The organism is Rothia sp. HMSC078H08 (assembly GCF_001808955.1).
GTDB lineage: Bacteria > Actinomycetota > Actinomycetes > Actinomycetales > Micrococcaceae > Rothia.
In genome coordinates this window covers 175,564-233,234 of the sequence record NZ_KV795235.1, presented here as the reverse complement: position 1 = coordinate 233,234, position 57,671 = coordinate 175,564, and the positions used below count along the sequence as shown (strand labels likewise).

43 protein-coding genes (1 of these 43 running past the window's edge) are annotated in these 57,671 nt (G+C 61.8%); 23 read left to right on the top strand and 20 right to left on the bottom strand.

Features of this window, described 5'->3' with window-relative positions:
* Positions 1-938, top strand: partial view of a phosphotransferase gene (locus tag HMPREF2528_RS00985; protein WP_070541642.1) — the 3' portion only. Its footprint begins 64 nt before the window's first position; the window shows 938 of its 1,002 coding nt (coding positions 65-1,002); its start codon lies off the left edge, out of view; its stop codon occupies positions 936-938.
* Between the two features lie 1,020 nt (positions 939-1,958).
* Here the strand turns inward: HMPREF2528_RS00985 and HMPREF2528_RS00980 are convergent.
* Together HMPREF2528_RS00980 and HMPREF2528_RS00975 are read right to left on the bottom strand one after the other, a co-directional pair.
* On the bottom strand, positions 1,959-6,719 hold the full coding sequence (locus HMPREF2528_RS00980) for an ATP-dependent DNA helicase (RefSeq protein ID WP_070541639.1): 4,761 nt from the start codon (positions 6,717-6,719) through the stop codon (positions 1,959-1,961).
* 79 nt (positions 6,720-6,798) lie between these two features.
* Positions 6,799-10,668, bottom strand: coding sequence for a UrvD/REP family ATP-dependent DNA helicase (locus HMPREF2528_RS00975; protein WP_070541636.1), 3,870 nt, complete (start codon positions 10,666-10,668; stop codon positions 6,799-6,801).
* 171 nt (positions 10,669-10,839) lie between these two features.
* Here HMPREF2528_RS00975 and HMPREF2528_RS00970 point away from each other — a divergent pair, with 171 nt between their 5' ends.
* The 6 genes from HMPREF2528_RS00970 (at position 10,840) to HMPREF2528_RS00945 (ending at position 17,880) form a co-directional block, all read left to right on the top strand.
* Positions 10,840-11,535, top strand: coding sequence for a 3'-5' exonuclease (locus tag HMPREF2528_RS00970; protein WP_012903182.1), 696 nt, complete (start codon positions 10,840-10,842; stop codon positions 11,533-11,535).
* Between the two features lie 152 nt (positions 11,536-11,687).
* On the top strand, positions 11,688-13,055 hold the full coding sequence (locus HMPREF2528_RS00965; protein WP_070541633.1) for a threonine/serine exporter family protein: 1,368 nt from the start codon (positions 11,688-11,690) through the stop codon (positions 13,053-13,055).
* A 209-nt stretch (positions 13,056-13,264) separates the two neighbouring features.
* Complete coding sequence (hemL, locus tag HMPREF2528_RS00960; RefSeq protein WP_070541630.1) at positions 13,265-14,614, top strand: glutamate-1-semialdehyde 2,1-aminomutase; 1,350 nt, start codon at positions 13,265-13,267, stop codon at positions 14,612-14,614.
* Between the two features lie 31 nt (positions 14,615-14,645).
* On the top strand, positions 14,646-15,827 hold the full coding sequence (locus tag HMPREF2528_RS00955) for a sugar dehydrogenase (RefSeq protein ID WP_070541626.1): 1,182 nt from the start codon (positions 14,646-14,648) through the stop codon (positions 15,825-15,827).
* A 146-nt stretch (positions 15,828-15,973) separates the two neighbouring features.
* Positions 15,974-17,167 carry a carboxylate transporter gene (locus tag HMPREF2528_RS00950; protein WP_070541623.1) on the top strand — a complete coding sequence of 398 codons (1,194 nt, stop codon included), beginning with the start codon at positions 15,974-15,976 and terminating at the stop codon, positions 17,165-17,167.
* A gap of 65 nt (positions 17,168-17,232) precedes the next feature.
* Complete coding sequence (locus HMPREF2528_RS00945) at positions 17,233-17,880, top strand: hypothetical protein (protein ID WP_246822898.1); 648 nt, start codon at positions 17,233-17,235, stop codon at positions 17,878-17,880.
* 112 nt (positions 17,881-17,992) lie between these two features.
* On the opposite strand, the gene HMPREF2528_RS00940 is transcribed toward HMPREF2528_RS00945, so the two are convergent.
* The 8 genes from HMPREF2528_RS00940 to hemE all read right to left on the bottom strand — a co-directional run bounded on the left by HMPREF2528_RS00940 (position 17,993) and on the right by hemE (position 27,336).
* Entirely contained in the window at positions 17,993-18,187 is a 195-nt protein-coding gene (locus HMPREF2528_RS00940) for a hypothetical protein (RefSeq protein WP_070541620.1), read from the bottom strand.
* Positions 18,188-18,760: 573 nt separating this feature from the next.
* Positions 18,761-19,762 (bottom strand): porphobilinogen synthase, encoded by a 1,002-nt coding sequence (gene hemB, locus HMPREF2528_RS00935; protein ID WP_070541617.1) that lies wholly within the window; start codon positions 19,760-19,762, stop codon positions 18,761-18,763.
* Positions 19,763-19,798: 36 nt separating this feature from the next.
* Positions 19,799-20,722: a uroporphyrinogen-III synthase gene (locus HMPREF2528_RS00930; RefSeq protein ID WP_083297857.1), complete on the bottom strand. Its 924-nt coding sequence runs from the start codon at positions 20,720-20,722 to the stop codon at positions 19,799-19,801.
* Positions 20,723-20,727: 5 nt separating this feature from the next.
* Entirely contained in the window at positions 20,728-21,861 is a 1,134-nt protein-coding gene (locus HMPREF2528_RS00925; protein WP_070541614.1) for a hydroxymethylbilane synthase, read from the bottom strand.
* A 184-nt stretch (positions 21,862-22,045) separates the two neighbouring features.
* Positions 22,046-23,494 carry a ferrochelatase gene (locus HMPREF2528_RS00920; RefSeq protein WP_070507610.1) on the bottom strand — a complete coding sequence of 483 codons (1,449 nt, stop codon included), beginning with the start codon at positions 23,492-23,494 and terminating at the stop codon, positions 22,046-22,048.
* Positions 23,491-24,312: a hydrogen peroxide-dependent heme synthase gene (gene hemQ, locus HMPREF2528_RS00915; protein ID WP_070541611.1), complete on the bottom strand. Its 822-nt coding sequence runs from the start codon at positions 24,310-24,312 to the stop codon at positions 23,491-23,493. Before hemQ ends, HMPREF2528_RS00920 begins: the two co-directional genes overlap by 4 nt.
* Before the next feature lie 135 nt (positions 24,313-24,447).
* Entirely contained in the window at positions 24,448-25,998 is a 1,551-nt protein-coding gene (gene hemG / locus HMPREF2528_RS00910; RefSeq protein ID WP_070541608.1) for a protoporphyrinogen oxidase, read from the bottom strand.
* Positions 25,999-26,136: 138 nt separating this feature from the next.
* A complete protein-coding gene (gene hemE / locus HMPREF2528_RS00905) occupies positions 26,137-27,336 on the bottom strand; it encodes a uroporphyrinogen decarboxylase (protein WP_070541605.1) in 1,200 nt (399 codons plus the stop codon).
* A 222-nt stretch (positions 27,337-27,558) separates the two neighbouring features.
* On the opposite strand from hemE, the gene HMPREF2528_RS00900 reads away from it, so the two are divergent.
* From HMPREF2528_RS00900 to HMPREF2528_RS00880, 5 genes are all read left to right on the top strand, one after another.
* Positions 27,559-28,821: a glutamyl-tRNA reductase gene (locus tag HMPREF2528_RS00900; protein WP_070541602.1), complete on the top strand. Its 1,263-nt coding sequence runs from the start codon at positions 27,559-27,561 to the stop codon at positions 28,819-28,821.
* A 199-nt stretch (positions 28,822-29,020) separates the two neighbouring features.
* Complete coding sequence (locus HMPREF2528_RS00895; protein WP_070541599.1) at positions 29,021-29,248, top strand: DUF3107 domain-containing protein; 228 nt, start codon at positions 29,021-29,023, stop codon at positions 29,246-29,248.
* A 504-nt stretch (positions 29,249-29,752) separates the two neighbouring features.
* Positions 29,753-31,480, top strand: a complete 1,728-nt coding sequence (locus HMPREF2528_RS00890; RefSeq protein ID WP_070541596.1) for a DEAD/DEAH box helicase — start codon at positions 29,753-29,755, stop codon at positions 31,478-31,480.
* An 8-nt stretch (positions 31,481-31,488) separates the two neighbouring features.
* Positions 31,489-32,760 carry a DNA-methyltransferase gene (locus HMPREF2528_RS00885; RefSeq protein WP_070541593.1) on the top strand — a complete coding sequence of 424 codons (1,272 nt, stop codon included), beginning with the start codon at positions 31,489-31,491 and terminating at the stop codon, positions 32,758-32,760.
* Positions 32,761-32,965: 205 nt separating this feature from the next.
* The gene (locus tag HMPREF2528_RS00880) at positions 32,966-33,796 is read left to right on the top strand and encodes an S-layer homology domain-containing protein (protein WP_246823835.1); all 831 of its coding nucleotides are present in this window, start codon (positions 32,966-32,968) and stop codon (positions 33,794-33,796) included.
* 713 nt (positions 33,797-34,509) lie between these two features.
* Here the strand turns inward: HMPREF2528_RS00880 and HMPREF2528_RS00870 are convergent.
* Complete coding sequence (locus HMPREF2528_RS00870) at positions 34,510-35,337, bottom strand: S-layer homology domain-containing protein (protein ID WP_246823834.1); 828 nt, start codon at positions 35,335-35,337, stop codon at positions 34,510-34,512.
* 191 nt (positions 35,338-35,528) lie between these two features.
* Positions 35,529-36,497, bottom strand: a complete 969-nt coding sequence (locus HMPREF2528_RS00865; RefSeq protein ID WP_083297855.1) for a PHP domain-containing protein — start codon at positions 36,495-36,497, stop codon at positions 35,529-35,531.
* A 216-nt stretch (positions 36,498-36,713) separates the two neighbouring features.
* On the opposite strand from HMPREF2528_RS00865, the gene HMPREF2528_RS00860 reads away from it, so the two are divergent.
* Positions 36,714-38,243, top strand: coding sequence for an aminopeptidase P family protein (locus HMPREF2528_RS00860; RefSeq protein WP_070541587.1), 1,530 nt, complete (start codon positions 36,714-36,716; stop codon positions 38,241-38,243).
* 147 nt (positions 38,244-38,390) lie between these two features.
* Here the strand turns inward: HMPREF2528_RS00860 and HMPREF2528_RS00855 are convergent, their stop codons facing one another.
* On the bottom strand, positions 38,391-39,410 hold the full coding sequence (locus HMPREF2528_RS00855; RefSeq protein WP_070541584.1) for a hypothetical protein: 1,020 nt from the start codon (positions 39,408-39,410) through the stop codon (positions 38,391-38,393).
* A 131-nt stretch (positions 39,411-39,541) separates the two neighbouring features.
* On the opposite strand from HMPREF2528_RS00855, the gene HMPREF2528_RS00850 reads away from it, so the two are divergent.
* Genes HMPREF2528_RS00850 through HMPREF2528_RS00840 form a run of 3 tightly spaced genes read left to right on the top strand, consistent with a single transcriptional unit; the run spans position 39,542 to position 43,008 of the window.
* The gene (locus HMPREF2528_RS00850) at positions 39,542-40,870 is read left to right on the top strand and encodes a magnesium transporter MgtE N-terminal domain-containing protein (protein ID WP_070541581.1); all 1,329 of its coding nucleotides are present in this window, start codon (positions 39,542-39,544) and stop codon (positions 40,868-40,870) included.
* Entirely contained in the window at positions 40,863-41,816 is a 954-nt protein-coding gene (locus HMPREF2528_RS00845; protein ID WP_070541578.1) for a DUF1003 domain-containing protein, read from the top strand. The genes HMPREF2528_RS00850 and HMPREF2528_RS00845 overlap by 8 nt, the downstream gene beginning before the upstream one ends.
* Entirely contained in the window at positions 41,806-43,008 is a 1,203-nt protein-coding gene (locus tag HMPREF2528_RS00840) for a P-loop NTPase (RefSeq protein ID WP_070541575.1), read from the top strand. The genes HMPREF2528_RS00845 and HMPREF2528_RS00840 overlap by 11 nt, the downstream gene beginning before the upstream one ends.
* A 74-nt stretch (positions 43,009-43,082) precedes the next feature.
* Here HMPREF2528_RS00840 and HMPREF2528_RS00835 read toward each other — a convergent pair whose 3' ends face one another.
* The 4 genes from HMPREF2528_RS00835 to dapE all read right to left on the bottom strand — a co-directional run bounded on the left by HMPREF2528_RS00835 (position 43,083) and on the right by dapE (position 46,788).
* Positions 43,083-43,460, bottom strand: coding sequence for a twin-arginine translocase TatA/TatE family subunit (locus tag HMPREF2528_RS00835; RefSeq protein WP_070541572.1), 378 nt, complete (start codon positions 43,458-43,460; stop codon positions 43,083-43,085).
* Positions 43,461-43,697: 237 nt separating this feature from the next.
* Positions 43,698-45,068 carry a hypothetical protein gene (locus tag HMPREF2528_RS00830; protein ID WP_070541569.1) on the bottom strand — a complete coding sequence of 457 codons (1,371 nt, stop codon included), beginning with the start codon at positions 45,066-45,068 and terminating at the stop codon, positions 43,698-43,700.
* A gap of 5 nt (positions 45,069-45,073) precedes the next feature.
* Positions 45,074-45,475, bottom strand: coding sequence for a taurine ABC transporter substrate-binding protein (locus HMPREF2528_RS00825; protein WP_070507642.1), 402 nt, complete (start codon positions 45,473-45,475; stop codon positions 45,074-45,076).
* A 104-nt stretch (positions 45,476-45,579) separates the two neighbouring features.
* Positions 45,580-46,788, bottom strand: a complete 1,209-nt coding sequence (gene dapE / locus HMPREF2528_RS00820) for a succinyl-diaminopimelate desuccinylase (RefSeq protein ID WP_070541566.1) — start codon at positions 46,786-46,788, stop codon at positions 45,580-45,582.
* Positions 46,789-46,889: 101 nt separating this feature from the next.
* Here dapE and dapD point away from each other — a divergent pair, with 101 nt between their 5' ends.
* From dapD to HMPREF2528_RS00785, 7 genes are all read left to right on the top strand, one after another.
* On the top strand, positions 46,890-47,855 hold the full coding sequence (dapD, locus tag HMPREF2528_RS00815) for a 2,3,4,5-tetrahydropyridine-2,6-dicarboxylate N-succinyltransferase (protein WP_070507644.1): 966 nt from the start codon (positions 46,890-46,892) through the stop codon (positions 47,853-47,855).
* A 261-nt stretch (positions 47,856-48,116) separates the two neighbouring features.
* Positions 48,117-48,998 carry a DUF4253 domain-containing protein gene (locus HMPREF2528_RS00810; protein ID WP_070541563.1) on the top strand — a complete coding sequence of 294 codons (882 nt, stop codon included), beginning with the start codon at positions 48,117-48,119 and terminating at the stop codon, positions 48,996-48,998.
* A 201-nt stretch (positions 48,999-49,199) separates the two neighbouring features.
* Positions 49,200-50,213 (top strand): UDP-glucose 4-epimerase GalE, encoded by a 1,014-nt coding sequence (gene galE / locus HMPREF2528_RS00805; protein ID WP_070541560.1) that lies wholly within the window; start codon positions 49,200-49,202, stop codon positions 50,211-50,213.
* Between the two features lie 372 nt (positions 50,214-50,585).
* Positions 50,586-51,350 (top strand): amino acid ABC transporter ATP-binding protein, encoded by a 765-nt coding sequence (locus HMPREF2528_RS00800; protein WP_044150265.1) that lies wholly within the window; start codon positions 50,586-50,588, stop codon positions 51,348-51,350.
* A 13-nt stretch (positions 51,351-51,363) separates the two neighbouring features.
* Positions 51,364-52,194 (top strand): glutamate ABC transporter substrate-binding protein, encoded by an 831-nt coding sequence (locus HMPREF2528_RS00795; protein ID WP_070541557.1) that lies wholly within the window; start codon positions 51,364-51,366, stop codon positions 52,192-52,194.
* Positions 52,195-52,213: 19 nt separating this feature from the next.
* Positions 52,214-52,897: an amino acid ABC transporter permease gene (locus HMPREF2528_RS00790; RefSeq protein ID WP_012903145.1), complete on the top strand. Its 684-nt coding sequence runs from the start codon at positions 52,214-52,216 to the stop codon at positions 52,895-52,897.
* Positions 52,894-53,832, top strand: coding sequence for an amino acid ABC transporter permease (locus tag HMPREF2528_RS00785; RefSeq protein ID WP_012903144.1), 939 nt, complete (start codon positions 52,894-52,896; stop codon positions 53,830-53,832). The genes HMPREF2528_RS00790 and HMPREF2528_RS00785 overlap by 4 nt, the downstream gene beginning before the upstream one ends.
* Before the next feature lie 122 nt (positions 53,833-53,954).
* Here the strand turns inward: HMPREF2528_RS00785 and dapC are convergent, their stop codons facing one another.
* From dapC to HMPREF2528_RS00770, 3 genes are all read right to left on the bottom strand, one after another.
* Positions 53,955-55,094, bottom strand: a complete 1,140-nt coding sequence (gene dapC, locus HMPREF2528_RS00780; RefSeq protein WP_070541553.1) for a succinyldiaminopimelate transaminase — start codon at positions 55,092-55,094, stop codon at positions 53,955-53,957.
* Positions 55,095-55,286: 192 nt separating this feature from the next.
* Entirely contained in the window at positions 55,287-55,607 is a 321-nt protein-coding gene (fdxA, locus tag HMPREF2528_RS00775; protein WP_005505213.1) for a ferredoxin, read from the bottom strand.
* A 500-nt stretch (positions 55,608-56,107) separates the two neighbouring features.
* Positions 56,108-57,457, bottom strand: coding sequence for a PIG-L family deacetylase (locus HMPREF2528_RS00770; RefSeq protein WP_049347063.1), 1,350 nt, complete (start codon positions 57,455-57,457; stop codon positions 56,108-56,110).
* Between the last annotated feature and the right edge of the window lie 214 nt (positions 57,458-57,671).

The following is a 57,671-nucleotide window of genomic DNA, read 5'->3' as shown; positions in this document are numbered from 1 at the left end:
TCGGCGCCGAACCGGTCCGCGAAGACAGCGACGACTTCGACTCGGCAATCATCGCCGATTCCACCGGTCGCCGCTGGCGAGTGCGCGCCCCGCGCCGCCCCGACGCCAGCATGCGTCTGGAAGCTGAACACCTCATCCTGCAGTCGTTCAGCCCCGGCCTGCGCGCCCGACTGCCCTTCGCCGTACCCACCGTCGCCGGCACCGTACCCTACGCGGGCGGCAACGTGTTCGTGTACACGCACATCCCCGGCACCATCTACGACGTGGACCAGCTCGCCGAGCTGAGCCGCCGCGAAGTTGCGGCGAACCGCCCCTCCCTGGCGTCCATCATCGCCAAGGACATTGCGACCCTGCACGTGATGCCCGAAGACATCATTTACGAAGCCGATCTGCCCTCCTACTCTTCGGAGCAGATTCGTCTGCGCAAGAACGCCGAGCTCGAGCGTGCCGCCGCAACCGGCAAGGTGCCCGCCGACCTACTCGCACACTGGCGTACCGTGCTCTCCCCCGGACCCATGTGGCAGTTCCGCCCGCGCGTGGTCCACGGTGACATGGGGGCCGAGAACCTCGTACTGCACGTCACGCCCTCGACGGCGCGCATCGTGGAGGTCACCGGCTGGTCCGATGTGCACGTGGGCGACCCCGCGCAGGACTTCGCCTGGCTGTACTCCTGCCAGGACATCGACTTCACCGACGAGGCAATCGAGGTGTACCGCCAGCAGATGCCTCAGCTGCCCGACGCCTACCTGGCGCAGCGCGCGAACTTCTATGCGGAGTTCGCGATCGCCCAGTGGCTCACCCACACCGTGGAGGTTGGCGACCGCGACGGCGCAACCCACGCGGTGTCCATGCTCCTGGACATTCAGGACGACCTGCGCGCCTCCGGCGAACTGCTCGGACAGGAGGAGGTCGGCCCGCTAGTCGGCCCCACCGAGTAGGTATTGGGTCGGGTAGCTGTTAGGTTGCTACTTACCGCATAGGTTTTCGGTTCAGCTAGATTTTCAGTTCAGCCCCGCAGTACTGCGCTGCGGGGCTGAACTGTACCTACTGGGTTGTATATCCGCTGACTCGCGCCCGGTGAAACCTGCTCTCCTGACTGTCTGTCAAACCGACGGGATGATGCCTATAAGGGCTAGTGGAGGGGCTTTAGTGGGCTTTTTGCCGAAATTTCTTTAAGTGTTTCCCCTCACCTTTTGAGCACCAGTTTTGCATTTTTGTGCATGAATGACTCAGATTAAGGCTGAGACTTGAAGGTGCGCTAAAGGCGCCATTCACAATATTTCCCGGGTGCTAATACGCCACAAACCCACATGAACCAACTTTTGACCTCGGGAGTCCACAGAGTCTCAACTTCACCTTGAACTATGCTCAAAATAGTGCATTTTAGGGTAAAAACTTACCCTGTAGATTTTTTCAAAAACTCCTGGAATACTTTTGCTGTGCCGCGAGAATACCAGCGGACACACTCCCCATAGCGCACTGACCAGCGCTGATATCGTGGCAGCGATAAATTGGGGAGACAGATTGGACGGGACCCTGACCGGTCATGTCAGACCCGAGCCGGATTCATGCACCGCGCAACCAATCACCGATGGCAGAAATCTATAGAGTTACTTTCGAGGTTGTGTTTGAGAGTAAAGACGCACGCAAACCCCACGGGGCGCCGGCGGCGCGAGTGAGGCCGCGAGAGCGGCAGTCGTTCGGCGCGATTCTTTCCCGGAGCGTGCGAGGGCACGAAGTACCTCTATAGTTCTTCAGCGGCTGAGGACGCCTCATCACCCTAATGCAGTGGGGTGAAGAGGCGTTCTCTGCCATTAACCGCAGAAGTCCACGCAGAAAAGCAGCTCACGAGGCGCAATGCCTCCGTGAGCTGCTTTTCTGTATTCGGTTATTGGCTCAAGCTAACGCGCGAGCGCCGCCCGCCCGGCGCTGGGAGATTCGCTGTTGAGATCCGCTACCTAGCCCTTGCGCGCCTCGCGGATCACCTTCGCCAGCTGCGCCTCCGAGGGCAGGCCGCCGCGGATCTGGTGATCCCACACCTCCGCAACACCCTTGCTGCCCAGGTACACGAACACGGTGCTGATACGCTCCGGGTCCACGCCCATAATGCGGGAGAACGCGATGCGGTACAGGCCCAGCTGGAAGCGTCGAGACTGCATGGTCGACATCTTCGGGCGGGAACCGCTCTTCCAATCCACCAGCACCCAGCGTTCGCCGCCCTCGTCCTCGGTGCGGAACACCGCGTCGATACGGCCGCGCAGGCTTACGCCCTCGATGTGGGTTTCGACCGGGTATTCGACCGCCCAGATGCGGTCCTTCCACTCGTCGCTGCCCCACTCACTGTTGGCGAAGCGCTCCCAGAGGCGCTGAACGGAGGCGTCCAGTTCGCTCTCGGATTCCTCGAAGTCGTCCTCGAAGGTGAACTCGTCCTGTTCCTGCTGGTCAGCAGGATCTGCAGGCTCAGCGGGCGCGGCGGAGGCGGAGGCAGCAGCAGAAGCAGGCAGGTCAACGCCCACCGTGTCCTCCGCGTCGGGTGCCTCCAGCGGGTCGGCGCTCGGCGCCACCCCGAAGTGCTCCTCAATTAGCGCGTGCACCGCCGTACCAATCGTTGCCGCGCGCGAGGGACGCTGCGGCACCGGGCGCATCAGCTGATGCACCGTGCCCTGCGGGTCCTCGCTTAGGCGAATGAACGTGGATGCGGACAGGTGCCCTGGCAGCTGCTCGCTCAGCACCGGGTCGGTCTGGCCCATCATGAGCAGTAGCAGGTCGGCTTCGCGTTCCCAGTCCACCGCCTGCTGGCGCAGGGATTCAGGAATGGCGGACTCGCCGTGTACAGCGAGTACGGCGGGTGCAGGGTGGTTTGCGCTCTCCCCCGCTACATCCCCGCTCTGGTGCAGGTCATCCTCCCCCGCGCCGACAGCGAGCTCCACCGCCAGGGCGGCACGCTCCACCGCCTCGCGACGGCTCGAGGAGTTAATCGCAATCTCACGTTCCAGCTGCTCATGCTGGCCGCGGCGAAGCACCGCCTCCGTGCCCCGGTTGAGGGCATCGTCAGAAGCCCAACGCCAAATCACGGGGCGCTCCAGCGGGTCGAAAGGCCACATAGCGGTCAGCACCGCACCCAGGTTCGGGTTCCTGTCCTCGTAGTTCTTCTGGGCGAACTGGCCGCGCACCTCAATCGGCAACGCCGCCGCCACCGTGGGCGAGAAACCGGGCTGAGGCGGTTGCGCCTCACGCCATTTCTCCCGCTCGGTGGCTTCGATAATCCATTCGGGCACCGGCAGGTTCAGGCGGGTACAGTTCTCCGCCACCGTGCGTGCTCGTACGGAAGGAGCCGCTAGCTGCCAATCCTGCGCGAGGGCGGGAGCCATGGCCTCAACCAGCGCCCACGCGTAGCGTTGCACCTGCTCGGCGTAGGTTGCCCGGGCGTTCGCGCGCGCCTCCGCCTGTACGGGGGTGAGCTCGTCAGCGTCTACGGGGTAGAGTTCCAGCTCTTCCAGCAGTGCCGCCTCATCGGGGGCGGGCGGCAGGTTCGAAGGATCCACGACCGTACCGTGCACCAGGGTCACCGGCTCCACCAGGCGGTACTTCGACTCAGCCAGCTGCTCAACCCAGCGGCGCACATGGTTCAGGTGCATCTTCTTGCGCTTATCGGCGGGGTTCGGCATCGTGTACGACAGGCCCATGCCCACCAGCTGCGGCGCCGCCCAGGGGGTATCCATCGTCTCTTCGAAACGCACAGAGGGCGCATCCACCATGGGCGTATTCGGGCCGAAGAGCGACTTGAAAAGCATCTCCATCAGCTCCTCCCAGAAGGGCTGCACCGGCAGGGGGAGCATAGCGGCGCTCTTCCAGCGGTAGGCGCTCAACGCCAGCAGGTTACGGGCACGGGTCATCGCCACGTACATGAGGCGGCGGTCCTCCATGCCGGCATGCTCGGCGGCATCATCCTTGTGCTCGGCCAGGTAGTCTTCCAGGTCCTTCGCCTTCTCAAAGGCGGTAATCTCCTCCGCCGTCTCAAGGACCGACGGAAGGTACTCGCGGTCACCACGCAGCGGCCAGGGCAGAGCCGTATTAGCCGACATCTGCCACAGGTTCGGTGTCTGCCCGCCGGTCGCGCTACCGCACAGACCCGGCAGAAGCACATGATCCCACTCCAGGCCCTTCGCCGCGTGCATGGTCATCAGCTGCACCGCATTCGGGTCAGGCTCCACGGCGCCCAGCGCCAGGCCCTTCTCCTCATCATCGGCACGCTCAAGCCACGCGAGGAAGCCCATCACGTAGCTCACGCCGCCCGAAGACAGCAGGAAGCGGCGCGCACCCGGGTCGCCCTCCTCCGCGCTCACGCCGTCAGAGCCGGCGTAAATCATCGCGTTAATACGCGGCGCCGACATGCCGTAGGCGGCGGCAACCTCGTGGAAAGCGTCCAGGTTCGCACGCGAACCCAGCGGGTCGGTACCCGGGCGGACCGCCAGCTCAATATCCAGCAGCATGGTGCGCTCAATCTCGTACAGCAGCGTGCCCAAATCCTCGCTCAAACCGGCACGCAGCACGCGCATCTGCTCGGCAAAAGCACGCAGACGCTCCAGCGCCGCCGGGGAGAAACGGCGGCCACGGTACTGCTCACCGTAGAGGGGTTCGCCGTCCGCGCCGTCCTGCGGTAGGTTCTCCACCGCCTCGATCAGGGAGGCGTAGCCGGAGGAATCCTCCACCGCGCCCTTGAGGGTTTCGTCCAGGCGCTCCTGGGCGGCGCGCAGGTGCTCTGCCTGCAGGTTGATAGCAGCAGCGTCGTCGGCGTCTTCAGCCTCGGCGAGCATACGCAACGCCATCTGCTCGCGCAGGGCACGCTCACGCTCACGCACCAGCGACTGAGCCCAATCACCCAGCGCCAACATATCCGCCGCGCCCAAACGCCAACGCGCACCCGTCAGCAGGCGCGCCAGAGCATCCGAACGGTTCGGATCAGCCAGCACACGTAACGCCGACACCAAATCCACAACCTCCGGTTGGGAAAGCAAACCGCCCAAACCCACCTGCTGCACCGGAATACCCAGACGCTCGCACTCCACACGAATCGGGTCCAGCTGACCGTGCACACGCGCCAACACCGCAATCTCAGGCATCTTCAAACGCGGATGCACAGAACCATCACCGGAACGATGCGCCGCGTAGGCGCGCTCATACTCGCGCACCGCCTGGGTACGCATCGCCGCAATACGCTCAGCGATAGCCACAGCCTCCTCGCGGTCAGAGTCGTGGTACGTCAAATCAACGCGCCCCACCATGCCCGCGGCAGCCTGCTCAAAGGCGGGTGAGCCCGGCTCCCCCACCAGAGCGCAGCGCGGGCGCAGGTCAGGAACCTGAGCGGCGGTAATATCGCCGTCGGCGGCACGCACCCACTCGGGAACCTCCTTCAGCTTCTCCGCCACATGGTTCGCCGCGTTCAGCACCGAAATGTCGTTACGCCACGCAATGGACAGGAACAGCGGCCGCACATGCTTGGTTGGGAAATGACGGTAGAAGCTGAACATCTGGCCGTCCGAAGCGCCACGGAAACCGTAAATCGACTGCTTCGGGTCACCCACAGCCATCACCGGATGCGCCGGAATACCCGCCGCCTCATCGGCACCGTAAATCGAGGAGAACAAGCTCATCTGCGCGTGCGAAGTGTCCTGGAACTCGTCCAGCAGAACCACCTTGAAGCGGGCACGCTCACCCTCGCGAATCGCCGGGTCAGCCTCCGCAATGCGGGCGGCAAAACGCATCAGGTCACCAAAATCCAGCACCTGCATACGCGCCTTCACGCGGGCATAGCTCATCACCATGCGCGCGTACACTCGGCGGTTACGCAGCAGACGCTGAACCTTCAGGATGTCCTTCTCAGTCTTCGTCTCACGGCGAGGCTCGGGCACCGCCGCGTACGCCGCCAACTGCTCGGTGCAGAAGTCAATAACCTGTTGCGGCTCCACCAGGTGCTCCGCGCACTCGTCAGAAAGCTGCAGCATCTGGTTAATCATGGTCGCCGCAGACACCGGCACGCCGTCCTTATCGAGGGGAAGCTCCCCCTCCCAGTACTGCACAATCTGCGCGGCAAGCTGCCACTTCTGCGCATCGCCGAGCATCTGCGCGTCCTGCTCCACGCCCAGGCGCAGACCGTACTCCTTGACGAGGTTATTCGCGTAGGAGTGGTAGGTGAGCACGGTCGGGTCAGCGATGCCCTCGCGCAGCTCCTCATCGCTCGGGGCGACGCGGCGGCTACGGCGCAACGTGTTCAGACCGGCGCGCATACGGCTGCGCAACTCGGTTGCCGCCTTGCGGGTAAAGGTCACGCCGAGCACCTCTTCAGGGCGCACAAAACCGTTATCAACCAGCCAAATCACGCGGTCAACCATGGTCGCGGTCTTACCCGAACCGGCGCCCGCAATGACGAGGGTCGGGGCGGGACCCGCCTCAATCATGCGGACCTGCTCGGGGGTCGGCTTCTTACCGTCGGCGCCGTTGAGCATCTCGGCAATGTCGAGGGCACTGCGGTAGCCGGCAGGCTTCAGCGCGGGGTCGTTCGCGGCGGCTTCAGCAGAGAAGAGCACGCCGTTGGGCAGCTGCCAGCTATTGTGCTCGCACCACTGGGCGGGGGTGAGCATGCCGGTGCCAGGACCGGGGTGGGCGCCGGGGTTAGTAGCGCCCTGCATATCAGCGCTATATGCGCCAGAGTCAGTCATGATTCCTCTTCCTCATGGATCATTCTCATGGGAGGTTCGGGGTGAGTGATATCGAAAGTAAACGTAGGGTACGCGGCTACTAGGGCTGCGTCACCTGACGGCCGCGCGTACAAATCGGGCAGATCTCCGGCAGACGGCACCCATAGCCGCTCTCACGGTGGCGAGCCTGCACCTGCGAGCCAGCGATCAGCTCCGCGGCGTGCTGCACCAGCTCAGCCGCCCACGAATCGTGCTCCGTCAGAGCCGGCTGAACCTGCAGACGAGTCTTACTCTCGTTATTCACGCCCGAGGCGCCCAGCTGCACGAGCGCCGCGCCTGCGGAATGACCCGTATAGCCGGTGTACTCCAGCTCCTGGGGGCGGGCATCCGGTAGCGGTTCGCCCGCCTCCAGGGCGGCGGCTTCGGCGCGGTAGCGCTCCTCCAGTTGCTCACCCGCGCCAGCCTCCACCGCAATCTGGTAGGCGGCAAGCTGCGGGTGGGTCTCCATCTCCGACCCGGTCGGCTTAGACTTGCCGGTTTTCAGGTCAACAATGGCGTAGCGGCGGGTGCCGTCCTCCGCCGGGGCGGTACCCTCGAGGCGGTCCACACGACCGGTGAGCAGCGCATCCAGCTCGCCGACCTCACCGGCGGGGTCGAAGGGCACAGGCACACGCACCGCGAAGGAGCCTTCAACACCGAGGTTCTGCCAGCCGGCGTCGCCCATGTGCTGACGGTAGTAGTAGCTCAGGCGCAGAATCATGCGCTTGGCGCGCTCGTAGAGGGCGTAGGATTCCCAGGGCACGCGCTCGCGGTACTCTTCATCGGTCTCATCGTCCTTGCGGGCGGGCACGCCGAGGGAGCTAATGCGCTCGTCGAGGGCGGTTTGGAGCTCTTCGAGGGTGCCGGTCGGGTACTCCTCGGCGATGGCGTGAACGAGCGTTCCGAGCGAGCGGGACAGGTCGGTTTGGGCTTCCGCGCGGGCGGCGGAAACCAGCCAGTCCAGCGGGGAGCTGTGGATGGTTTCCAGGCGCGAGGGCGAAAGCGTAATCGTGCGGCGGCCGGGGTTTTCAGCCTGTTCCTCGCCGTGTTCCTCGCCGTCTTCACCGTGGTTTTCGTCCTGCTCAGCGTGGTCTGCCGGGCGATGCGCAAAAAGCAGCTCCGTGCTAGAAAGCGGCAGCAGGCCCCACCACTCGTCGGGTGCGGCGCCGGGCGCCTGGGCGTTCGCCAGGCGCGCCAGAGTGCGGGAGGCGGCATCGAGTCGGTACGCGGAAGCCTCCGGGGTGAGCGCGTCTTCCTCCGGTGCGCTGTGCATCGGTGCGCCGTTCTGCTGTGTGTCCTTCTGCTGGGCGTCTTCGGCGCGCATCGCGTTCATCGATTCCTCAACGAGGGTGCGGCGAAGCTCCGCCACGAGGGAACGCAGGGTAGCGGGGCGGCGCACACGGGTGATGGGCACGTCCGTGGAGTCGCCGACCGCGTCGGTGGGTAGCACGAAGTCGAAGAACTCGCCGGGTGCCTGATCGTCGTTGCGTACGGCGGTGAGCACAAGGCGGGTGCTGGCTCGGGTGGCGGCGACTGCGAACATGCGTAGCTCGTCGTGGCGGGTGTCGCGCACGCGTTCGGGGTAGCTGCGGATACGTGCGGGCGGCACCGGCTGCTCGCCCTCCCTTGCCTGTTGTTCTGCCTGCTGGGCGCGCTGGCGGAGGCGCGCATCGCACAGGTCCGTAAGGTCGCCGGTGCTCAGCAGGGAACCGCGCACGGTGGTGTTGGGCCAGGTTCCTTCCTGCAGACCGCATACATATACGGTGCGCCAGGACTGACCGGCGGCGAGCGCGGGGGTGAGAATCTCGACCGCGTCTTGGCGTACGCCGCGGGCGGCGAGGGTGTCCATGGGCAGGTCCTGCGCGTCGATGAAGTCGAGGAACTGCTCGGCACCGGCGCCACGCATCTGCTCGTCGAATCGGTCGGCGGCTTCGAAGAGACCAATCATGGCGTCGAGGTTGCGGTGGGCGGCATCGGCGTCGGGGCCTGCGCTGCGCGACTGGGTGACCCAGGTTTTTTCGAGGCCGCTGGCTTCCCAGAGCGCCCAGAGCACTTCGGTGCTGGTGGATTCGGGGCGCGCGAGTGCTTTACGTCCGGCGGAGAGCACGGCTGCGATGCGGTGCACGGCGCGTCCTACGCCCTCTTCGGGGAGGGTTTCGGGGTGTAGCAGTGCACCGAGGAGCAGGTCGTCGCTGGGGCGGTGGCCGCCGCTTTGCAGTTCGATGGATCGTAGTTGCTGGCGGAGTCGTCGCACGTCCATGCTGGATGCGCCACCGAGTCGGGAGGTGAGCAGGGTGATGGCGCTCTGCGCGCCACCGAGGGGGTTGGCGCGGCTTTCTTCGGCGATGACGTCGTCGAGGCTTCGACGCATGAGCTCTTCAGCTTCGGTGGCGCTGAGGGTTTCGTAGCCGCCACGCTCGGCCGCCTCCGCACCTTCTGCAGCGGGCATGTGCACGGCGGGGTTGAGTGCCTTCTCGCCGCGCTTGCGGGCGTAGACGAGCAGGCTGAGCGCGTCGAGGAAGGGGCGTACGGCGGGCTCGTCGCGCACCGGCACGAGCGCCGCGGAGGTACGCGAGGGAATACCGTTCGAGGAGAGCACGCGGCGGATGCGCGCCACGTCCGCGCTGCTACGCACGATGATGGCGGACTCGCGGTAGGGGTGGTTGCCGTAGATGCGTTCTTCGAGCAGCATTTGGGCGATGAGGTTCGCCTCGTCCTGAGAGCTGGAGAGCGCATACTTATACACGCCGGCGGGTGCGGTGCGGTAGTGTGCGGGGTCGAGGATTTTGCCATCGGCGCCCAGGTGCAGCAGCGGTTCGTCGGCGGCGCCCCAGGTGAGGGCTTCATCGGCGGGGGTGGTGTTGATGCGTCCGAAGGTTGCGGGCGCACCGTTCTTTGACCCCTCCTGCGCGCCGTTCTTCGTCCCTTCCTGCTCGGCGGTGAGTGGCACGAACCGGGTGTAGCGCGGCAGGCGGCGGCGAATGTCCGCCACGAGCGGCATCATGAGTGCGGGCAGGCGGTATGAGGTGGTGAGCGTGCGGGTGCGCATGCTCGGGAAGCTTGCCTGCAGGGTGGTGACGAGGTCGGGGCGGGCGCCTCGGAAGCCCTGGACGACGGCTTCGTCGCTGTAGGTCATGACAACCCGAGGGCCTTCAGCGAAGAGGTCGGGGTGGGTTTCGGTCAGGTGCGCGGCGTCTGCGGGGGCGACTTCTGCGGCGATGAGGCGCAGCAGCCGGTAGATGGAGGGGCTGAGTTCCTGCACGTCGTCGATGAGGATTAGGTCGTAGCGGCGGCGTTCTTCGGCGAGGAATTCGGGGGCGCGCAGCAGCAGCCGGCAGGCGTCGTTGATGAGTACTGCCGGGTCGTAGGCGTTTTTGGCGCGGAGGGCTCGCACGGCACGGTATTCGGTGTGCAGTTGGGCGAGGGCGTGCCAGGCGGGCTGGTTGTGTTCGGTGGCGAGGGCGTGTACGTCTTCGGCGGTGAGGTCGTATTCTGCCATGCGGTCGAAGAAGTCGCGGATTTCGTGGCGGAATCCTCGGGTTGCGAGGGCGTCGCGGAGTACGTCGGGCCAGGCGGGTCCGGGTGCGATGCCTTGGGCGTGGTTGGCGAGTAGTTCGCCGATGATGACGTCTTGTTCGGGGCCGGAGAGGAGTTTGAGGTTGCCTTCTACGCCGCTGAGTAGACCCCGGGTTTGGGCTCGTTTGAGCAGGTCGAAGGCGTATGCTGCCCAGGCGCGGGTGGGTGCTACGGAGAGGCTGCGGTCGCTGGATGCGGCGATGGTGTCTCGCATGCGGGTCGCGGCGGTGCGGGTGGGTGCGAGGATGAGCAGGCGGGCGGGGTCGTTGCCGTCGGCGAGGTAGCGCAGGGCGCGTTCGGTGAGGTGGTGGGTTTTACCGGTTCCGGGGATGCCGGTGAGAAGTTGGGTTGTCATGGTTTCAGTCTATCGGCTGTAGCGCGGTTGTACCTTGTCGACGGTCATTTGGGCTCGTCAGCGACTTATGTGCCGCCTCGGTGACTTAATATGCCGCCTCGCCAAGGGCTTATCCACAGCCACGTGACGACCGGGCGCGCGCCTCCTTCTCCGCTGGGTTAGTCTTATAGCATGACCTGGATGAACGGCCTGCGCGCCACTTTTGACCTTGAAACCACCGGTGTGGACGTCACCACCGCCCGCATCGTGACTGCTTCCCTGATCCTGCTGGACCCTCAGGGTAATGTGGTGCGCCGTGGCGAGTGGCTGGCCGACCCCGGCGTTGAGATCCCCGCCGGTGCCGCCGCCGTGCACGGCATCACCACCGAGTACGCGCGTGAGCACGGCCGTCCCGCCCGCGAGGTCGTGTGGGAGCTAGCCGGCGCGATTGGTGCGCTGAACCTTGACGGTGTGCCGATTATTGCGTTCAATGCCGCCTACGATTTCTCGGTGCTGCACCACGAGATGCTGCGCCACAATATTGCCAATGGTGAGCTGCCGCCGGGTGTGGTGCTCGACCCGTACGTTCTGCATAAGCACGTGATTCCGCGTAAGCGCGGCAAGCGCACCCTTGAGGTTCTTGCCGCCGAGTACGGTGTCTCCCTGGAGAACGCCCACACCTCCGCTGATGATGCCCTGGCGGCGGAGCGTCTGCTGGTGAAGCTGACCGAGCAGTTCCCCGAGGTCCTCAACGTGGATGCGCGCCAGCTGCACGAGCAGCAGATTCAGTGGGCGGCGGAGCAGGCGGCGAGCTTCCAGGCGTGGTTGCGTACGCAGCCGGGTAAGGAATCTGAGGTTATTGACGGCCGCTGGCCTGTGCGCCGATAAAACTGCGCCGCTAAAAACCTAGGCAGCATCCCCAAACACTTCTCCTTTGCTGACGGGCTGACACTATCCCCGTTTGGGCTTCTCCCCTATGCTAGATAAGGAACCACACCTACACGAATAGCACGTGAATAGCACGACCCGGAAGGCCTCTCATGGATGATCAGCCCCGCACTACCGAGCCGTACCCTGACACTAATACGCGCAGTATTTATCTGGGGTCTACCCGTCTGGCTCATGAGCACCTGGTGGCGCAGTCGCAGGTGGTGCTCCGCCTGGGCCGCATCCTGATGAAGTCGGGTGCGAGCGCCTACCGTATTAAGGCGTCGATGGCGCGTTTGGCGAAGGCTGTGGGGTTGAAGGAGCATCACGCGCAGGTGACCTTCACCGAAATTTCGACGTCTTCTTACACGGAGGGTAATTTCCGTACTGAGGTGGCTGAGCAGCGCACGATGGGCATTAACGCTCATAAGCTGGATCAGTTGGGTAAGTTCATTTCTGAGCTTCCTGAAAAGATTACCCCTGCGGAGGCGAACGCCGAGCTGGACCGTATCGATTCGGCGAAGCCTCTATACACCCGCTGGATGTTGGCGCTGGCGTCGGCGGTGGCGTGTGCCGGGTTCGCGTTCTTGAACCGTGGCGGTCTGGTGGAGTGCACGGTGGTGTTCTTCGCGGCGGGTGCCGGCCAGTTTTTGCGTTCGACTCTGCTCAAGCGCGGGGTGAGCCATTTGGCAACGTGGATGGCGTGCGGCTTCCTGGCGGCGGGCCTGTACATTGCGCTTGTTAATGTGCTGGTCGCGGTGGGTTGGATTAGCCCGAACCATATGATTGGTTTCATTTCGTCGGTACTGTTCTTGGTGCCCGGTTTCCCCATGGTGACGGGCATGCTCGATATTTCCCGCATGGACTTTTTGGCGGGTATTTCGCGTCTAACCTATGTGGGTTTGTTGTTGCTGAGTGCGTCGTTTGCGGTGTGGGTTTTGGGTTCGCTCTTCCACCTGCCGTTGGCGGCTCCTGCGCCTCTTAACCTTGACCCGACCCTGTATTTGGTGTTGCAGGTGCTTTCCTCGGGTGTTGCGGCGGCCGGCTTCGCGATGCTCTTCGCCGCATCCCCGGTGGCGTGCGTGTGGGGTGGCGTGATTGCTGCGGTGGCGAACCCCATCCGTATTCACATGGTTGAGGCTGGTATGCCCGCGCATATGGCGGCGACGATTGCCGTGTTTGGTGTGGGTATTTTGGCTGAGATTGTGGCGCCGCTGCATCAGCGCAAGTACACCCGTATTTCCCTGTCGGTTCCGGCGGTGGTGACGATGGTTCCGGGTGTTCCGTTCTACCGTTCGATGTCGCATTTTGCTAGCGGTGACATGTACTCGGCGGCAAGCGGTTTCGTGCAGTCCCTGCTGATTTTCATGGCGTTGGGTATGGGCCTGGCCTTCGTGCGTCTAATCTTCGACAAGAACTGGCTGTTCGATCAGGACACCCAGGTTCTGAACCGCCTGGATACTGACCGGCACCTGCGTTAGCGCGTTGCGCATCCTCTCTGTTCCCTAACTTGTCTGTTGTGTTTTATCGTCACCTTTCGGTACGTTCAGGTGCTTGTCACCTGCGGTTCATCTGTAGCACCTATGATGGTTAGGTACGGGATGCTAATAGCGTGCGGGCTCCGTTGCCCGTTGCACGTCGTCCCTTGTAATTCTTTAGTTCGCCGTCTCGTTTGAAAGGCACCGATACGATGACTTCCTCTTCTACTCACCCGCTGCATCATGAAACCAGTGAGAAGCTTTTTGAGCGTTCTCGCGCGGTGATTCCCGGTGGTGTGAATTCCCCGGTGCGCGCCTTCAATTCTGTGGGCGGCACTCCCGCGTTTGCGGCGAAGGCTAAGGGCGCGTACCTGTACGATGCGGACGGCAACGAGTACGTTGACCTGGTCTGCTCGTGGGGTCCGTCGATTCTGGGTCACGCGCATCCGCAGGTGGTTGAGGCGGTTCAGCAGGCGGCTGAGCGCGGCCTGTCCTTTGGTGCGGCGAGCGCGCCGGAGGCTGAGCTGGCTGAGCTGGTGGTCAACCGTATTAACGCTGTGATTCCCGGTGCGATTGATCAGGTGCGTATGGTGTCGACCGGTACTGAGGCGACCATGACTGCGATTCGTCTGGCGCGTGGTGTGACCGGTCGCGACAAGATTATTAAGTTTGCGGGCTGCTACCACGGTCACGTGGATGCGCTGCTTTCCGAGGCTGGTTCGGGTGTGGCTACCCTGGCACTGCCGGGTTCTGCTGGCGTGACTGCCGCAACCGCCGCGGAGACCATCGTTCTGCCCTATAACGACCTGGACGCTGTGCGTGAGGCGTTCGCGAACCACGAGGGTCAGATTGCCGCAATTATCACTGAGGCGGCGCCCTGCAACATGGGTGTGGTGACCCCCGAGCCCGGTTTCAACCGTGGCCTGCACGAGATTGCTCACGCGAACGGTGCGCTCGTCATTTTTGATGAGGTGCTGACCGGTTTCCGTGTGTCTTCGGCTGGTTACTGGGGTTACGCCGCTCCCGAGGATGGCGGCTGGGTTCCCGATATTTTCACGTTCGGCAAGGTCATTGGTGGCGGTATGCCCATCGCGGCGCTGGCCGGTAAGCGTGAGGTCATGGAGTACCTGGCGCCGGTCGGCCCGGTCTACCAGGCGGGCACCCTCTCCGGTAACCCGCTGTCCGTCGCGGCGGGCATTACGACCCTGACCCTGGCTGATGCCGCCGTCTACGCGCACCTGGATTCGCGCAGCGCCCAGCTGCAGCAGGCTCTGACCGAGGCATTCAACGCCGCCGGTGTGGACCACTCCATCCAGAGCGCCGGTAACCTCTTCTCGGTCGCGTTCGGCACCTCTCAGGAGGGCGTGCACAACTACGCCGACATCAAGGCGTCGGCAACCAGCCGCTACAACGCGTTCTTCCACTCCATGCTCGAATCCGGCGTGTACCTGCCGCCGAGCGCGTTCGAGGCGTGGTTCGTTTCTGCCGCCCACGACGATGAGGCGATGGACCGTATCATCTCGGCTCTTCCGGCTGCAGCCGCTGCGGCTGCTTCCGCGTAGAGTCCGGGGGAAGTAAGGAGGTGAGCCGCTCATGGATCTGAGCGCTCTGGGACTGCCTATGGAGCAGCTACGCGACGTGTGGCTGATCGCCTTCATGGTGTACCTGGGCTTGTGCCTGCTGGTGGATATCGCCTACCCGGTGCCCATCAAGAAGGAGAAGGCAGCCGAACTGTACCTTGAGGTGTCCGGCTCGCCCGTTGATGAGGCGCGCCGCGCCACCGCGGAACGCACCGCGATGGGTGCGCCGCTGAGCTCCTCCCGCAAGGGTAGCGCCACGAAGAAGGCGAAGAAGAAGCTGGATTCTATTGAGGGCGCCGGCGTGTTTAGCGGCTGGTTCCACGTGGTCATGTACCTGTGGGGCTGGATTGTGGCGGTCTCTATCTTCACCCTGTACTGGGATATCGTGTACGACGGTGTTGTACTACCGGCGCTGATTCTGCCGTTCCTCATGGTGTACCTGGGGGCGCGTATTGGCCGCCGTCACTGGCGTGTAGCCCGCGGATACAGCAAGGACGACCGTGTGCTGGGCATGCCGCGCATCTACTCGGCGACGCTGGGTAAGCTGAGCGCCCCGTTCCGTGTGCGCAGCACCGTGCCGGGTGTGGAGCCGATTCGTGACGACCGCACCGTCTACTGGGTGCTCAACGGCATTGCGTTCCTGCTCGCCGCAGTCTTCCTGACTTCGCTGGCGGGCTGGAGCATCGACGAGGATTGGGAAGCGATTTATATCGGTCATGCTTCTTGGTTCTTGGCGGCGGCGTACATTCCGCTACTGATTATGCTGCTGATGTATAACCGCGATTACGTGCTGTTCAACCCGGATTCGTTCCAGGCTGGGCGACTGCTCCTTCCGGCGAAGTCCCGCCCCTACTCTGAGATTCGCGCGTTCCGCGTGTACCCGAAGAACCCGGACGCGATTAATCTGAACCCGAAGGATGCGAGCCAGTGGAGGCTGGAGATTCTGCTTCCGGGCGGCCGCAAGCACAACTATTCGCTGAATGATCACCAGATTGATTGTTTGGTGGCGCAGATTGCGTTCAATATTGAGCAGGGACGCTGGGCGCAGCTGGATTCGCCGGCGGACCGTGAAATGTTGGCGAAGTACTTCGTGGACGGCCGCGTCATCTGCACGACCATGGGGTACAAGCCTGCCGGTAAGCATGCGGAGGAGGCGGCACGCCGCGCGTCCTTCCAGAAGGCGCAGTACAAGTAAGCGAGTTGCTTTAATACCGCGAGAAGCCACATGTGTTTCGAGAAGCCACGTTTTATGTTGCTTTTCGAAACACATGTGGCTTCTCAGCACCGTAGACACACCATCACCGATCCCCCGTAAAGAGACACCGATAGAGAGGACAATTCATGGACCTTGCAGCCCTGGGCCTGCCCCTGGAGCAGGTGCGCAACGTGTGGCTGGTGGCGTTCTTCATCTACCTGGCGTGCTGCCTGCTGGTGGAGGTCGCCTACCCGACGCTCATTAGCGCCTCGCGAGCGCGCGAAGTCTACACCTCGGTCATGGGTTCCCCCGTCGAGGATGTGAAGGAGGCAATTACAGAGCTCGCGGATGCTGGCACTCACCTCACGTCCGAGCAGGAAGAAGCGGCATTCCGCAGGGCTGAAGCCCAGCTGGAAAGCATCAAAGGCTCAAACGCCATTATGGATTTCGGGCATATCCTCGTGTACGGCTGGGCGTGTGTCATCGTCTATTCGACGTTCGTTCTGTACTGGGATATGGCGTACGACGGAATCCTAATTCCGGGGCTGCTTCTGCCGTTCCTCATGGTATATTGGGCGGCGCGCTGGGGTCGCCGCGGCTGGCGCGTCGCACGCGGTTTCAGCCCCAATGAACGTCATCTGGGCATGCCCGCTATTTACACCAGGACGCTGGGTCGGCTCAGTGCCCCGTTCCGCGGCACGGTTGCCATGCCCAGTAGTGAGCCCATTCAAGTTGATTGGAAGGGGCAGGGAATCTTCCTCTTTGTGGCTCTTCCTGTCGGTGGTTTCTTCCTGCTCTGCTACCTTCATTCGCTCGCGAACACCGAGCTGCTCGAGTATGTACCCACCTACATCGGCAAGACCTCAATAGCGTTTCTTGTTGTCTACGTGTTCGCCATTCCGTACCTGTGGTGTACGGTGCGTTCGTACTACCGGTTCACGCCGACCGTGGTGAAGCGTGGGCGTATTTTCCGTTCGCCCAAGGTCTATCAGTACTCCGATATTGAGCGGTTCAAGGTTTACCCCTGGTACACGGGCGATCCCGAGGATATAGACCCTGATCAGCAGATGCCCAGTGATTGGCGTATTGCCGTCACTTTCTCTAACGGTTCCCTAGAGACTTTTGGCTTCGGGGATTACCGCATCGATTGTTTGGTGGCACATATTGCGTTCAAGCTGGAGCAGGAACGCTGGGCAGATGTGGATTCCCCGGCGGACCGCGAGAAACTGCCCCTGTATTTCGTGGAGGGGCGCGCTATCTGCCTGACGCTGGGCTACAAGCCGGCGAATGAGCTCACGGAAAAGGCGGCGCGTATCGCGTCCTTCCGCGCAGTGGATTAGCGGCTGATTAGCATAAACGGCGAAAAGCCACACACCATCACCGAGACCCGTAGAGAGGACGACTCATGGAGCTAAGCGCTTCCGCACCCCTGGAGGAGATTCCTCCCCGAGCCAGACGAGTCTGGAAAAGAAACCAGTTCTATTTTGAAACCCACTTTGTGCTGTTTCTGGCTTTCTGTGTTTTCTTCTATGCACTCGTTGGCTGGACCATTCTGGGTGTTCGCCCGATGTCTCGCCGTGACGCGTCCATCATGTTGGGGCTTGTCGCCGCTATAACCTTTGCGACTCGCTGGTATTGCAAGAGGCGGTACCTGCTGTTCAACCCCGATTCGTTCTACGTCGGGCGGCTTTTCCTGCCCGCGAAGAAGTACCGTTACACCGATATTGAGGAGTTCTGCGTCTTCCCGAAGAACCCCAAACAGATCAAGCCGACCTTCTACGAGCCCTCGCAATGGCAGATAGAAATCAAGGTGCCGTCCAGAATCCCGCCGAACCTCGCTCAGCGCATGCCGTGGCTGCGCAGGCACATTGTGGCGGTGCACGATGAGCGTGTCGTCTGCCTGACCTCCCAGGTTGCGTTCTACCTGGAGCAGGAACGCTGGGCGGACCTGCGCTCCCCCGCCGACCGCGAGATGCTGGCGGAGTACTTCACCAACGGCAACATTGTGTGCACCTCCCTCGGGTACAAGCCAGTCAGCGAAGAACAAGCATAAACGGCGAAAAGCCACATGCTGTTCGTACAGCATGTGGCTTCTCTCGGTTAAAAACCAAGTTTGTTTGCCAGTTGTATATACAACCAACTAAATGCAAACGTATTAGCTAAATTTAAATAGCTCGAATTGCATTTCCGTCGACGTTTTCAGCCTTCTGACCATTCTCAAAAGAAACGGTGTACTGAGTAGTAAAGAAACCGCTGGTATCAGTCACTACTCCACGCGTACCCTTGGGGACACTGCTGAAGATACCTACAGAAATATCCTGTACAGCGATGACTTCGTCGCCTCGTTGCAAATCTGCCATGATATTGTTCTCCTTTGAAGTTGAGATGCAGTTACATATCGCAACCACATCTGAAGTCTACTATGAACATATCCCCAAGTCAACCATGAATAGCTCGGGGGAAACCAGAGTTACGATAACGCAATTACTATAGAAATACATTTATGCTCCCTAGGCCCCTAAACCTGGTTCTAGTGAGATATCTTCCTCGGAGCCTCCCGCGGAAATGGCCCACGCTTCTCTGCAAAGTGACTAATTCCCCTTAGACCCCACACTTCCTTCCAGAGGTTACGAGTTAGATCTCATCCGCTGACTAGTTCTCTCGTAAGATAAATAATTTTGCATCCAACATCCCCAACGCCGCAAAGCACTCATACTGCAGTAGTCCGCCTACATCTTCATTGCAACAGATTTTTTACATTTTCATCTCATCCGGTTGCACCCTAATACAACCTGAAAATCTTATTATATTTTTCTATTTTTACTCCCAGTTTTAGTCACGGAAAGCGAGAAGCCACATGTGTTTCGAGAAGCCACCAAAGACGTGGCTTTTCGAAACACATGTGGCTTCTCAGCGTTCAAGGAGGGAGGGGGTTAGGCGTCCAGCTCGCGGAGCCAGCCCGCCGCCTCCGTACCGTAATAAGTCAGGATGACGTCCGCACCGGCGCGGTGAATCGAACGCAACGACTCCAACACCACAGCCTTACGGTCAATCCAGCCGTTCGCCGCAGCCGCCTCAATCATCGCGTACTCACCCGACACCTGATACGCCGCCACCGGCACCGGCGAAAACTCCGCCACCTCACGCACAATATCCAGGTAGCTGCCGGCAGGCTTCACCATGACCATATCCGCGCCTTCCTCCAGGTCAGCGCGCACCTCCAGCAGAGACTCACGGCGGTTCGCCGGATCCTGCTGATACGTCTTGCGGTCACCCTTGAAGGTCGACTCCACAGCGTCACGGAACGGGCCGAAGAACGCCGAAGCGTACTTTGCCGAATACGCCAGAATCGACACATCCTCAAAGCCGGCCTCGTCCAGGGCAGCACGCATCGCCGCGATCTGGCCGTCCATCATGCCCGACGGGGACACCGTGTGCGCACCCGCGCGAGCCTGCGAAACCGCCATCTTGCAGTACAGCTCCACAGTCTCGTCATTATCCACCACGAGGGTGCCGTGGCCGTCATCGACCAGCACGCCGCAGTGGCCGTGGCTCGTGAACTCATCCAGGCAGGTGTCAGCCATAACCACCAGGTCGTCGCCGAACTCCTCACGGCACACCGCAATGGCACGGTTCAGGATGCCCTGCGGATCCCAGGCGGTCGAGCCGACCTCGTCCTTATCCTCATCGCGGGGAATACCGAACAGGTCAATGCAGCGGATGCCCGCCTCGTACGCCTCACGCACGGCGGGGATGATGCTCTCCAGGGTGTGCTGGTACTGGCCGGGCATCGAACGAATCGGCTGCGGCTCAGTGATGCCGTCGCGAACGAAGAACACCTGAATCAGCTGCGCGGGGCGCAGGGTGGTCTCAGCGACGAGGGAGCGCATGGCTGCGGTGGTGCGCAGGCGGCGCGGGCGGCGGGTGAGGTTCATGATCTCTCCTGAAAACTCGATAAAAAACATGTGGTCTTAGTAGATGAGGGATGCAGCGGCGCGCGCCAAATCCTGCGGGGACGGCGAATCGGCCTGCACGTGGCGCAGGTTCAGGGTGCGGCATGCGGAGGCGGTACTCGCCCCAATTGCCACCACCGGCGGCACCGATTCGGGCGGCACGGATTCAGGCGATAGCGCGGGGGTGCCGTCCAGCAGGGCGTGCAGGCGGGAGGGGGCGGTCACCACCAGCGCATCCGGCGCGGGGGTTTCGGGGATACTCCCCTGCACGAGTGCGCGGGCGGCGCTGAGGCTCAACTCGCCGGGTGCCACCTGCTCAGCGGGCACCATGTCGTAGAGCACGCAGCGGTGGCTGTCCCAGCCCAGGTTTTTGAGGCCCTCGCGCAGGGTCGGGCGGGCGTTGGAGCCTTCCAGAACCAGCACGGCGGCTGAATCAGTCGCGGCGGAATCAGCTGCGGAGTCTACGGGGGCAGGGCGCCCAAACTCCGCGAGCATACCCACGGCACTCTGCACCTGCGGCTGAAAATCCGTGCCCAGCCCCAGCTGGGTGTGCACGGCGCGGGCGGTTGCCGCTCCCACGCAGGCGATGCGCACTCCCCCACTCGCGCAGGCGCGGGCGAACTCCGCGCCCCACAGCTCGGCACAGGCACGAACCGTGTTGGCGCTTGTGAAGCTCACCCACGCATAGTGACCGGAGGCGAGCGCCTCCAGCGCGGCGGCGTGGTCTGCGCCCGGTTTGACGGTGCGGGCCTGCTGTAGCGGGGCGAAGAGTACCCGGCACTCCCCTAACCCGTTCTGTGCGCTTTCTTCGGCGAGGGCGCGTGCGAAGGCGGCACCTTGGGCGGCGGAGCGGGTCAGCAGAACCGTGCGCGGGGCATCAGCCTGCGGGGTATCAACCTGCAGGGATTCAGAACGCGGGGTATCAGAAGGCGGGGCAGACATGACGCCTACTTCAGATCCAATCCGGCCAGGGCGGCGGCACCCATCTGCAGCAGGTCTTCTGCCACGCGCACGCCCAGGCGTTCGGCGCCGGGCACATCCAGTTCGGCGGTTGCCGAGGTGTGGCGCAGCATGTCGGTGCCGTCCGGGGACGCCACCACAACGTTAAGCACCAGGTCGCCTTCAACCACGTGCGCGTACGCGCCGATGGGCGCGGCGCATCCGGCTTCGAGGCGGCGTAGCAGGGCACGTTCGGCGCTGACGGCGAGGCGGGTTTCGTGGTGGTTTGCGGCGAGCAGGGCACGGCCGAGGGCACGCACCGGGCGCGCCACCTCGGGGTCGGCGAGCACAGCGGGGTCCGGGTTCTCGAATTCGCTTTCGCGCACTTCCAGGGCGAGCGCGCCCTGACCGGGGGCGGGCAGCATGCGAGTGGGGTCAAGGTACTCGGTGATGAGTTCTTCCTTGCCCAAGCGCTTGAGGCCGGAGACGGCGAGCACCACGGCGTCGCAGTCGCCGCTGCGTTCGGTGCCTACACCGTGGTCGGCGCGTTCGGAAGTTTCGGTGTTCTGGCGGAGTACGACCTGCTTGCCGGCGTGCTCTTCCAGGCCCTTCACGCGGCCGATGCGGGTGCCCACGTTACCGCGAATGTCCACGATTTCAAGGTCGGGGCGCAGTGCGCGCAGCTGGGCGGCACGGCGGGGTGAGCCGGTGCCCACGCGGGAGCCTTCGGGCAGGGTGTCCACGGTCAAGCCGTCGCGTGCCACAAGGGCGTCGCGGGGGTCTCCACGCTTGAGGGTTGCGGCGACCACCAGGCCGGGGCAGGGCGCGGAGGGCAGGTCCTTGAGGGAGTGTACTGCCATGTCCACGCGGTTTTCTTCGGAGGCATTCTCGCCGTCAAGCAGGCGCTGGCGCAGTGCCGCAGCGAATACGCCGGTGCCGCCGAGGGTTGCCAGGGGCCCGGTGAGCACGTCACCTTCGGTTTTGACGGTGCGCAACTCGAAGCTCACAGCCTCGGGGTTTTCAGCGCCGTGGTGTGCCTGGTGTTCGGTGTAGAGGGAGGTGACGGTTTCAGCGGCAATACGGCTTTGGGTCAGGGCGAGAGCAGACCCGCGGGTGCCCAAGATGTACTCGTGATGGCTCATATCTCTCCTTTTCGGTGATGTGTGTGATAGCCCGTAGGCGTGTGCGTTTCCCCCAAAGGCTGTGTGTTTGCGACGCTGTGTGTTTGTCTAAATTCTGGGGGTAGCCTGTAGGCACGTGCGCTCCGACCCGCCCGCACGCCCCGGTCAGGGGGTGTTGGGGCGAGCCGGAGCTACAGGGGTGGTGTTAGTGGGAGCAGCATCCGCCGGAGCCGCATCCACCGGAGCGGCTGGCGGGTGCGTTCTCAGAAGCGCTGTCCTCAGCGCCGTCAGCACCGGCTGCGTATTCGGCGATGACCGGCTTCGGCGCGCCACGACCGGGCTTGCAGCAGCCGGGTTCGCACTCGTCGAACCAGCCGTACTGACCGCTCGCGCTCGGGGCGAGGACGCTCTCACGTTCGGGGCGCAGGTCGGCTGAAACGCTGTTCTCCACGCGCTCCTCAATGAGGCGGCGCAGCGACTCCACGTACGCCGGATGCGTGCCGGGGGTGGGGGTGCGCACGGCGACCACGCCCAGGCGTTCGCAGGTGTCCAGCGCCTCGGTGTCCAAATCCCACTTGACTTCCATGTGGTCGGAGACGAATCCGAGGGGCACCAGCACGACGCCTTCCACGGGGGCTTCGCCATCCTCCGCCGGGTTGGCGGGGGTGGGTAGCGCCTCCAGGGCGTCGTTGACGTCCGGTTCCAGCCACGGCATGGACGGCGGGCCGGAACGGGACTGATACACCAGCTCCCATTCGACGTTCTGCAGAAGCTGCGGGGCCTCATCGCGAACCAGCGAAAGCACGGCGCGGGCGACCTGCAGGTGCTTCTCCACGTAGGCGGAGCCGCCCTCGTAGTTCACGCCGCGCGGACCTGCCTCATTCGCCGCGGAGGTCGGCACCGAGTGGGTGCAGAACATGATGCGCAGGCGCGGGTTCAGCGAACCGCTATCGCGTGCGGCAAGCTGCTCACGCACCGTTGCCAGACCGTCCTTCAGCCCGTCAGCGAAAGCGCGGGAGAAGCCGGGCACGTCAAAGAACTGACGAATCTTACCCACGTGCACGCGACCTTCCAGGCCGAGCTGCTCAATCGCCATGCCGTAGTCCTCACGGTACTGGCGGCAGCTCGAGTAGCCGGGGTAGGCGCTGGTCGCCAGCACGAGCACATTACGGTGCCCGTTCTCGTAGGCTTCGGCGAGCACGTCCTTCACGTAGGGCTTCCAGTTGCGGTTCGCCCAGGTGATCGGGATGCGCGGGCCGCGCTCAGCGAGCGCCTGTTGCAGTGCGGCGAGCAGGGCACGGTTCTGCTCGTTAATCGGCGAGACGCCACCGTTGGCGCGGTAGTGGGTGGCGACCTCTTCGAGGCGCTCATCCGGAATACCGCGGCCGGCGGTCACGTTGCGCAGGAACGGGATGACGTCCTCCTGCCCCTCGGGGCCACCGAAGGAGGAGAGAATCACCAGGTCGTAGGGGCGTACCTCTTCGGCACGGTCACGGGTGATGCTGCGTTCGCTTCGGTAGTCACCGAGGGTCTGCTCGTTGAGCGCGGCGGGGCCGTTGGAGGCGGTGTTCGCCGGGTCGGTGCGGTTGGGTACCACGTCGTCCGGCAGGAGCGTGCCGTTGAGGGTTACGCCGTCATTCGGCTGATGGCTCACGCCAGAACCTCTGCTACTTCGTCTGCGCCGATGCGGCGGCCGGTGTAGAAGGGGGTTTCCTCGCGCACGTGCAGGCGGGCCTCGGTGTTGCGGAAGTGGCGCATCATGTCGACGAGGTCAACGAGTTCGGGTGCTTCGAGGGCGAGGACCCACTCGTAGTCGTTCATGCCGAATGCTGCGACGGTGTTTGCCAGAATCTGCGGGAAGTCGATTGCCTTCATGCCGTGGTTCTTGAGCATTTCTGCACGTCGTTCGGGGTTCATGTAGTACCAGTCGTAGGAGCGTACGAAGGGGTAGACGCAGACCCAGGTTTCAGGTGCCTTGCCGCGTGCGTAGGCGGGGGCGTGGTTGCGGGTGAACTCTGCTTCGCGGTGTACGCCCATGGTGGACCAGACGATGGTGGTGCCTGCGAACAGTGCGGTGCGGCGAATCTTGCGGACTGCTGCCTGCAGCTTTTCGGGGTTCTGGCCGTGGGTCCAAATCATGACGTCTGCGTTGTCGCGCATTGCGGAGACGTCGTAGATGCCGCGCAGGGTCACGCCGTCGGCGGCCAGCTGCTCAACAACCTTCTCGAACTCGGCGCGTGCCTCGTCGGTGTTGGACTCTGCGGGGCGTGCGCCGGAGCGTGCGAACACGGTGTACAGGGCGTAGTGCAGGGTTTCGCCCTCTTCGCGGCCGCGGCGGTTCTCGTCAGCTGCGGAGTGCTGGACTGCGTAGCCCTTGGGTGCGCCGCCGTAGCCGTGGCCTGCGTGGGTGTAGCCGCCCTGACCTGCGCCGTGTGCGCCGCCGTGGCCGTGTGCTGCGTGATCGTGAGACATTGTGTGTTCCTTTCTTCAGCGAGGGTTCGCTGTGCTGGAGGCGCGGCTTCCGTAGCTGCGCGTTTTCTCAATTTTTTTGGTCTAGTTACTGGCTGAGCTGAGTTATTGACTAAGCTTCTGCCGCCGCTGCGCCGTCTACTTGGCGGTCGCGGCTTTCGGGGAGGCGACGCCTTCCCAGTCCTGTGCCGCGTGGTAGATGAGGCGGTCCATCTGCTCGTAGGTGTCTTTGACGGTTACGACCAGGCCGGAGCCTGCCGCCCAGGAGCCGACGGTGCTGAGGGTTCCGAGTTCGCTGGCGCGTTCGCGGAATTCCTTGACTCGGTCGCGGTGGCCGGGGGTGGAGGCGGGCAGTACACCGCGCCAGCGTACGACGTCCGCGTCCACGAGGTTGCTGTGGGTGAGGGCTACGTCCATCATGCGGCTTGCGTCGCGCAGGGCGAGGGTGATGAGCTGTTCGTCGGCGAGGGCGACCTCGGAGAAGCGGGCGTCTTCGCCGCCGCGGCCGTAGGAGAGGCGCACGACGTGGCGTCCGGGGCCTGCGGCCTCGGCGACCCACTGCCATTTGGCGGTGGCGTGGGTGAGTGCCTTGGCGCGTACGGCGGTGGCTTCTTCGGAGACGAGCAGGCCGGTACCGCGGGGGTGCTTGTCCAGGGCGGGGGCGTCGACGACGAGGGTGACGAGGGCGACTTCGGGGCCGGGTTCCATGGCGGGTAGGGCGGTGGAGACGTGCGGGCCGATGAGTCGTGCCACGGTCGGGCCGTCGGTGGCGAGCACCAGGTAGTCGGCGTAGAGGGGGGTGTTTTCGCCGTCGGTGGTGTGGCGCTGGATGATGAACCACTGGCCGGTGGATTCGTCGCGGTCAACGGCGATGACGTCGAATCCGGTGACGATGCGAACACCGGAGGCGTACAGGTCTTCGACGAGACGTTCGGACAGCTGGTTCATGCCGCCCACAATACCGGCGACCTGTGAGCCTGCGGGGGCTGCCGAGCGGAAAGCGTGTGCTGCGGCGGAGAGGGAGCGGTGCTTGCGGAAGGCTTCGCGCAGACCGGGGATAGTCGCATCGACGTCGAGCTTGTCGGGGTGGGTGGAATACACGCCGGAGACTACGGGTGCGACGAGATTGTCGAGCACTTTCTGGCCCATGCGGATGCGCACGAGCTCACCGAGGGTCTTCGCGTTCTCACCTGCGGAGACGGGCAGGAACTTGTCCACCTGGGCGCGGCGCAGACCGTTCTTACCGATGACGGGGATCAGCGACTTATCGTTCACATTGCCGGGGATGCCCATGATGCCGGTGCTGGGGGTGCGGCGGGCGCCCTGCGGCAGGTACAGCCAGGAGCCGTAGGAGTTGGGGGTGACGATCTGGTCGCCCAGGCCGAGTTCCTTGACGAGGTCGCTCACGATGGGGCTGCGGGTTGCGAAGGATTCCGCGCCGGAGTCCAGGAGCAGTCCGCCGACTTCGTGGGCGCCGACGGCACCACCGAGGTGGTGGCGCTGTTCGAGCAGGGTCACGCGCATACCGGCTGCGGCGAGGCGGCGCGCGGAGATCAGGCCGGAGGGGCCGCCGCCGATGACGATGGCGGTGGGTGCCTTCTCGTTGCGGGTGAAAGCTCGTGCGTTCTGGGGCGCGGCGGAGGAACTGACCTGTGCGGTGCGGTGCGGTGCCTGGTTGGTGTGGCCCATGGTGGTTCTCCTTTGGTCTGCGTGCAGTGGAGTTGCCCATTGCGGTAACGGGTGTGGTGGTTGGTTCGGGGTGCAGATGTTCGGTGCAGATGCCGGAGGGTGTCCAGCATCTGCGCTGTCTATTTATCGTTATTTATCCTATGCCTGCGCGGTGCGTTCGTGGATATATGCCACGAGGTCGGTGAGCACCTGCGGGTCGGTGGTCGGGGGTACGCCGTGGCCGAGGTTGACCACGTGCGAGGGGGCGGCGTTGCCTTCTGCGAGCACGTCGTCTACGTGTGCGTAGAGGTTTTCGCTGCCTGCGGCGAGCAGTGCCGGGTCGATATTGCCCTGCAGGGGTACGGCGCCGTTGAGCAGGGTGTTCGCTGCGGACAGCGGCAGGCGGTAGTCCACGCCGATGACGTCTGCGCCGGCTTCGTGCATGGCGGGTAGCAGGGCGGTGGTGCCGGTGCCGAAGTGGATGCGCGGCACACCGTATTCGCGCACCATATCGAGAGCGGTTGCGGAGTGTGCCTGCACGTAGCGGCGGTAGTCGCTTTCGCCGAGGGATCCTGCCCAGGAGTCAAAGAGCTGCACGGCGGATGCGCCAGCCTCGATCTGCGCGCGGAGGAACTGGCCTGCGGTGCGGGCTGCCCATTCGGCAAGTTCGTGCCAGGCGGCGGGGTCGGCGTGCATCATGGTGCGCGGGCGCAGGTGGTCGCGGGAGGGGCCGCCTTCAACCATGTAGGCGGCGACGGTGAAGGGGGCTCCGGCGAAGCCGATGAGCGGGGTGTCGCCGAGCATTTCTACGGTGGCGGCGACGGCTTCGCGGATGGGGTCGAGGTCGCTGTCTTTGAGTTCGGGCAAGGCGCGCACCTCGTCGAGGGTGCGTACGGGCTGGTCGAGTACGGGGCCCTTACCGGGCACGATGTCGACGTTGACGCCCGCGAGCTTCATGGGGATGACGATGTCGGAGAAGAAGATGCCGGCGTCGACCTTGTGGCGGCGGACGGGCTGCACAGTGATTTCTGCGGCGAGGTCGGGGGTGAGGCATGCGTCCAGCATGGGGATGCCTTCGCGTACCTGGCGGTATTCGGGCAGGGAACGGCCTGCCTGGCGCATGAACCAGACGGGTCGGTGGCTGGAGGGGCGGCCGGTGAGGGCGCGGAGCATGGGCGAGTCGGCGGTGGTGCCTGCGCGCAGGGGGTGGTTGGCGGGTAGGTGTGCGAGCTGCTCGTCGGTGAGCAGGGGTCGCTGGGCGTCGGTGGGGTGTGCGGGCAGGGCGGGTGCCTGTGCGGTGCCCTGTGCCGACGCGGGGCCCTTTTCCGATGCGGGGGTGGTGTGCTGGTTTTCGCTCATAGTCTCTAGTGTGACAGGTTTATGTGGGCGTTTTTGCGACACTATGTCATGGTGACTCTTACCTAATGATGGCTTTCTTAGCAGTGAGGGACACCTTAGTTCGTGCCTACTCTTCGTGCCCGCATCCCCCACCGCGCAGATTTTCTTGCCCCCTACGATGATGGAACTTAGGTTCTATGAGCTTTACAGGGGCTTAGTCGGCGTGGTTATGATTAGTCTCTAGTGAGTACTTATGCATTTGTGGCATCGCACCACACCGTTGATTTGACCACCGTCGCTGCGTTGAGCGCCGGTGCCTCTGGCGTACCCGATGTTCTGGCGGCGGATATCGCACGTCAACTCGGTGTTAAGGGTGCAGTAGTTCTTGCCACCTGTAACCGTCTTGAAATGTATGTTCAGCTGCACGTCTCTGCGCATGTGCACATGGTTCGTGAGCTGATTGTTGATTCGATTGCGCAAACCTCCGGCCTGGACAAGGAACTGGTCAATACCAGTTTCGACGTGTACGCAGACGAGGAAGCGGCACGCCACCTGCTGACGGTCGCCTCCGGCCTGGAATCTGCCGTGGTCGGCGAGCGCGAAATCACCGGTCAGGTACGCCGCGCGCTGGCCGCCGCGCAGGCGAAGGCACAAGAGGACGGCGTACCCCTTCCCGGCGAGCTGGTGCAGCTCTTTGAGCATGCGGCGCATACGGCTCGTCAGGTAGGTCAGCACACGGCGCTTGGCGCCCAGGGCCGCTCCATTGTGTCTGTTGCCCTGGATCTTGCGGATGAGGTTGCCGAGAAGGACTGGTCGACCCGACGCGCCCTAATTTTTGGTACGGGTGCTTATGCGGGTGCAACCATTGCGGCGCTGCGCGAGCGCGGTTGCACCGATATTTGGGTCAATTCCCGTTCTGGTCGCGCCCCGGAGTTCGCGGCGAAGCGCGACGTCTTCGCAGTGCCCGAGGACGGCATGGAACAGGCCATGGCTTCTGCCGACGTCATTATTGGTTGCTCCGGCGGCTCAGATCCGCTGCTTCCCGAGCAGATTCCGGCTGGTCACCACACGATTCTTGACCTTGCTCTTTCACGTGACTTTGACCCCTCGGTCGCTGACCTGCCGAATGTTGAGCTGATTACGCTCGAGTCGGTGCGCCTTGCCGCCCCCGAGGAGACCGAGGAATCCGTGGCGACGGCTACGCGCATTGTGGAGTCTGAGCTGGCGGCGTTTGTGTCTCGTCAGCGTTCCCGCACGATTGACTCCGCGATTGTTGCGCTGCGCTCGCACACTATGGATGTGCTGGATTCTGAGCTGGAGAAGGTACGTAACCAGTTTGGTTGCGGTGCGGCGACGGAGCAGTTCGAGCTGGCGATGCGCCGCATAGTGAAGTCCCTGCTGCACACCCCGACAGTGCGCGCCAAGAAGCTGGCGTCGGAGGGCCGCGCAGAGGATTACGTGCAGGCGCTGGAGACCCTCTACGGCATTCAGGTGGAGGAGTCTTAGGAGTCTCCCCCTCCCCTCTTCCCGGCGTTTTTCACGCGCATTTTCACGCATCCGGCGGCGAGTATTTTATTAGCCCCCGGCGAAGTACCGCCCGTTCACGGTGCCGATGGGCGCATTCGCGCTAGAGTAGATGCTAGATAAGATAGTTCCCATACCCGGCGCACGTTTGGTTGCACCGGACTATTCTGCGAGGAGACTCATGGAAATCAAGATTGGCATTCGCCACATTGCTCGTGAAATCGTTGTTGAGACCAGTGAGGCTAAGGAAATCCTCATGGAGAAGGTCTCGAAGGCTATTGAGGATGGCTCGCTGCTGCAGATTATGGATGATAAGGGCAACACCACCCTGATTTCTGGCGCTCAGGTTGGCTACGTCGAGCTGGGTTCCGACGCTAAGCGTCACGTTGGTTTCGGTATCGGCGCCTAATTAGTTCGGTAGCTGTTTACCCTTTAGCTTGAGCTTTCCCCGCATCCGTCACGATGCGTAACCGCGCTTTATGCGCCGTGTGCGTGCGCTGTATGCGCCACGTGGTTACGCCGTGCCGAATGCGGGGGTTTGCGTTTTAAACCGCCCGCACAAAAACCTCGCGGTACCCGGTTTTGAGGCGGTATATCGCCCATCACGGGCGCACACCACAACCGGTCGAGGGTGCGCCGAAAGCAAATCCAGGTTAATATTGAGGGGTTAAGTGAATGACCGGTCGTACCCCTTTCAAGACCCCGAGGCTGCACCGCCTTCTCATCATGAATGAACCATGAGTATTAATCATGCGTGCAGGCGGCGTCTCGGTAAGAATTTCCCGTGTAAGAATTTCCCGCGGCCGGCTTTCGACGCCCGCCCGTCACCGTCTCCACCGTTGAGGCGCTGGCTGGTACACCCCCAATTTTGGGGAGAAACACACCCCGAGCAGGGGTAGAAAGATACGGTCCAGTGACTGAAACGAACACGCAGGAAACCACTCAGACTGCAAAGTCCTTCGCCGACTTCGGCGTTCGCCAGGATATTAGCGACGCCCTCGCGGCGGTTGGCATTACCTCCCCCTTCCCCATCCAGGAGCTGACTCTTCCCGTGGCTCTGTCTGGCCAGGACATCATTGGTCAGGCGAAGACCGGTACCGGTAAGACCCTCGGCTTCGGTCTGCCCACCATTCAGCGTGTGGTCGGCCGCGACGATGAGGGTTGGGCTGATTTGGAGCACCCCGGCGCACCTCAGGCGCTGATTCTGGTTCCGACCCGTGAGCTTGCTATTCAGGTGGGCGAGGACCTGGCGATTGCTGCGAAGCTGCGCAACGCCCGCATCGCCACCCTGTACGGTGGTGTGCCGATTGAGCCTCAGGCTGAGCTGCTGCGCCGCGGCCTGGAGGTTGCGGTGGGCACCCCCGGCCGCATTATCGACCTGTACCAGCAGGGCTTCCTGAACCTGAAGCAGGTTAAGATTGTGGTCCTCGATGAGGCTGACGAGATGCTGGATTTGGGTTTCCAGCCGTCGGTTGAGAAGATCCTCAGCTACCTGCCGGAGGACCGCCAGAGCATGCTGTTCTCCGCAACCATGCCCGGCCCGGTCATTGCGATGGCACGCCAGTACATGACCAAGCCCATGCGCATTAGCGCCGCTGACCCCGAGGACGCCTCGAAGACTAAGGCGTCGATCCGCCAGGTTGTCTACCGTGCGCACCACCTGGACAAGGACGAGATGATTGGCCGCATTCTGCGCGCTACCGGCCGCGGCCGCACCGTCATCTTCACCAAGACCAAGCGTGACGCTGCCCGCGTGGCGGAGGAGCTGGTGAACCGTGGCTTCGCTGCCGCTCCCCTGCACGGTGACCTGAACCAGGTTGCGCGTGAGCAGGCGCTGAAGGCGTTCCGCACCGGCAAGGTCGACATTCTGGTCGCGACCGACGTGGCGGCTCGCGGTATTGACGTTGAAGACGTGACCCACGTGATTAACCACCGCGTGCCCGAGGATGAGAAGACTTACCTGCACCGTACCGGCCGTACCGGTCGTGCCGGCAATGAGGGTACCGCCGTGACCCTGGTTGACTGGGATGACCTGCCGCGTTGGAAGGTCATTAACGACGCCCTGGAATTGGGTGTTCCTGAGCCGGTTGAGACCTACTCTTCCTCTGAGCATCTGTTCCATGACCTGAACATTCCGGCTGGCACTAAGGGCCGCCTGCCGCGCGAGGAGCGTGTGGCTGAGGGCATGGGCGATGAGTTCTTTGAGAGCGCCCGTGACTCGCGTGATGGCCGTCCGGCTCGTTCTCGCGGTGGCCGCGACGGTTCCCGTTCTGGCGGTCGTGACGGTGAGAAGGGTTCGCGCCGTTCTCGCGGTGGCCGTGAGGGTCGTTCCGGTGAGGGCCGCGGCGAGCGCCGTAGCCGCTCCGAGGGCCGCAAGCGTTCTGAGCGTTCCGAGCGTGCGGAGCGTACCGAGCAGGGCGCATCCGAACGTTCTTCTGAGCGTTCTTCCGAACGTTCTTCTGAGCGTTCTGAGCGTGCGCCTCGTCAGCGTCGCCGTACCCGCCGTGTTGAGGGCCAGCCCGTGGAGGGTGAGGGCCGCCGTACCCGCCGCCGCTCTGAAGGCTCGCGTGCTGAAGGTTCTCGTTCTGAGGGTTCTCGCGGTAAGGGCCGTGGCGCTGACCGTGCTGGTTCTGAAGGCTAGGGCCGGGGTTGGGTATTTCAGCATCCCCGGCGCCCGCCGCGCCCTCCCCTGCCGCTGAGGCGCACCCCGCAGATTCGACGGTTTTCGATCCGCAGGGCCCGTCGCTGCTGGTGCAGGCAGATAACCTGGAGTATCTGCGTGAGCTGCCCGATGGTGCGTTCACCGTAATCTACATTGACCCGCCGTTCAATACGGGTAAGAAGCAGACGCGCCGCACGTTGAGCGCGGAGGCTTCTGAGAAGGGTGACCGCACCGGTTTTAAGGGCAAGAGCTATTCGAGCACCCTGCAGACTCTGGCGAGCTATAACGACTCGTTCGAGGATTATTGGGCGTTCCTAGCGCCGCGTATTGAGCAGGCGCATCGTCTGCTGGCGCAGGACGGCACCCTGTACCTGCACCTGGATTGGCGTGAGGTTCATTATGTGAAGATTATGTGCGACATGATTTTTGGTCGTGAGAACTTCATTAATGAGCTGATTTGGGCTTATGACTACGGCGCGAAGTCTACGCGCCGCTGGCCGACGAAGCACGACAATATTTTGGTGTACGCGAAGGATCACCGCAGCTATTACTTCAATACTGCGGAGGTTGATCGTGAACCGTATATGGCTCCCGGTTTGGTGACTGAGGAGAAGGCTTCTCGCGGTAAGCTCCCTACGGATGTGTGGTGGCATACTATTGTGTCGCCTACGGGTAAGGAGAAGACGGGTTATCCCACGCAGAAGCCTACGGGTTTGTTGCGCCGTATGATTGCGGCGAGTTCCCGCCCGGGTGATTGGGTGTTGGATTTCTTCGCTGGTTCTGGGTCTACGGGTGCAGCGGCGGCTCAGCTGGGCCGTAAGTTCGTGTGCGTGGATCAGAATCCGCCGGCTATTGAGGTCATGGCTAAGCGTCTGGGTGTGGATCCGGTGTCATTCGCTGAGTATCGTGGTGTTCCGCGTGGGGCGAGTGTGTTGTTCACGCCGAAGCGTACGGTGGGTGTTCGTGGCGGTACGAGTCGTGATGCGTTGACGGCGGCGAGCCGTCATGCGTTGAAGGCTGTGTTGGATACGCTCACGGAGACTACGCAGCCGGTTGAGGGTGCGTCGTGCCGGTTTGTGCGTCACCGGTCAATGGATGCGGTGGATAAGAAGATGCGTATTGATGGTCGTGATGAGTTGCGTCGTCAGCGTCAGCATCAGGCGCGGGCTAAGGCTCGTGCGGCTCGTGCGGCTGCTCAGATGGATGCGGCGGCTGCGGGTGCGGTGTTGCAGCATCATGCCTCGCGTGAGAGCGTCTAGGCTGTCTTGTCTGCGCGTTCGTGAGAGCACGTGTTAAGAGTGTGGGGCGGGTTCCTTGAATAGGAACCCGCCCCATTCTTTTGTTTTCATCCCATTGCATATTCCCTAAATCTCTACCTGAAGGTTAGGATTTTTGATACGCTGAGAACGTTCTACTCATTGGGGTGCACAAAGATTGTGCCTCCCCTCTTATTTTGAAGGAGCTATGATGCTTCGACAATTATTCGCCCACCCCACGAAGCGGGCTATCCAGGCCGGTGGCACTGTGCTCTTGGCAGGCGCCATGGTGTGCGGCAGCGTGCCAGCATATTCTCTTGGTGTTCTGAAACCTCGCCAGGTGACCCCCATTGTGCACCCGAATGAACCGGCAGTGACCTGTAACGACCGTGCAGAATATGAGTACTATCGGAACGATGGTGAATTGGGGCGTCGCGTTATCTTTAATTGGGCGCAGTGCGTTGGTCTGATTTCTGAGTATCAGAAGCACCAAATGGTCAAGAAAGATAGTGTTATCTCTCGCGGCCACTTTGTGGAGTATTTGTATCGCCTGTCGGGTTCTCCTGAGGTGAAGAATCTTCCGGCTCAGTCTCCTTATGGTGATATTAAGACTGATGATCCGCGTTTTCCTGTGGTGATGTGGGCTCGTGAGCGGGGCATTACTTGGGGTTGGAATGATGGGAATTTCCATTACGATGCCCCCGCACATGAAACGACGACAGTAATCATGGCATACCGCCTAGCTGGTAGTCCGGCGGTCAAGCTACCCGATATGAATCCTCCGAATGAGGAAGAGCCCTGGACCAAGCGGAACCCCAATCTTCCTTACGGCTCAGAGTTGCATCGGGCCTATGTTTGGTTGAAATACACTGGAGCCGGCTCTGATAAGAAGTACACTGGCTTCCACGAATCAGTTAGGTACCATGACGTAGCGAGCATGGACTCTGAAGGTCGACGAGTGAGTCAATGGACTTTCCAAGCAACATATGAACAGGCTTTTGAAGTATTGCGCATGGCGGATACTCGAGGCGTATTTTAAAAGATTATAAAAATAGTTTGGTCCCCTGCTCTTCTATGCAGGGGACCAAACTATTTTCTAGTTTTCTGTGGACTCATTCTCGGCTTTAGGGATTCTCGGCGCTACAAGCTTTCCCTCAAATTTAAAATTATTAATTTCGATCCTTAATAGCTCATAAAGCTCAGAGTTGATTTTAAGAACCCATTTATCCCCCATAATTTTCTTTTGGGCCCCAGTTCTGGTCTTATCACTCATCTGACAAGCATCGAAAGCATTTGCGCCAATAATACTAAGACGCTTTGCACCACCTTCAAGATAGAACCCCCATTGTGCTGCGAGAGCCGTATCAAGTGAAAATTTATCCTCTGGATTGTCACTATCTTCGTAGGGATTATCAGAACGTACTCCCGTGAAAGAATCCTCGCTTCACTGTGGGGCTTCTATCTTGAAGGTAGTGTTAGGCGTTTGAATATTATTGGAGCAAACGCATACGACGAATGCCACATGGACTACGAAGACAATAACAAACCTAAACCCAAGGTTCTGAACGATAAATGGAAGTTTTCTATTAAAAATTCCCTGAACCCACCCTACAAGATTGAAATTAATCAGTATGTCTATAAATCTACTGAGACTCCAGTGGGAACTTCCAATAAAAAAGAATATATAGTTGTGGAATAAATTCATAAACATATCCCCGCTTATGTATTGATACATAAGCGGGGATACGTTTCTTATTTAAATTTGAAAGATTTATCTGCCAGACGAATCACTTCAAAGGCCTGCTCATACGTAGCGTAAGTCAACCACTCAAATTCATCATTAGGTGATACGATACCATGCTGTCGATACGATACGTTCTCGACAGAATCTTTATTATTTGGATTCTGAAGACCATAGTATAACCAGGTGTATGCCTTATGAAGCTCCGAATTATAGGGCATATTCGGCCATTTTTCCTTCCAAGGAGTATATAGGAAATAGGCATTAGGATCGTCTACTTCTACCGTTACGTTTGGACTACCCGCCAATCGATACACCATCAAGGCAGTAGCAGCCTCACTAGCAGGGGTATCGTAATGGAAATTCCCATCACTCCAACCCCAGGTAATGCCCCGCTGACGAGCCCACATCACCACGGGAAAACGCGGATCATCAGTCTTAATATCACCATACGGAGACTGAGCCGGAAGATTCTTCACTTCGGGAGAACCTGACAGACGGTATAGATACTCCACAAACTGGCCGCGAGAAATAACACTATCTTTCTTGACCATTTTGTACTTCTGACGCTCAGAAATCAGACCAACACACTGTGCCCAACTAAAGATAACGCGACGCCCCAACTCGCCATCTTGCCGATAATACTCATATTCTGCGCGGTCGTTACAGGTCACTGCCGGTTCGTCCGGTTGCACAATAGGGGTCACCTCGTGAGGCTTCAAATGCCCGGTGGCATACGCCGGAACACTGCCGCACACCATGGCGCCAGCCAGCAGTACCGTGCCGCCAGCCTGGATAGCCCGCTTCGTAGGACGGGCGAATAATTGTCGAAGCATCATAGCTCCTTCAAAATAAGAGGGGAGGCACAATCTTTGTGCACCCCAATGAGTAGAACGTTCTCAGCGTATCAAAAATCCTAACCTTCAGGTAGAGATTTAGAGAATATGCAATGAGGTGAAAACAAAAGAGTGTGGGGCGGGTTCCTAATCGGGAACCCGCCCCGCACTCTTTCGTCTTACTACTGGTCTTACTACTGGGCTGCCAGCTGCTCGCGGATGCGAGCCACCGTCACCGCATCCGTCGTGTTCTCACCCAGCAGGTTCGGCTTGCCCGCACCGTGATAATCGCTCGACCCCGTCACCAGCACCTCACGGCCCGCCGCACGCTGACGCTCAATGAACTCCAGCAGACGCGCGCGGTCCTCCGGAGAGTTCTCGCGGTGATACACCTCCACACCCGCCAGGCCAGCATCCACCATCAAACCCAGGTACTCCAGGCTCAATGCGGGCCCACGCATCGTACTCATCGGGTGCGCAATCACCGGCACGCCCCCAGCCTCACGCACCAGACGCACCGCCTCCAGCGGGTCCAGCGCATCCTGCGGCACATAGTAGGGGCTGCCCGTGTACAGCAGCTTCGCAAAAGCCTCAGAACGGTCAGCAACCACCCCGGCAGCAACCAGCGCATCAGCAATATGGGGGCGGCCCACCGCCGTGTTCCCCTCCCCCACCTGCGCCAACACGTCATCCCAGGTCAGCGGGTAGTCGGCGGCAAGATGGCCCACAATAGCCTGCGCACGGCCCGCACGGCTGGCGCGAATCGCCTCCACACGGCGCGCCAACTCCGAATCCACCGGGTCAAAACCATAAGCGAGCAGATGAATAGTCTTCGTGCGTGCACGGCCCTCACCATCGGTGTACCGGTAACGGCAGGAGAACTCTGCACCCGGCAGAAAATCTAGACCGTACTCACCCGCCAGCTGAGCCGCCTGCGCCCAACCAGCCGTCGTATCGTGATCAGTCAGCGCAAACCCAACCAACCCGGCGTGAGCAATCAGCGGCACCAGCTCGGTCAGGCTCTGCGTGCCGTCAGAAATAGCGGAGTGAATGTGCAAATCGTAACGCCCGGTACGGTTCAGGTTTTCAGGCGCGCCCGATTCAGCGGGCTGCAGTGTCTGCTGCGCATTAGGTGCACTACTTCGGTGTTCTGTCTGCGTCATCTTCTCTCCTTCCCCACCCCTGCTAGTTCGTCGCCACCTCAGCGGGGTTTTAAGGCATGTCATCTACTCTTCTGATTCAACCCTACCAATATCGGCGGCGCAATATCGGGTACCCGGTCGCAGGTCAAAGATATATTCTGACCCACCGCACCCTCTCTTATGGTCAAAAGCGCTAAAACACCTGCCCACCTGTGGTGAAGGAGATATGATTAACCCATGACTGAGAACAACGAGAAGAGCACCGAAGCTCAGAAGACTGACCACCGCAGCACCCCCAAGGCGTCTGCGTTCACCGAATTCATTGCCGCAAACTGGGCACCTGCCGAAGATGACGGCTACACCCGCGAGCCCGTAGCAGACTACGCCGCTGAGCGCCGCGCCAAGATCTCCAAGGCATTCCCCGGCGAGCGCCTCGTCCTGCCCGCAGGCCCGCTGAAGGTCCGCTCCAACGACTGCGACTACCGCTTCCGCCCGCACTCGGCGTTTGCGCACCAGACCGGTCTGGGCATCGACCACGAGCCCGACGCCGTGCTGATCTTCGAGCCCGTCGAAGAGGGTACCGGCGACAACGGCTCCAACCACGAAGTCACCCTGTACTTCCGCCCGCTGGCTGGCCGCGACACCGCAGAGTTCTACGCGGATGCACGCTACGGCGAGTTCTGGGTTGGCCCCCGCCCCACCCTGAAGGAGTTCTCCGAGCGTTACGGTCTGCGTACCCGCGACCTGTCCGAGCTTGAGGTTGCTATCACCAAGAACGCTGGCAACCAGGGCCTGGGCGGCGTGAACATCCGCCTGGTCCGCAACGTTGACCCGGCTGTTGACGCGCTGGTTGACACCTCCCGCTACAACACCGGCGTGGAGCTGGAGCAGGCTGACAAGCTGGACTCCGAGCTTGCCGTGGCTCTCTCCGAGGCTCGCCTGATTAAGGACGCTATCGAGGTTGAGAACCTGCAGCGTTCCGTTGACATGACCGTCAAGGGCTTCGAAGAGGTCATTCGTGCACTGCCGAAGGCTAAGGAGCACCACCGCGGTGAGCGCGTCGTTGAGACTGCGTTCTTCTCCGTGGCACGTACCGACGGTAACGACCTGGGCTACGACACCATCGCAGCGTGCGGTAACAACGCAACCATCCTGCACTGGATCCGTAACAACGGCACCGTCGATGACGGCAAGCTGCTGCTGCTGGACGCAGGCGTTGAGGACGACACCCTGTACACCGCAGACGTGACCCGCACCTTCCCCGTGAACGGTAAGTTCACCGAGGTTCAGGCGAAGGTCTACAACGCTGTGCTGGATGCCGCTGACGCCGCATTCGCTGTGGCTAAGCCGGGTACCAAGTTCTACGAGATTCACGAAGCTGCCATGAACGTTCTGGCGCACCGTCTGGAAGAGTGGGGCCTGCTGCCGGTTTCCGCTGATGTTTCGCTCACCGTTGAGGGCGGTCAGCACCGCCGCTGGATGCCGCACGGCACCAGCCACCACCTGGGTCTGGACGTGCACGACTGCGCGCAGGCAAAGGCTGAGCTGTACATGTGGGCTGAGCTGGAGCCGGGCATGGTCTTCACCATTGAGCCGGCCCTGTACTTCAAGGACGAGGACCTGTCGGTTCCCGAGGAGTACCGCGGTATCGGTATCCGCCTGGAGGACGACGTGCTCTGCACCGAGGACGGCAACGTGAACCTCTCCGCTGCACTGCCCCGCACCGTTGAGGGCATTGAGGAGTGGATGGCGAAGCTGGCGAAGTAACGTCTAGCTCCCAGTTACGTTAGTAACGTTTTATAGGGAAAGCCCCTCACCGATTCGTTCGGTGAGGGGCTTTCGCGTGTCTTCTAAGTGCTGTCTTCTATGCCGGTTTCCCGCCGTTGTGGGTGGCTACCGCCATTGCAGGTTCGGTTATTCGGAGTCCTGCGAGGAGTTATCGTGCGAGGACTTATCGTGCAGGCCCTGCGGGCGCGGGGTCGGACGCTGCGGCTTGGGCTGAATCAGCTTCGCGTATTCTTCCGGGTCGTCCACGCGCAGACCGTACCGCTGTGCCGGGCGCTTCTGCGGCTCCGACTTCTGTGCATCCGACTTCAGGGCGGTCGCCGGTTCAGTGGTTGCCGGCTCCTGGATAGCAGGCTGAGAAGGCTGAGCGGGCTGAACGGTCTGCGTAGGCTGGGTGGGCGCGGGCATGTTCTGCGCCGCGCTCTGAGCCACCGCGTTCTGCGCGGTCGCATCACGCTCGGGCAGGTTCTGGTTCGGCGCCGGCTGGCTACCCGCCTGCGCACGGTACGAAGGAGCCTTCGGCGCACCGGTCGGAACCGGTGCACCATTCATCGAGACGGTGCTCTGAGCCGCACGAGCCTGCGAAGCCTCCGGGGCAGCCGCCGCACGAGCAGCCGCAACCGCCGCCGAAAAGCGAGGATGCGCACCCAGCACGCGGCGCGCATCCTGAGCGTACTCCGGCAGAGCGTACATCACGGTACGCGAGGGAATTGATTCGGCACGCATCGGATGGCGGCTCCCATGAGAGCGACGCAAAACGAACATCTGCCAGAGCACAAACATAGCCATCGACAGCAGCACATACTTTATTACCTCAAACGCAGAGGAGTCATTAGTCGAGGCTATAACCAGCAGTGCAAAAAACGCACCGAATCCTGCCCCTCGAAGCGCTGCAAAAGTCAAGATACGGCCATACGGCAACGGTACCGGGTACTCCACCTGGCGGATACCGTCATTGACCAGGTACAGCGCCGTGACCGGGTAATCCTGTTCGCTGAGCACATCAAAAGCGGCGAGCGCATCATCGTGACGAACGAAGGAGGCGATCGCTTCACCGGCGGGCAGGGGCTTGCCCTGAGCCTGCGCCAGGCGCGACGCCAAGTACGAAGAAGGCGGGGTCGAGGGAATATTCGGCAGGTTAGAAGTCATGGCTTCTATTCTACCGCCCGCCCCAACCCTGGACCCGGTGGGCAGTTAGCTCCTCTATAGGCGTAGCGAACACCCGTTCAATTTCGGCTTCTCAAAGTGCGAATCCCCGCGGCGGAGCGTACCCTAGAGAGGTGAGCAATTCGAAGTTCAGCACCCCCAGCAAGATTTACATTGCCCGCCTTTTGGGCCTCGACGTTTTTGACCCCTTCGGTGACCGCCTCGGCCGTCTCCGAGACGTCGTCGTGCTCAAACGCGGCCTGGGCGCATCCATTGCGGGCGCCCGCCCCGCCAAGGGCAGCGAACCCATTGTTGTCGGCATCATCGTTGAGGTGCTCGGCAAGAAACGCGTGTTCATGCCCATGACCCGAGTGCGTAGCATCGACGCCTCCCAGATTATTTCAACCGGCCTGGTGAACCTGCGCCGCTTCGAACAGCGCAACTCTGAGACTCTCATCGTCGGTGAGCTCTTCGACCGCCGCGTGCGTCTGCTCGACGGCAGCGGCGACGCCGTCATTGAGGACGTCGCCATTGAGCAGCGCCGCAACGGCGACTGGGGCGTGACCGAACTGTTCGTTTCCCGCGTCAGCTCCTCCTCCAGCACGTGGCGCCGCCGCTCCAAGGAGACCCTCATCGTCGACTGGGACGAGGCTCTGCTCTCCACCGACGTGGAGCCGCAGGCGGCAACCGCGTTCGTGGCGAACCATGAGAACTCCAAGCCCGCCGACCTTGCGGACGCTATCCACGAGATGAGCGATAAGCGCATGGTCGAAATCGCCGCCGAGCTGCAGGATGAACGCCTCGCGGACGTTCTGCAGGAGCTGCCCGCCGAGGACCAGGTGCAGATTCTCTCGCACCTGGACGACGAGCGTGCCGCGCAGGTCCTCGAAGAGATGGAACCGGACGACGCCGCCGACCTGCTCATCGAGCTGGACGACGCCCAGCGTGAAAAGCTGCTCGAACTCATGGAACCCGACGAAGCAGACGACGTGCGTCGACTGCTCGAATACGACGAGGGTACCGCCGGTTCGCTCATGAACCCGGTGCCGATCATCCTCTCCCCCGAGGCGACCGTCGCGGAGGCGCTCGCGCACATCCGCGCCGAGGAGATCCCTCCGGCGATGGCGGCTGCCGTCATGGTGACCCGCCCGCCCCTGGAAACCCCGACCGGCAAGTACCTGGGTCTGGTGCACATGCAGAAACTGCTGCGTGTGCCGCCGAGCGAGCCGATTGGCCACATCCTCGATACCGACACTGAGCCTGTCTCTGACCAGGCCAGTTTGGAAGAGCTGGCACGCGTGCTGGCAACCTACGACCTGACCATCGTTCCCATTGTGAACGAATCGCACCGCCTGGTAGGCGCAGTGACCATCGACGACGTGCTCGATGCGCTCCTGCCCGAAGACTGGCGCACTTACGATGATGGAACTCCCGTACGAAAGGTAGGACGACGCTTTGCCTGAATCGAACCGCCGCGACGCAAACCGTACCGAAGAGAACCCCCGCATCGATAAGGCGCGCATTCTCAAAGACCGCCTGGAGAAGAAGTACGCTGAACGCAACCGCGAGCGCGGCGACTCCCGCACGCAGCGTAGCGACTCGCAGCTGAGCACCCCCGGCACCCGCAAGCCGAAGCTGTTCGCTAGCCCCAACCCGGACGCTTTCGGCCGCATGACTGAGGCGTTCGCACGCTACATGGGTACCCCGCAGTTCCTGATGTGGATGACCATTTTCTGTGGCGTGTGGCTGGCGTGGAACTCCCTGGCGCCGGAGGAGATGCAGTTCGACCCGCGTAGCCTGAACTTCACCCTGCTGACCCTGATGCTGTCCCTGCAGGCTTCTTACGCTGCTCCCCTGCTGCTGTTGGCGCAGAACCGTCAGGATGACCGCGACCGCGTGGTGGCCTCTGAGGACCGTAAGCGTGACCAGCAGAACCTGGAGGAGACCCAGTACCTGACCCGCGAGATTGCTTCGCTGCGTATTGCTCTGCGTGAGGTTGCGACCCGTGACTTCGTTCGTAGCGAGCTGCGTGACATTCTTGAGGAACTGCAGAACATTGCGCAGGAGCAGGAGCGTCACGCCGAGCAGCTGCAGGACATCAGTGAGGACATTGAGGACCTGGAGGAGGCTATCGACGATATTGATACCTCCGAGGGCGAGGAAAAGGACGCTGAGGAGCAGGGCTCCGAGAAGAACTCCGAGAAGAACCCTGAGCAGAAGGAATCTGCGGGTGCCGAGACCGGTACCGAGAAGTCTTCTGACAAGGCTGAACGCTCTGCGAAGGATTCTGTGAAGGACTCCACGCAGGATTCCCGTCACGGCGATTTGAGCCAGCCTCAGAGCCGCGAATCTCAGCAGGCGCAGCAGCAAGCAGAGCGTACCCGTGAGGGAGGCGCCCGTGACCGCTGATAACCCGCTGCAGGATGCCCTATACGCGGCGCTCGCCCGCGTTGAAGACCCCGAATTGCGCCGCCCCATTACGGAGCTGGGCATGGTTGAGACGGCGCTCGTGCATCCTGAACTGGATGAGCACGGTGAGCCGATTCCCGGCCGCCACTGGGCTGAGGTCACGGTGCTGCTCACCATTGAGGGCTGCCCGCTGAAGAACACCATCGAGCAGCAGGTTCGTGACGCCGCCGCTACCGTTGAGGGTATTGAGCGCGTGCAGCTGCAGGTGGGTGCGATGAACCCGCAGCAGCGTTCCGCCCTGCGTTCCATGCTCAAGCCGGAGCGTTCTAACCCGTTTACCGCGCCCGGTTCGCTGACCCGCGTGTTCGGCGTGGTCTCCGGTAAGGGTGGCGTGGGTAAGTCCTCCATGACCGCGAACCTTGCCGCCGCGTTCGCCTCGCGCGGGCTTGCGGTGGGCATTATTGACGCGGATGTGCACGGCTTCTCCATCCCGGGTCTGCTGGGTATTACCGACGCCCCGACCCGCCTGGATGACCTGATTCTTCCGCCGACCGTGGATGTGCCCGCCCCCGCCCAGCGTTGGGGTGAGCAGAAGGTCAGCGGCGGCTTTATTCGCGTGATTTCTATCGGCATGTTCCTCAAGGGCAACGAGCCGGTGGCGTGGCGCGGCCCCATGCTGCACCGTGCCCTGGAGCAGTTCATCATGGACGTGCACTTCGGTGCCCTGGATGTGCTGCTGCTCGATTTGCCGCCCGGCACCGGCGATATTGCCATCTCCATGGCTCAGCTGCTGCCGAATGCGGAGCTGGTGCTCATTTCCACCCCGCAGCATGCCGCGGTGGATGTGGCGGAGCGTGCCGGCACCCTGAGCTTGCAGACCGGTCAGAAGGTCGTGGGCGTGGTCGAGAACATGGCGGCTATGACCCTGCCGGACGGTACCGTGCTCGACATGTTCGGTTCTGGCGGCGGTCAGGTGCTCGCTGAGCGTCTTTCGGAGGCGCTCTCCTACCCGGTACCGTTGCTCGGTTCGGTCCCGCTGGATGTGAACCTGCGTACCGGCGGCGACGAGGGCACTCCGGTGGTCTGGAGCCACCCGAACTCCCCCACCGCCGAAGAGATTCAGTCCATCGCCTCGCAGCTACTACAGTCGGGCGAGTCGAGGGCGGGTCAGAGCCTGCCGCTCTTCGTTTAGAGATTGAGCGTCTACAGGCTGATACAGAAAGAACCCCGCACCATCACGGTGCGGGGGTCTTTCATTTCAAAATCTTAGGTTGCGTCCACGTCGAAGGGGGCGTATGCGCCTCGCGGAAGAGCACGGCTCTCAGCCTTCTCCTTCTCCTTCAGCAGCGCCTCTTCGCGTTCCCTTGCCTCACGCTCACGCTCGGCGTCATCCTCAGCGAACGCCTGCTTCACAATCACGCGCGGATCGTACTGGCGGGGGTCGTACTGGCGCCAGTTAATATCTTCCAGACCCGTCTCACCCAGCGCTTCCTTGAAGTCGTCCTTCGCATCGAACGCCATGCGGCGCACGGTCTTGACGAATTCGCGGATCTGTCGGGCGTATTCGGGCATGCGTTCGGGGCCAATCACCACGAACGTGATGATGGCCAAAATAATAAACTCGGTGCCACTAATACCAAACACAGAATATAGATTATCAGTTCCGAGCCAGCACCGCCGAACCCGCGGCGCTTTCTGGACGTGTCTTTAAGCTCTGGACAAGCAGAAGGCGTACACTACCGCACCGCGGAGGGGCATTGCGCCCACGGCTAAGAACACCACACCAGCGGCTCCAGCCGCAGGCACACCCGCCTCCCGAACGCACAAGACCGCCGGCAGCACACCGGCGGTCTCAAGCACCTGTTGGAAAGAATCAGCGGTTTACGGCGGGTAATCTCCACCGCCGGGGAGCTGCTTCCAATGCCACAGCCAGCCCACCCAGCCCCACTGCGCACACGCACCCGCCACCAACAACGCCCAACGATACGCCCGCGAACGGCTCGCCGCCGCCACCACAATCACCAGCGGAAACAACGGCAACAACAGGCGGAACGTCGACGACTGCGGATTCAAAAACAGAATCAAATACGCAAAATAGCTCAGACACCACAGGTTCAGCGGAGCCGCCAAAACCCTACGCGCCAGCGGGCTCAAACACAGAGCAATAAAGCCCAAAATCAGCAGGGTCAGCAGCACCGGAGCCGCATAGCCAAAGTACAGGTAACCTTGCGAAAGCCACGGCTGAATCGGCGCCAAATGGGTACCGCGCCACGCCGTCTCCGTGGCGGTGTACGCATCCACACGACCCGTAGCCCACCACGCAATAGCAGGCCACACCAGCGCACACGCACACACCACCAAGGCGCTCATCAACTGCCCCAAATGACGCACAAACGCCGTGCCGATACCGGACCGGCGGCTCGAACGCACCCAGCACACAAACCACCACAGGCCAGCAGCCGCGCCCAGAGGCACACCCACCGGACGGGACAGGCACGCCAACGCCGCCACAGGAACCAGCAGGCCGTAGCGTCCCTGAACCAGGCACAGCAGCGCGCCGGCAAGGAACACCAGGTTCAGCGACTCCGCATACGGAACCTGAAGCACCGGCGCCACCGGCAAGAACGACACCAACGCCACAGCCCACATGGACAGGGCAGAAGGCGACTCCTCACTTGTGAAACCGGTCGCCTTCAACGACGCCTCAAACAGCAGGTAAATCACCCACGCCGCCGCAAAACCGGCAAGCAGAGCAACCGTCGCCGCCACCGGATAGTACCCGATGCCCGTCGCATGGCTAATAGCACCGGAAAGCTGCGGGAAAATCGGGTAAAAAGCCCACTGATTCTGCTGCACCACACCCGCCGCGTTCACCGGCAGCTCACTCGGGTAGCCCTGTACCGCAATCTGCTCATACCAGCCGGCATCCCAGATGCTAATGAACGACAAATAATCCAGGTGCTGACCCCACGGGCTGCGCAACTGCTGCTGACCGACCACGGCAAACACCACGAAGCCCCACACGCGGGACAGGCCATAAATCAGCAGCACCGACAGCCACGCGGGCAGGGCACGCAGACGCTGCCCGATTCGGTACAGGCGCTCACCGGCGGCGGTGTACGCCCAGGTCAGCAACTCGTCAAAGGACTCACCCTGCTCTTCCTTCGCGGAGGAGGTGCGAGGTGCCGAGTCAGCGGCGGAGTTAGCGCGGGCGGGCGGAACAGGGCTAGTGTGCGCAGAAGGAACACTCACCGGCGCTAGCTCCCCTCAGCCACCGAAGGAACACCCTCAGCCTGCGGGTTCTTTCGCTTCTCCACAAAGTCATGCGCGCTCAAGGTGCTCTCCGCATCATCAGACAGGGGAACCGCGCCGCGGCGAACCGGCTCAGCGGCAGCGACGTTAGCATCAGCAGATTCTGCGGTTGCATCGGCAGAAGCATCACCGGATGCCGGCTCAAGCGCCTTTTCGTCCTCGGGATCGCCGAAGAAACGAACCGAAGTACTCAAATCCTCCACACGGTCGAAGGTGCCCAGGCCGTCACGGCCCACGCCGCTGAAGAACGCGGCGCCGGGCACGGCACGCTCACCGCCGAGCGCCACAACGGAGAGCACCGCGATGCCCGAAATCAGCAGGGCAAGCAGAATCAGAAGAAAGTTCATGTCAATCTCATATCATGCAGGACCGTCAACCCCTGACGGTCACCTAAATTCAAATAGTAGCGCCAGCACCGGCAGAATCAGCACCAACAGAGTTAGCGCCGCGGCTAGTCCTCGTCACGGTCGCTGAGCAGCCAGGCACGCAAATCCGCGTGGCAGCGGGTCAGCTGGCTAAAGCTCACGTGTTCGTTATCGGTGTGAGCCAGCAGGGCGTCACCGGGCCCAAAGTTCACGGCGGGAATACCAATCTCGCTCAGGCGAGCCACATCCGTCCAACCGTACTTCGGCTGGGGCTCCTCGCCCACCGCCTCAATCAGAGATGCCGCCAGCGGAGTGTCCAGGCCGGGGCGAGCCGCCGGGGACAGGTCCACAAAATCCAGCTCGTATCCGGCGAAAACCTCACGCACGTGGGCGACCGCCTCATCCAGGGTCTTATCCGGGGCGAATCGGTAGTTCACGTGCATCGCCGCCGCATCGGGAATCACGTTACCGGCAACGCCACCAGAAATCTGCACCGCATTCAGGCCCTCACGATAGTCCAGGCCCTCCACCGCGATGGTCTTCGGCTCGTAGGAGGCGAGCGCCGCCAACGCCGGTGCCAGGGCGTGAATCGCGTTCTCACCGCGCCAGGCGCGACCCGAGTGGGCGGCCAGGCCGCGGGTGCGCACGAAGAAACGCATGGTGCCGTTGCAGCCGCCCTCAATGGTGCCGTTGGTCGGTTCGAGCAGCACACCGAAATCTGCGTCGGTGATGAGCTCACCGTGGTTGCGGATCAGGCGCGCTAGGCCGGAAAGCTCGCTAGCGACCTCTTCGTTGTCGTAGAAGATGTAGGTCAGGTTGTAGTCGGTGTCCTGCGCGGTCAGCTCGGCGGCAAGCTTCAGCTGCACCGCAACGCCGCCCTTCATATCGGTGGCGCCGCGGCCGTAGAGCACGTACCCGTCCTCTTCTTCACGCACCGTAGAGGGCACAGTACCCAGGGAACCCTCGACGGTAGGCAGGGGCACGGTATCCAGGTGACCGGCGAGGATAATGCGGGTACGCTCCCCCTCAGCACTCTCCCCCTCAGCACTCTCCCCCTCAGCTCCAGGCAGCGGCGGGAATTCGGTGCGGGCAATGATGGCGTCCCCGTCACGGGTCAGGTGCAGGTGGGGGCAGAACGACAGCGCCGTGTGCACGGCATCAGCAATCGTTCGTTCGTTACCAGAAACCGACTCAAGATCCAGCAGGGCACGCGTCAGCTCGGGCATAGACACGTCCAAATTCAGGGGCGGTGCCGGAACCGGGTGACGTTCAGAAGTATTCGGGGAAACGCTCATCCTTCAACCTTACAGGTTCCCCCGTGCGCATACCCGCGCACACAACGCCCATATCGAGCATATGAGACGGTCTTGAAGGGGCGCCAAGCCCCAAACCTATAATGGAAGGCATGTCTGAAAACACTCCCCGTTACGCCTCCGGCGTCGCACTGGTCAATGTTGTTGTCTCTGGCGAGCACGCCGGCACCGTCCTGGATGCCTGGTTCCCCGCCCCCTCCCTCACCCAGACCCCCGACCTGTCCATCGCGGACGAGCTGGAGGAACTGGCCGCCGAGCACCCGGCGCGCAATGCCCGCACCGAGGTGCGCACCGCCTCCATCAACCTGGATGAGGCACCCGAAGACGCACTCGACGCGTACCTGCGTCTGCACCTGCTCTCCCACACCCTGGTTCGCCCCAACGAGCTGAACCTGGACGGCCTGTTCGGCACCCTCGCGAACGTGGCGTGGACCAACCACGGCCCGGTGCTCGCTGCCGAGTTCCAGAAGCTCGCAATTGGTCTGCGCAAGCTGGGCCACCTGAGCGTGAGCCACATTGATAAGTTCCCGCGCCTGGTGGATTACGTGGTTCCCGCCGGCGTGCGTATTGGCGACGGCGATCGCCTGCGCCTGGGTGCGCACCTGGCCTCCGGAACGACCGTGATGCACGAGGGCTTCGTGAACTTCAACGCCGGCACCCTGGGCACCTCCATGGTTGAGGGCCGTATCTCGCAGGGCGTTGTGGTGGGCGACGGCTCGGATGTGGGTGGCGGCGCCTCCACGATGGGCACCCTCTCCGGCGGCGGCAAGAAGCGCGTATCCATTGGTGAGCGTTCCCTGCTGGGCGCGGAGTCCGGTATCGGTATTGCCCTGGGTGATGACTGCGTGGTTGAGGCGGGCCTGTACGTGACCGCAGGGTCGCGCGTGAGTGTTCTGTTGCCCGGTCAGGAGGCGCGCGTGGTGAAGGCTGCGGAGCTGTCCGGCGTGTCGAACCTGCTGTTCCGCCGTAATTCGCTGAGCGGCGCGATTGAGGTTCTGCCGCGTGCGAAGAACACCGTGGAGCTGAACGAGGCGCTGCACCTGAACTAGTCTGTACCTGGACTAGCGCTGGTTGCCCTTGCGAACGTTGGGGGTTCGTGAACTTTCGGGGTCGGGATGCGTGAAGCATCCCGGCCCCTTTTCTGTGCCCTGTGTTCTCTCTTCCGCCGCTTTCACAGGCTGGGCGCGAATCCGCGGTGGCTACGATGACCGTTTTCAGGGCGGGATGCTTGGGCTTTCGCTAGGCTGGTAGTACCGGGTACAGCGTACCCGCCATGACTGACCACTTGTACAGTTCAGAGAGGAACTCAGATGCCTGAATCAACTAAGTCAGAGTCGACGATGAGCGAAACCTACCGGCACTTTACGCGCCTCTTCCCCTACCCGCACGAGCGTATTGCGGTGGGCGTTCCTGCTACTGATGCCATGGCTCGTTACGATGAGTTGGCTCAGCTGGGGCGCACGGAGGGGTTCGTCCCCTTCTTCCTGAACCTGAACGATACGGTGCTTGAAAGCATGGTCATTGCGGTATCCCTTGAGCACGACATCATTGACGATGTTGAGACTCTGACCCCCGAGCAGGTGAGCGCCTACACTCGTGCCGTCCTGCAGCGTTACCGTACCGCCCGGGGTGCCGCCTCCGCCGAAGAGTACGGTAGCGCAGTCATTGCTCAGCAGTTGCGCCGGGTTATGGACGATGGCGAAGATACTAGCGAAGACGACCCGGACGACTTCAACCTCAATGAGCTTGTTGACGAGTTTATGGGCTCCGATTTTCTGCCCGATGAGGAGCCCGAAGATGACGCCCCGATTCTTTCTGCCCTACTCTGCTACGAGCTCCAGGATGAGGAGCAGGGCGAGATGCTCCTGCTGCAGATTCCGACCGATGACCCCGCCGATATTCCCGCGTACCTGCCCTTCGGCGGCTGGAATGACTGCCCGAACGCCGAAACGCAGCTGGCGTTCACCCACTATTGGCGTGAAAAGTACGGCGCAATCCCGGCGGCTCTTGACAATGCCGATTGTCTGGAATTTCTGGTGGAACGCCCCGTAACCGACCCGTTGGAGGCGAAGAAGGTGGCGGTCGAGCAGTTCGCGTTCTGTTCCGATCTTCCGTTCCAGGTGTTTGAGGATTTTGAGCAGCTGACGGAGTTTATTCACCAGAGCCGCCAATGGTATTTCTGGTGGGATTAGCTGCGGGTTATAAAGCTAGGCGGAGGCGAGTGTCGACACACCTAAATAGCGCCTCCCACGTGCTCACACCAGAGTGCACAAGCGCACAGTGTCCCGCAGTACTTACGCCCCGTGCACGGCTGTACTATTAGATACAGCTCAACAGCTTTTGTCCCCCATCCGGAGCACTTTTTCCGGATATATAAAGCCCGAAAGGACATCATGAAGGTACTCGTTACCGGCGGCGCCGGCTACATCGGCTCCCACACTGTACTTGAACTGCTCAAGGCAGGCCACGACGTCGTCGTCATGGATAACCTCGCGAACTCTTCCGAGGAGTCCCTCAAGCGCGTCGCTGAACTCGCTGGCCGCGCCCCCGAGTTCCACAAGGTTGACCTGCTCGACCTCGAAGGTATGAAGGCTCTCTTCAAGCAGGTTCGCCCCGACGCTGTGATTCACTTTGCGGGCCTGAAGGCTGTGGGCGAGTCCGCTGAGAAGCCGCTGTGGTACTACCAGACCAACGTGGCTGGCACCCTGAACCTGCTGTACGCAATGGACGAGGCTGACTGCCACTCCATCGTGTTCTCCTCCTCCGCTACCGTGTACGGTGAGCCCGAGTCCATGCCTCTGATCGAGAAGATGAACATGGATGCGCAGTCCTGCTACGGCCGCACCAAGGAGCACATCGAGGACATGCTGGTTGACCTGGCTGCTTCCGATCCCAAGTGGAACATTGCTCTGCTGCGTTACTTCAACCCCGTTGGTGCGCACGAGTCCGGCCGTATTGGTGAGGACCCGGCGGGCATCCCGAACAACCTGGTGCCCTTCATCGCGCAGGTTGCTGTGGGTCGCCGCGAGCACCTGAACGTCTTCGGTAATGACTACCCGACCGTTGACGGTACCGGCGTGCGCGACTACATCCACGTGGTTGACCTGGCTGACGGCCACCTGAAGGCGCTGAACTACATTACTGAGCACGGCGGCCTGCACACCTGGAACCTGGGTACCGGTAACGGCTACTCGGTTCTGCAGGTTCTGCACGCGTTCGAGGAGGCGTGCGGTAAGGAACTGCCGTACAAGATTGTGGATCGTCGCCCCGGTGACGTTGCAGTCTCTTACGCTGATCCTTCCTCCGCTCTGGCGGATCTGGGTTGGAGCGCTAGCCGCGACATTAAGACCATGATTCGCGACCACTGGAACTGGCAGAAGAACAACCCCAACGGTTACGAAGCCTAAGCTGTTTTAGCCCCTTGTGAGGGGTGTTGAAGAGTGCCCGATAGGTGTTATATCACCTATCGGGCATTTTTGCGCGCTTTTTTGAAATTTTTGCCGGCAGGCGAGTTACACACCGGAGGCGGTTGGCATCTCCCGGGAGCATGCCGAGTATTTGCGGTGTTACTCCTAGTCAGGGCCTTTTACGCAGAAGAGGTGCTTTTGACCCGTATTTTTACGTCAAAAATACTATAACTATGCACTACCCCTTAAAAATTCACAGTGTTTCAATAGGGAAACGAATAATTTACACGCGTGTTACATGGCGCATGTAAACTGAAAACACACCATTTTTGTAACCCGCATCATAGATACATCTCACATGAAAGGTTAGTGATGTCCGCACAGGCAGCTCCCGCAGCACAGAAAAATCTCGTAGAGATTACCGACGTCAACAAGTACTACGGCACTAATCACGTTCTGAAGAACATCAACCTTTCCGTGGGCAAGGGCGAAGTCATCATCCTCCTCGGCCCGTCGGGTTCCGGCAAATCGACCCTCTGCCGAACCATCAACCGCCTCGAAACCATCTCCAGCGGTTCCATCAAGATTGACGGGCAGGAACTGCCCAAGGAGGGCCGCGCCCTCGCCAAGCTCCGCGCAGAGGTCGGCATGGTTTTCCAGTCGTACAACCTCTTCGCGCACAAGACCATCCTCGATAACGTGACCCTCGGCCCCCGCCGCATCCGCAAAATCTCCAAGTCGGAGGCAGAAGCGGAGGCCATGAAGCTGCTCGCAAAGGTCGGCGTGGATTCCCAGGCGAACAAGATGCCCGCCCAGCTTTCCGGTGGCCAGCAGCAGCGCGTCGCCATCGCCCGCGCCCTCGCCATGAAGCCCAAGGTCATGCTCTTCGACGAGCCCACCAGCGCGCTCGACCCCGAAATGGTCAACGAGGTGCTCGACACCATGGTCTCCCTCGCGAAGGAAGGCATGACCATGATCGTGGTGACCCACGAGATGGGCTTCGCCCGCAAGGCCGCCGACCGCATCGTGTTCCTGGCCGACGGCGAAATCGTCGAGGAAGCCCACCCGGACGAGTTCTTCACCAACCCGAAGAGCGACCGCGCCAAGGACTTCCTGTCCAAGATCATCGACCACTAATCCGGAGGGTGAAATGAAAAAATATTCACGCAAGCTGGCAGCGCTCGCCGCGGCAGCATCCCTCGCCCTCACCGGCACCCTCGCCGGTTGCTCCAGCGCAAACAACGACCACAAGATTCGCATCGGCATCAAGTTCGATCAGCCCGGCCTCGGTTACCAGGATGGCAGCCAGTACACCGGCTTCGATGTGGACGTAGCACGCTACATCGCCGGTAAGCTCGGCTACTCCGAAGACCAGATTGAGTTCGTCGAGTCCCCCAGTGCCAACCGTGAGAACATGCTCAACAACGGCCAGGTGGACATGATCTTTGCGACCTACTCCATCTCTGATAGCCGTAAGAAGACCGTGGACTTCGCCGGCCCCTACTACACCGCGGGTCAGGACCTGCTCGTGCGTGCCGATACCACCGATATTCACGGCCCGGACGACCTCAACGGCAAGAACCTCTGCTCCGTCACCGGCTCCACCAGCGCCCAGAAGGTGCAGGACAAGTTCGCCAAGAACGTGAACCTGGTCAAGCAGAATAGCTACTCCGACTGCGTGGTCGCCCTCAACGGCGGCGTGGTGGACGCCGTCACCACCGACGACATCATCCTCGCCGGTCTGGCAGCCACCAAGGCGAACAAGGGCAAGCTGAAGGTGGTTGGTGCACCGTTCACCACTGAACGCTACGGTGTGGGTCTGCCCAAGGGCACCGACAAGTGCGAGGCCGTGAACAAGGCAATCAACGAGATGGTCGCCGACGGCACCTGGGAGAGGCTGGTCACCAAGTACACCGAAGGTACCGGCTACCACTACAACACCGAAAAGAACCCGCCGTCCCCGAGCGCTTCCTGCGCCTAGTCTCTAGAGAGGTTCACGAATGTCATTCTTTGACCAACTCGGCGCCCTCCTGGCAAAGTACGATGTGCTCGGCGCCTTCATGACCAATATTGAGCTGACCTTCTGGGCGGCTATTGGCTCCTTCGTCATCGGTACCGTGCTGGCGCTCATGCGCATCAGCCCCGTTCCGTCCCTGCGCTGGGTGGGTACCGCCTACGTGCACCTGGTGCGTAACACTCCGCTGACTATTCTGATGACCCTGGCGATTCTGGGTGTGTGGACTCAGTTCCAGCTCTCCTTCTCGCACGATTTTGACACGAACTTCTTCGTGTACGCGGTGATTGTGCTGTCGATTTACCACGCGGCGTTCATCTGCGAGGCGATTCGTTCGGGTGTGAACACCGTGCCGAAGGGGCAGGCTGAGGCAGCACGCGCTATCGGTCTGGGCTTCTTCGACACCGCCCGCCTGGTGATTTTCCCGCAGGCTCTGCGCGGTTCCATCACCCCGCTCGGTAACACCCTGATTGCTCTGGCGAAGAACACGACCGTGGCTTCCGTGGCGTCGGTGGCTGAGGCTTCCGGCATGATGAAGTCCATGATTGAGTTCGACGCGAACATGGTGCTTGCCATCTTCATGATCTTCGCAATGGGCTTCGTGATTATTGTTGTTCCCATTGGTGTCCTGACCACCTGGTCCTCTCGTAAGCTGGCGGTGAAGCGATGAAAAACCCCTTTATCAGTAATGAAACCCGCGCCGCTTCTTCGGTGCTTTTCGATGAGCCGGGCCCCATTGCTCAGCGCCGCACCCGCATCTTCAACATTGCGGCACTCATCGTCTTCGCGATTTTCGCGGTGTACGTGCTGACCGTGATGGGTGAGAAGGGCCAGCTGGAGCCGGAGAAGTGGACTGATCTGTTCACCGCCCGTGCCTGGACTTCCTACTACCTGCCGGGCCTCGCCTCAACCCTGTCGGCGGCAGCGATTTCGGTGGTCACCTCCATCGCGTTCGGTCTGCTCTTCGGTATTGCTCGACTGTCTCAGTACCGTGTATTCCGTTGGATTGGTACCGTGGTCGTGGAGTTCTTCCGCGCCGTGCCCGTGCTGATCATGATGATCTTCTTCTGGCTGTTCCTGGGCAAGTACAGCGGCCTTCCGCCGGCTCAGCTGCCCTTCATCGCCGTGGTGATTGGCCTGACCCTGTACAACGGCTCGGTGATTGCTGAGCTGTTGCGTTCGGGTGTGAAGCAGCTTCCGCGCGGTCAGGGTGAGGCGGGTCTGGCAATCGGTCTGACCCCCAGCCAGACTCTGATTCAGATTCTGATTCCGCAGGCGTTCACCGCGATGATGCCCTCGATGCTCAGCCAGTTCGTTGTGATTCTGAAGGACACCGCCCTCGGTTACATCATCTCCTACCCCGAGCTGCTCGCTTCGGCGCGCCGCATCGGCTCCGGTGACGGTAACGTGCTGCAGACCCTGCTTCTGGCAGCGGCGCTGTTCGTGATTGTGAACTTCATCCTGACGGCTGTGGCAACCGGCATTACCGACCGCCTGGCATCGCGCACCTCCGCTAAGGTGACCCGCGAGCTGATTCCCGGCGAGTTGGATAACCCGAACCCGCCGACCGTTCAGATGTTCGTTCTGCCCGGCGGCCGCAAGTAGCCCTTCTCGTTCGGGCTCCTCAGCCAACGGCAATCAGCGGATACAGCAAAGCCCCCGCGTTTCCTCCCTAGTGGGAGGGCGCGGGGGCTTTCTGCCATGCAGGCTAGTTAGACCTGTCGGGACTACTTAGATGCAGATGCCTTCAGACGCTCAGCAGCCTTCGCCACCGCCTCATCAGAAGCGGTCAGGGCGATACGCACGTAGCCTTCGCCGTCCTCGCCGTAGAACACGCCGGGGCCAGCAATAATCCCCAGCTCCGCCAGGCGACCAATCGAATCCCAGGTGGACTCGCCGAAAGTGGTCCACAGGTACAGGCCAGCCTCAGAATTCTCGATGCGGCCACCGGCGGCGGCAATCGCCTCCTGCAGTACCTCACGGCGGGCACGGTACAGGTCCTTCTGAGCCTCCACGTGTGCCTCATCAGCCAGCGCCACCATCATGGCAGCCTGCACGGGGGCGGGCACAATCATGCCGGCGTGCTTACGGCTATTAATCAGGTTCGGCATCAGCTCGGGGGCACCGGCGATGAACGCGGCGCGGTAACCGGCGAGGTTCGACTGCTTCGACAGCGAGTACACCGCAAACAGGCCGGTGAAGTCGCCATCGCACACGCGCGGATCCAGGATAGACGGCACCGGCTGACCGCCGCGCACCTCATCCCAAGCACCCCAACCGAGCTCCGCATAGCATTCGTCAGATGCCACCACGGCACCGATTTCACGCGCCTGCGCCACAATCTCACGCAGCTGCTCCACGGTACGCACCACACCGTTCGGGTTCGCCGGGGAGTTCACCCAAATCAGCTTCACACGGCTGCGGGTGTCAGCGTCCAGCTCATCCAGGCTGTCAGCGGGCACGGACTCGGCGCGGGCGAAGCGGGCACCCATATCGTAGGTGGGGTACGCAACGCGCGGGTACACGACCACATCGCCCGGGCCCAGACCCAGCAGGAACGGCAGCCACGCCACAAGCTCTTTCGAGCCGACCGTGGGCATGATCGCGTCCGGGCTCAGACCGGTCACGCCGCGGCGGCGCGCAAACCACTCAGCAATAGCCTCACGCAGGGCGAGGGTGCCGTGGGTGGTCGGGTAGCCGGGAGCGTCAGAGGCAGCAGCCAGCGCCTCGCGAATGTTCTGCGGGGTCGGGTCGACCGGGGTGCCGATGGACAGGTCCACCGGACCGTCCGGGTGGGCGGCCGCGGTTGCGCGGTAGGGGGCGAGCGCCTCCCAGGGGTATTCGGGCAGGTTCAGGCCGTAAGTCATTGTGTCACCTGGTTGCTTGGGAATAGTTTTCGTCATTTTAGTCTAGCGTCCGGGCGCTGGCGTGCCTACAGCAAGAGCCTCCATTCCAGCGCCTAGACGGTGCGTGGGCACCGGGTGCTAGATGGAGGCTCTTGGCACCCGTTAGCGGGTGCGGTCAGTCTATGCGGTTGTCGTTATTACTCGCCGCAGGGATTACTCGCCACGAGGGGGCAGTGCCGCGATGAAGGGCACGTCCTTGCCGGTGGGGCCGAGCTTTGCTGCGCCACCGGGGGAACCCAGGTCGTCGAAGAAGTCTGCGTTGGCGCTGACGTATTCGCTCCACTCTTCGGGGACGTCGTCTTCGTAGTAGATTGCTTCTACGGGGCAGACGGGCTCGCAGGCGCCGCAGTCCACGCACTCATCGGGGTGGATGTACAGGGTGCGTTCGCCTTCGTAGATGCAGTCGACGGGGCATTCTTCAACGCATGCGCGGTCTTTGACATCCACGCAGGGAAGCGCGATTACGTAGGTCATTGGTGTGCCTTTCTAGAAGCTGTTCGCCCCGTGCCCGCCGTTCTGCGGGTCGTCTGCTGCAGGGCAGAATCTACAGAGTAAACCGCCGAGTGGTTGGTACCCGGCGGGGAAGTCTGTGTATAGTCTATCGCGCGCTGACTGTTTAACAGTATTTTCGTGGTGTATCAGACAGTGGGTCATTGGGTTTGTGGGGGTATTTTTTAGGCTAGGCTGACCTGGTATTTATTTGCATTACGACTAGTCGGCTGGCTTTTAAAAATAGATTAAGCCAAAAATGAAATCTTCGTCATATGAATTTTTTGATGAAGTTGCCATTATTTCCACCTCCGCTAAATTCACCGAATAACGCATAAATTTTCTTCCCTATTGTCCTCTACCTGAGCCTCTATCCGGCGGGTGCAGAAGACAGCAGCGGTGCAGCGCCCAAAAACAGCAGGAGGGGCGTCCCGGCTAACCGGAACGCCCCTCCCCCACGTTATGACATAGTAATAGCCTTCAGGCTACTTCTTAGCGCGCGCACGCTGATGCGCCGCACGCGGCGAGAAATACTGCGCGTCCTTCACGCGAGCGCGCGTGTACACGAGCATGCCCAGCATCGCCGCAACCGGGGCACCAAACCACCACAGGGCACCGTAGAAGCCAATCGCCGAATGACCCGGGTTCACCAAAACAAACGGCGAATCGGGGCGACCGTATCCGAGCACGTACACGGTCACGAACACGGCAACAGCCACAACCGCCGCCGCGTAGCCGCGGCGCAGCGACAGGGCGCACCACAGGGCGGTAAAGAAAACCGTCAGGTACGCCACCAGCAAGCCGAGGGGCAGGGCGGTATCACCCGCATAAACGACCCAAGCGTGGTAAATCGACCCGGCAATACCGGCAAAAATACCCAGAATCGAGCCGGTCAGAACGCCCGCCACCAGACCAGCCTCCTGCGGCTTCGGGTGCACGGTCGCCGTCGGGTCACCGTCGAGCACACGGAAAGTCTCCACGGAAGAAATCTTCTGCGGCACCTTATTCGAGTACTCAAAAGTCTTCTCGTCCACCACCGTAATCTGGGTGCGGTGCGCCTCCATTGCCTTGCGCTTGGCGGTGCCGTCACCGTAAATAGCAGCCTGCAGGCGCTGATCAGCCGCGTCGAACTCACCCTCAATACCCCAGGTAAGAATCGGGCGGTCCTCGTCATCTTCAAGAATCTGCAGGGCACGGTGCACAATCTCGTACACGCGCACGTGGTCGGGGTGGCCGTAGCCGCCGTCCGAATCGTAGGTGACCAGAACATCCGGGGTGAGGGCGCGGATAGCGGCAACCAGCGCCTGAGCCTGCGGTTCCAGCGGCTGCGCGGTCAACGAGTCCTCCGCCGCCACCGGGTTGGCGACGGGCTTACCCTCCGGGCCCCACGCCATGCCGGAGTCACGGTACAGGGGCAGCGCGCCCTCAGCGACGGCGGGTTCCTGACCCAGGAAGAATTGCTTCTTCACGCCGAGTGCCTTAATAGCGCCGGCAAGCTCACCGGTGCGATACTCACCCAGCGCCTCACCATTATCACGGCAGCCGGGCTTACCGACCTCCAGGTGGTGTAGCTCCTCGGGGATGACCTCACCTAGTTCACCGCGGGTAGCGGTCAGCAGGTACACCTCCGCGCCCTTCTGCGCATAGTACGCCATGGTTGCGCCGGTCGAGGAGGTTTCGTCGTCCGGGTGTGCATGCACAAACAGGATGCGTGCCTTCTTCGCATCGTAGTTATTCGGCAGCAGGTCACGGCGCGATCCGGGGGCGATGCGCTCACCCTGCGTGGGATAGCTAGGGGTCGCAGAATCAGGCTGAGTGTTCTCGGTTTCAGACACAGGCTTTCCCTCTCATACGCAGGGTTGGGTTTCTTAGACGGTCAAAGCGCGCCGGCAATTTACATCGTTGAGTAGCAGACGTTGAGTAGCTGACGGGTGCCACCACCGTGCAGGCGCATTATTTTATCTTACACACTCGCATGCACAGCGCGGGGTGTTCGGGCTTTTCGGAGGCGGTTTTAGGCAGCGCGCAGAAGCACAATTCCGCCCCCAT

Excerpts from the sequence above, each read along its gene's own strand:
- fdxA (WP_005505213.1), bottom strand. The coding sequence starts at position 55,607 with ATGACCTACGTAATCGCGCTTCCCTGCGTGGATGTCAAAGACCGCGCA.
- dapE (WP_070541566.1), bottom strand. The coding sequence starts at position 46,788 with ATGAGCGTTTCCCCGAATACTTCTGAACGTCACCCGGTTCCGGCACCG.
- HMPREF2528_RS00825 (WP_070507642.1), bottom strand. The coding sequence starts at position 45,475 with ATGAACTTTCTTCTGATTCTGCTTGCCCTGCTGATTTCGGGCATCGCG.
- hemL (WP_070541630.1), top strand. The coding sequence starts at position 13,265 with ATGACTTCCTCTTCTACTCACCCGCTGCATCATGAAACCAGTGAGAAG.
- hemQ (WP_070541611.1), bottom strand. The coding sequence starts at position 24,312 with ATGTCTCACGATCACGCAGCACACGGCCACGGCGGCGCACACGGCGCA.
- HMPREF2528_RS00970 (WP_012903182.1), top strand. The coding sequence starts at position 10,840 with ATGACCTGGATGAACGGCCTGCGCGCCACTTTTGACCTTGAAACCACC.
- HMPREF2528_RS00865 (WP_083297855.1), bottom strand. The coding sequence starts at position 36,497 with ATGACGCAGACAGAACACCGAAGTAGTGCACCTAATGCGCAGCAGACA.
- HMPREF2528_RS00980 (WP_070541639.1), bottom strand. The coding sequence starts at position 6,719 with ATGACTGACTCTGGCGCATATAGCGCTGATATGCAGGGCGCTACTAAC.
- HMPREF2528_RS00790 (WP_012903145.1), top strand. The coding sequence starts at position 52,214 with ATGTCATTCTTTGACCAACTCGGCGCCCTCCTGGCAAAGTACGATGTG.
- dapC (WP_070541553.1), bottom strand. The coding sequence starts at position 55,094 with ATGACTTACGGCCTGAACCTGCCCGAATACCCCTGGGAGGCGCTCGCC.
- hemG (WP_070541608.1), bottom strand. The coding sequence starts at position 25,998 with ATGGGCCACACCAACCAGGCACCGCACCGCACCGCACAGGTCAGTTCC.
- HMPREF2528_RS00950 (WP_070541623.1), top strand. The coding sequence starts at position 15,974 with ATGGACCTTGCAGCCCTGGGCCTGCCCCTGGAGCAGGTGCGCAACGTG.
- HMPREF2528_RS00860 (WP_070541587.1), top strand. The coding sequence starts at position 36,714 with ATGACTGAGAACAACGAGAAGAGCACCGAAGCTCAGAAGACTGACCAC.
- galE (WP_070541560.1), top strand. The coding sequence starts at position 49,200 with ATGAAGGTACTCGTTACCGGCGGCGCCGGCTACATCGGCTCCCACACT.
- HMPREF2528_RS00940 (WP_070541620.1), bottom strand. The coding sequence starts at position 18,187 with ATGGCAGATTTGCAACGAGGCGACGAAGTCATCGCTGTACAGGATATT.
- HMPREF2528_RS00870 (WP_246823834.1), bottom strand. The coding sequence starts at position 35,337 with ATGATGCTTCGACAATTATTCGCCCGTCCTACGAAGCGGGCTATCCAG.
- HMPREF2528_RS00945 (WP_246822898.1), top strand. The coding sequence starts at position 17,233 with ATGGAGCTAAGCGCTTCCGCACCCCTGGAGGAGATTCCTCCCCGAGCC.
- HMPREF2528_RS00795 (WP_070541557.1), top strand. The coding sequence starts at position 51,364 with ATGAAAAAATATTCACGCAAGCTGGCAGCGCTCGCCGCGGCAGCATCC.
- hemB (WP_070541617.1), bottom strand. The coding sequence starts at position 19,762 with ATGAACCTCACCCGCCGCCCGCGCCGCCTGCGCACCACCGCAGCCATG.
- HMPREF2528_RS00895 (WP_070541599.1), top strand. The coding sequence starts at position 29,021 with ATGGAAATCAAGATTGGCATTCGCCACATTGCTCGTGAAATCGTTGTT.
- HMPREF2528_RS00965 (WP_070541633.1), top strand. The coding sequence starts at position 11,688 with ATGGATGATCAGCCCCGCACTACCGAGCCGTACCCTGACACTAATACG.
- HMPREF2528_RS00880 (WP_246823835.1), top strand. The coding sequence starts at position 32,966 with ATGATGCTTCGACAATTATTCGCCCACCCCACGAAGCGGGCTATCCAG.
- HMPREF2528_RS00855 (WP_070541584.1), bottom strand. The coding sequence starts at position 39,410 with ATGACTTCTAACCTGCCGAATATTCCCTCGACCCCGCCTTCTTCGTAC.
- dapD (WP_070507644.1), top strand. The coding sequence starts at position 46,890 with ATGGAAGGCATGTCTGAAAACACTCCCCGTTACGCCTCCGGCGTCGCA.
- hemE (WP_070541605.1), bottom strand. The coding sequence starts at position 27,336 with ATGAGCGAAAACCAGCACACCACCCCCGCATCGGAAAAGGGCCCCGCG.
- HMPREF2528_RS00925 (WP_070541614.1), bottom strand. The coding sequence starts at position 21,861 with ATGAGCCATCACGAGTACATCTTGGGCACCCGCGGGTCTGCTCTCGCC.
- HMPREF2528_RS00930 (WP_083297857.1), bottom strand. The coding sequence starts at position 20,722 with ATGTCTGCCCCGCCTTCTGATACCCCGCGTTCTGAATCCCTGCAGGTT.
- HMPREF2528_RS00785 (WP_012903144.1), top strand. The coding sequence starts at position 52,894 with ATGAAAAACCCCTTTATCAGTAATGAAACCCGCGCCGCTTCTTCGGTG.
- HMPREF2528_RS00800 (WP_044150265.1), top strand. The coding sequence starts at position 50,586 with ATGTCCGCACAGGCAGCTCCCGCAGCACAGAAAAATCTCGTAGAGATT.
- HMPREF2528_RS00810 (WP_070541563.1), top strand. The coding sequence starts at position 48,117 with ATGCCTGAATCAACTAAGTCAGAGTCGACGATGAGCGAAACCTACCGG.
- HMPREF2528_RS00975 (WP_070541636.1), bottom strand. The coding sequence starts at position 10,668 with ATGACAACCCAACTTCTCACCGGCATCCCCGGAACCGGTAAAACCCAC.
- HMPREF2528_RS00955 (WP_070541626.1), top strand. The coding sequence starts at position 14,646 with ATGGATCTGAGCGCTCTGGGACTGCCTATGGAGCAGCTACGCGACGTG.